This is a genomic window from Trichocoleus sp. FACHB-40 (assembly GCF_014695915.1).
Taxonomy (GTDB): domain Bacteria; phylum Cyanobacteriota; class Cyanobacteriia; order Cyanobacteriales; family FACHB-T130; genus Funiculus; species Funiculus sociatus.
Genome location: NZ_JACJPF010000050.1, coordinates 1 through 56,205 on the forward strand (window position 1 = coordinate 1; position 56,205 = coordinate 56,205).

At 46.3% G+C, this 56,205-nt stretch carries 58 protein-coding genes, 2 tRNA genes and 2 pseudogenes (1 of these 62 only partly in view); 30 read left to right on the forward strand and 32 right to left on the reverse strand.

What is annotated here, in order from left to right:
* Window positions 1-313: 313 nt before the first annotated feature.
* From H6F63_RS10455 to H6F63_RS10465, 3 genes are all read right to left on the reverse strand, one after another.
* Window positions 314-1,375, reverse strand: a complete 1,062-nt coding sequence (locus H6F63_RS10455; RefSeq protein WP_190637125.1) for an NF038130 family PEP-CTERM protein — start codon at window positions 1,373-1,375, stop codon at window positions 314-316.
* Window positions 1,376-1,729: 354 nt separating this feature from the next.
* A complete protein-coding gene (locus tag H6F63_RS10460; RefSeq protein WP_190637127.1) occupies window positions 1,730-2,899 on the reverse strand; it encodes an LL-diaminopimelate aminotransferase in 1,170 nt (389 codons plus the stop codon).
* Window positions 2,900-2,965: 66 nt separating this feature from the next.
* The gene (locus H6F63_RS10465) at window positions 2,966-3,292 is read right to left on the reverse strand and encodes a thioredoxin family protein (RefSeq protein WP_190423718.1); all 327 of its coding nucleotides are present in this window, start codon (window positions 3,290-3,292) and stop codon (window positions 2,966-2,968) included.
* 283 nt (window positions 3,293-3,575) lie between these two features.
* Between H6F63_RS10465 and H6F63_RS10470 the strand changes: the two genes are divergently transcribed.
* Window positions 3,576-4,460, forward strand: coding sequence for a hypothetical protein (locus H6F63_RS10470; protein ID WP_190637129.1), 885 nt, complete (start codon window positions 3,576-3,578; stop codon window positions 4,458-4,460).
* A 293-nt stretch (window positions 4,461-4,753) separates the two neighbouring features.
* Here the strand turns inward: H6F63_RS10470 and H6F63_RS10475 are convergent, their stop codons facing one another.
* The 3 genes from H6F63_RS10475 to H6F63_RS10485 all read right to left on the reverse strand — a co-directional run bounded on the left by H6F63_RS10475 (window position 4,754) and on the right by H6F63_RS10485 (window position 7,979).
* Window positions 4,754-5,530, reverse strand: coding sequence for a PspA/IM30 family protein (locus tag H6F63_RS10475; protein ID WP_190637132.1), 777 nt, complete (start codon window positions 5,528-5,530; stop codon window positions 4,754-4,756).
* Between the two features lie 246 nt (window positions 5,531-5,776).
* Window positions 5,777-6,535 (reverse strand): PspA/IM30 family protein, encoded by a 759-nt coding sequence (locus H6F63_RS10480; RefSeq protein ID WP_190637134.1) that lies wholly within the window; start codon window positions 6,533-6,535, stop codon window positions 5,777-5,779.
* 142 nt (window positions 6,536-6,677) lie between these two features.
* Complete coding sequence (locus tag H6F63_RS10485) at window positions 6,678-7,979, reverse strand: hypothetical protein (protein WP_190637136.1); 1,302 nt, start codon at window positions 7,977-7,979, stop codon at window positions 6,678-6,680.
* A gap of 161 nt (window positions 7,980-8,140) precedes the next feature.
* Here H6F63_RS10485 and H6F63_RS10490 point away from each other — a divergent pair, with 161 nt between their 5' ends.
* A complete protein-coding gene (locus tag H6F63_RS10490) occupies window positions 8,141-8,710 on the forward strand; it encodes a DciA family protein (protein WP_190637138.1) in 570 nt (189 codons plus the stop codon).
* A 554-nt stretch (window positions 8,711-9,264) separates the two neighbouring features.
* The gene (locus H6F63_RS10495) at window positions 9,265-9,579 is read left to right on the forward strand and encodes a hypothetical protein (protein WP_347276784.1); all 315 of its coding nucleotides are present in this window, start codon (window positions 9,265-9,267) and stop codon (window positions 9,577-9,579) included.
* 198 nt (window positions 9,580-9,777) lie between these two features.
* Here H6F63_RS10495 and menB read toward each other — a convergent pair whose 3' ends face one another.
* The 5 genes from menB to H6F63_RS10520 all read right to left on the reverse strand — a co-directional run bounded on the left by menB (window position 9,778) and on the right by H6F63_RS10520 (window position 17,229).
* The gene (gene menB / locus H6F63_RS10500; protein WP_190637140.1) at window positions 9,778-10,611 is read right to left on the reverse strand and encodes a 1,4-dihydroxy-2-naphthoyl-CoA synthase; all 834 of its coding nucleotides are present in this window, start codon (window positions 10,609-10,611) and stop codon (window positions 9,778-9,780) included.
* Between the two features lie 154 nt (window positions 10,612-10,765).
* Window positions 10,766-11,737 carry a solanesyl diphosphate synthase gene (gene sds / locus H6F63_RS10505; protein WP_190637142.1) on the reverse strand — a complete coding sequence of 324 codons (972 nt, stop codon included), beginning with the start codon at window positions 11,735-11,737 and terminating at the stop codon, window positions 10,766-10,768.
* Between the two features lie 790 nt (window positions 11,738-12,527).
* Window positions 12,528-13,391 (reverse strand): glutamate racemase, encoded by an 864-nt coding sequence (gene murI / locus H6F63_RS10510; protein ID WP_190637144.1) that lies wholly within the window; start codon window positions 13,389-13,391, stop codon window positions 12,528-12,530.
* A gap of 51 nt (window positions 13,392-13,442) precedes the next feature.
* Complete coding sequence (locus tag H6F63_RS10515; RefSeq protein WP_190637146.1) at window positions 13,443-15,362, reverse strand: N-acetylmuramoyl-L-alanine amidase; 1,920 nt, start codon at window positions 15,360-15,362, stop codon at window positions 13,443-13,445.
* 460 nt (window positions 15,363-15,822) lie between these two features.
* Window positions 15,823-17,229: a cation:proton antiporter gene (locus H6F63_RS10520; protein WP_199297939.1), complete on the reverse strand. Its 1,407-nt coding sequence runs from the start codon at window positions 17,227-17,229 to the stop codon at window positions 15,823-15,825.
* Between the two features lie 334 nt (window positions 17,230-17,563).
* Between H6F63_RS10520 and H6F63_RS10525 the strand changes: the two genes are divergently transcribed.
* Complete coding sequence (locus H6F63_RS10525; RefSeq protein ID WP_190637151.1) at window positions 17,564-18,298, forward strand: SIMPL domain-containing protein; 735 nt, start codon at window positions 17,564-17,566, stop codon at window positions 18,296-18,298.
* Window positions 18,299-18,371: 73 nt separating this feature from the next.
* On the opposite strand, the gene H6F63_RS10530 is transcribed toward H6F63_RS10525, so the two are convergent.
* The gene (locus H6F63_RS10530; RefSeq protein ID WP_190637153.1) at window positions 18,372-18,734 is read right to left on the reverse strand and encodes a single-stranded DNA-binding protein; all 363 of its coding nucleotides are present in this window, start codon (window positions 18,732-18,734) and stop codon (window positions 18,372-18,374) included.
* 299 nt (window positions 18,735-19,033) lie between these two features.
* Between H6F63_RS10530 and H6F63_RS10535 the strand changes: the two genes are divergently transcribed.
* The 3 genes from H6F63_RS10535 to mreD all read left to right on the forward strand — a co-directional run bounded on the left by H6F63_RS10535 (window position 19,034) and on the right by mreD (window position 21,601).
* Window positions 19,034-20,041, forward strand: a complete 1,008-nt coding sequence (locus tag H6F63_RS10535) for a rod shape-determining protein (protein ID WP_190423691.1) — start codon at window positions 19,034-19,036, stop codon at window positions 20,039-20,041.
* Window positions 20,042-20,236: 195 nt separating this feature from the next.
* Window positions 20,237-20,971: a rod shape-determining protein MreC gene (mreC, locus tag H6F63_RS10540; RefSeq protein ID WP_190637155.1), complete on the forward strand. Its 735-nt coding sequence runs from the start codon at window positions 20,237-20,239 to the stop codon at window positions 20,969-20,971.
* Window positions 20,972-21,055: 84 nt separating this feature from the next.
* A complete protein-coding gene (gene mreD / locus H6F63_RS10545) occupies window positions 21,056-21,601 on the forward strand; it encodes a rod shape-determining protein MreD (RefSeq protein WP_190442550.1) in 546 nt (181 codons plus the stop codon).
* A 29-nt stretch (window positions 21,602-21,630) separates the two neighbouring features.
* On the opposite strand, the gene H6F63_RS10550 is transcribed toward mreD, so the two are convergent.
* On the reverse strand, window positions 21,631-22,440 hold the full coding sequence (locus tag H6F63_RS10550) for an HAD family hydrolase (RefSeq protein WP_190637156.1): 810 nt from the start codon (window positions 22,438-22,440) through the stop codon (window positions 21,631-21,633).
* Window positions 22,441-22,661: 221 nt separating this feature from the next.
* Between H6F63_RS10550 and ribD the strand changes: the two genes are divergently transcribed.
* Window positions 22,662-23,795 carry a bifunctional diaminohydroxyphosphoribosylaminopyrimidine deaminase/5-amino-6-(5-phosphoribosylamino)uracil reductase RibD gene (gene ribD, locus H6F63_RS10555; protein WP_190637158.1) on the forward strand — a complete coding sequence of 378 codons (1,134 nt, stop codon included), beginning with the start codon at window positions 22,662-22,664 and terminating at the stop codon, window positions 23,793-23,795.
* Between the two features lie 69 nt (window positions 23,796-23,864).
* Window positions 23,865-24,476, forward strand: coding sequence for a hypothetical protein (locus tag H6F63_RS10560; RefSeq protein ID WP_190637160.1), 612 nt, complete (start codon window positions 23,865-23,867; stop codon window positions 24,474-24,476).
* Window positions 24,477-24,549: 73 nt separating this feature from the next.
* On the opposite strand, the gene H6F63_RS10565 is transcribed toward H6F63_RS10560, so the two are convergent.
* A complete protein-coding gene (locus H6F63_RS10565; protein ID WP_190423680.1) occupies window positions 24,550-24,783 on the reverse strand; it encodes a hypothetical protein in 234 nt (77 codons plus the stop codon).
* Between the two features lie 839 nt (window positions 24,784-25,622).
* On the opposite strand from H6F63_RS10565, the gene H6F63_RS10570 reads away from it, so the two are divergent.
* A complete protein-coding gene (locus tag H6F63_RS10570) occupies window positions 25,623-25,940 on the forward strand; it encodes an RNA-binding protein (RefSeq protein ID WP_190423676.1) in 318 nt (105 codons plus the stop codon).
* 99 nt (window positions 25,941-26,039) lie between these two features.
* Here H6F63_RS10570 and H6F63_RS10575 read toward each other — a convergent pair whose 3' ends face one another.
* The 4 genes from H6F63_RS10575 to H6F63_RS10590 form a co-directional block, all read right to left on the reverse strand.
* Window positions 26,040-26,339, reverse strand: a complete 300-nt coding sequence (locus tag H6F63_RS10575; protein WP_190637161.1) for a hypothetical protein — start codon at window positions 26,337-26,339, stop codon at window positions 26,040-26,042.
* 127 nt (window positions 26,340-26,466) lie between these two features.
* Window positions 26,467-26,539 (reverse strand) — tRNA-Ala (locus H6F63_RS10580).
* Between the two features lie 46 nt (window positions 26,540-26,585).
* Window positions 26,586-27,287, reverse strand: coding sequence for an HAD family phosphatase (locus H6F63_RS10585; protein ID WP_190637163.1), 702 nt, complete (start codon window positions 27,285-27,287; stop codon window positions 26,586-26,588).
* A complete protein-coding gene (locus H6F63_RS10590; protein WP_190637165.1) occupies window positions 27,284-28,174 on the reverse strand; it encodes a class I SAM-dependent methyltransferase in 891 nt (296 codons plus the stop codon). Before H6F63_RS10590 ends, H6F63_RS10585 begins: the two co-directional genes overlap by 4 nt.
* A gap of 241 nt (window positions 28,175-28,415) precedes the next feature.
* On the opposite strand from H6F63_RS10590, the gene H6F63_RS10595 reads away from it, so the two are divergent.
* Entirely contained in the window at window positions 28,416-29,597 is a 1,182-nt protein-coding gene (locus tag H6F63_RS10595) for an RtcB family protein (protein WP_190637167.1), read from the forward strand.
* A 230-nt stretch (window positions 29,598-29,827) separates the two neighbouring features.
* Window positions 29,828-30,415: a Uma2 family endonuclease gene (locus H6F63_RS10600; protein ID WP_190637168.1), complete on the forward strand. Its 588-nt coding sequence runs from the start codon at window positions 29,828-29,830 to the stop codon at window positions 30,413-30,415.
* A gap of 55 nt (window positions 30,416-30,470) precedes the next feature.
* Here H6F63_RS10600 and H6F63_RS10605 read toward each other — a convergent pair whose 3' ends face one another.
* Complete coding sequence (locus H6F63_RS10605) at window positions 30,471-30,770, reverse strand: hypothetical protein (protein ID WP_190637170.1); 300 nt, start codon at window positions 30,768-30,770, stop codon at window positions 30,471-30,473.
* Between the two features lie 149 nt (window positions 30,771-30,919).
* On the opposite strand from H6F63_RS10605, the gene H6F63_RS10610 reads away from it, so the two are divergent.
* From H6F63_RS10610 to H6F63_RS10620, 3 genes are all read left to right on the forward strand, one after another.
* Complete coding sequence (locus tag H6F63_RS10610) at window positions 30,920-31,639, forward strand: hypothetical protein (RefSeq protein ID WP_190637172.1); 720 nt, start codon at window positions 30,920-30,922, stop codon at window positions 31,637-31,639.
* 162 nt (window positions 31,640-31,801) lie between these two features.
* Window positions 31,802-32,026, forward strand: a complete 225-nt coding sequence (locus tag H6F63_RS10615; RefSeq protein ID WP_190637174.1) for a type II toxin-antitoxin system HicA family toxin — start codon at window positions 31,802-31,804, stop codon at window positions 32,024-32,026.
* On the forward strand, window positions 32,023-32,241 hold the full coding sequence (locus H6F63_RS10620) for a type II toxin-antitoxin system HicB family antitoxin (protein WP_190637176.1): 219 nt from the start codon (window positions 32,023-32,025) through the stop codon (window positions 32,239-32,241). Before H6F63_RS10615 ends, H6F63_RS10620 begins: the two co-directional genes overlap by 4 nt.
* Before the next feature lie 17 nt (window positions 32,242-32,258).
* Here H6F63_RS10620 and H6F63_RS30460 read toward each other — a convergent pair whose 3' ends face one another.
* Entirely contained in the window at window positions 32,259-32,393 is a 135-nt protein-coding gene (locus H6F63_RS30460; protein WP_277876382.1) for a hypothetical protein, read from the reverse strand.
* A 148-nt stretch (window positions 32,394-32,541) separates the two neighbouring features.
* Window positions 32,542-34,377, reverse strand: coding sequence for a M3 family metallopeptidase (locus H6F63_RS10625; RefSeq protein ID WP_190637264.1), 1,836 nt, complete (start codon window positions 34,375-34,377; stop codon window positions 32,542-32,544).
* A gap of 413 nt (window positions 34,378-34,790) precedes the next feature.
* Here H6F63_RS10625 and H6F63_RS10630 point away from each other — a divergent pair, with 413 nt between their 5' ends.
* Window positions 34,791-35,240: a response regulator gene (locus tag H6F63_RS10630; protein WP_190637178.1), complete on the forward strand. Its 450-nt coding sequence runs from the start codon at window positions 34,791-34,793 to the stop codon at window positions 35,238-35,240.
* A gap of 10 nt (window positions 35,241-35,250) precedes the next feature.
* Here the strand turns inward: H6F63_RS10630 and H6F63_RS10635 are convergent, their stop codons facing one another.
* Window positions 35,251-35,430 carry a hypothetical protein gene (locus H6F63_RS10635; protein ID WP_190637180.1) on the reverse strand — a complete coding sequence of 60 codons (180 nt, stop codon included), beginning with the start codon at window positions 35,428-35,430 and terminating at the stop codon, window positions 35,251-35,253.
* A gap of 456 nt (window positions 35,431-35,886) precedes the next feature.
* On the opposite strand from H6F63_RS10635, the gene uvrC reads away from it, so the two are divergent.
* From uvrC to H6F63_RS10655, 4 genes are all read left to right on the forward strand, one after another.
* Window positions 35,887-37,767 carry an excinuclease ABC subunit UvrC gene (uvrC, locus tag H6F63_RS10640; RefSeq protein WP_190637266.1) on the forward strand — a complete coding sequence of 627 codons (1,881 nt, stop codon included), beginning with the start codon at window positions 35,887-35,889 and terminating at the stop codon, window positions 37,765-37,767.
* A gap of 97 nt (window positions 37,768-37,864) precedes the next feature.
* Window positions 37,865-38,884, forward strand: coding sequence for an ABC transporter ATP-binding protein (locus H6F63_RS10645; RefSeq protein WP_190452225.1), 1,020 nt, complete (start codon window positions 37,865-37,867; stop codon window positions 38,882-38,884).
* 109 nt (window positions 38,885-38,993) lie between these two features.
* The gene (locus H6F63_RS10650; protein ID WP_190637182.1) at window positions 38,994-39,881 is read left to right on the forward strand and encodes an ABC transporter permease; all 888 of its coding nucleotides are present in this window, start codon (window positions 38,994-38,996) and stop codon (window positions 39,879-39,881) included.
* Window positions 39,882-39,919: 38 nt separating this feature from the next.
* Entirely contained in the window at window positions 39,920-40,303 is a 384-nt protein-coding gene (locus H6F63_RS10655) for a hypothetical protein (RefSeq protein WP_190637184.1), read from the forward strand.
* Between the two features lie 150 nt (window positions 40,304-40,453).
* On the opposite strand, the gene H6F63_RS10660 is transcribed toward H6F63_RS10655, so the two are convergent.
* Window positions 40,454-40,894, reverse strand: coding sequence for a peroxiredoxin (locus H6F63_RS10660; RefSeq protein ID WP_190637185.1), 441 nt, complete (start codon window positions 40,892-40,894; stop codon window positions 40,454-40,456).
* Between the two features lie 213 nt (window positions 40,895-41,107).
* Here H6F63_RS10660 and H6F63_RS10665 point away from each other — a divergent pair, with 213 nt between their 5' ends.
* The 4 genes from H6F63_RS10665 to H6F63_RS10680 all read left to right on the forward strand — a co-directional run bounded on the left by H6F63_RS10665 (window position 41,108) and on the right by H6F63_RS10680 (window position 45,100).
* The gene (locus tag H6F63_RS10665) at window positions 41,108-41,512 is read left to right on the forward strand and encodes an Npun_F0494 family protein (RefSeq protein ID WP_190424963.1); all 405 of its coding nucleotides are present in this window, start codon (window positions 41,108-41,110) and stop codon (window positions 41,510-41,512) included.
* A 94-nt stretch (window positions 41,513-41,606) separates the two neighbouring features.
* On the forward strand, window positions 41,607-43,109 hold the full coding sequence (gene cobQ / locus H6F63_RS10670) for a cobyric acid synthase CobQ (RefSeq protein ID WP_190637187.1): 1,503 nt from the start codon (window positions 41,607-41,609) through the stop codon (window positions 43,107-43,109).
* A gap of 70 nt (window positions 43,110-43,179) precedes the next feature.
* Window positions 43,180-43,419, forward strand: a complete 240-nt coding sequence (locus H6F63_RS10675) for a 2Fe-2S iron-sulfur cluster-binding protein (RefSeq protein ID WP_190637268.1) — start codon at window positions 43,180-43,182, stop codon at window positions 43,417-43,419.
* Between the two features lie 28 nt (window positions 43,420-43,447).
* On the forward strand, window positions 43,448-45,100 hold the full coding sequence (locus tag H6F63_RS10680) for a site-2 protease family protein (protein ID WP_190637189.1): 1,653 nt from the start codon (window positions 43,448-43,450) through the stop codon (window positions 45,098-45,100).
* A 59-nt stretch (window positions 45,101-45,159) separates the two neighbouring features.
* On the opposite strand, the gene H6F63_RS10685 is transcribed toward H6F63_RS10680, so the two are convergent.
* The 4 genes and pseudogenes from H6F63_RS10685 to H6F63_RS10700 all read right to left on the reverse strand — a co-directional run bounded on the left by H6F63_RS10685 (window position 45,160) and on the right by H6F63_RS10700 (window position 49,086).
* Entirely contained in the window at window positions 45,160-45,618 is a 459-nt protein-coding gene (locus H6F63_RS10685) for an SRPBCC family protein (RefSeq protein WP_190452214.1), read from the reverse strand.
* Between the two features lie 36 nt (window positions 45,619-45,654).
* Window positions 45,655-47,118: a 9,9'-di-cis-zeta-carotene desaturase gene (zds, locus tag H6F63_RS10690; protein WP_190637192.1), complete on the reverse strand. Its 1,464-nt coding sequence runs from the start codon at window positions 47,116-47,118 to the stop codon at window positions 45,655-45,657.
* A 98-nt stretch (window positions 47,119-47,216) separates the two neighbouring features.
* A pseudogene (locus H6F63_RS30940) lies at window positions 47,217-47,336 on the reverse strand (DUF29 family protein); the annotation flags it as partial.
* A 67-nt stretch (window positions 47,337-47,403) separates the two neighbouring features.
* Window positions 47,404-49,086 carry a hypothetical protein gene (locus H6F63_RS10700; protein ID WP_190637193.1) on the reverse strand — a complete coding sequence of 561 codons (1,683 nt, stop codon included), beginning with the start codon at window positions 49,084-49,086 and terminating at the stop codon, window positions 47,404-47,406.
* A 304-nt stretch (window positions 49,087-49,390) separates the two neighbouring features.
* On the opposite strand from H6F63_RS10700, the gene H6F63_RS10705 reads away from it, so the two are divergent.
* The 5 genes from H6F63_RS10705 to H6F63_RS30945 all read left to right on the forward strand — a co-directional run bounded on the left by H6F63_RS10705 (window position 49,391) and on the right by H6F63_RS30945 (window position 51,861).
* Complete coding sequence (locus H6F63_RS10705; protein ID WP_190424984.1) at window positions 49,391-49,747, forward strand: iron-sulfur cluster assembly accessory protein; 357 nt, start codon at window positions 49,391-49,393, stop codon at window positions 49,745-49,747.
* Between the two features lie 109 nt (window positions 49,748-49,856).
* Entirely contained in the window at window positions 49,857-50,276 is a 420-nt protein-coding gene (locus H6F63_RS10710; protein WP_190637195.1) for a tetratricopeptide repeat protein, read from the forward strand.
* 349 nt (window positions 50,277-50,625) lie between these two features.
* Window positions 50,626-51,501, forward strand: coding sequence for a M48 family metallopeptidase (locus H6F63_RS10715; RefSeq protein WP_190452334.1), 876 nt, complete (start codon window positions 50,626-50,628; stop codon window positions 51,499-51,501).
* A tRNA-Leu gene (locus H6F63_RS10720) sits at window positions 51,480-51,563 on the forward strand. The genes H6F63_RS10715 and H6F63_RS10720 overlap by 22 nt, the downstream gene beginning before the upstream one ends.
* Before the next feature lie 70 nt (window positions 51,564-51,633).
* Entirely contained in the window at window positions 51,634-51,861 is a 228-nt protein-coding gene (locus H6F63_RS30945) for a hypothetical protein (RefSeq protein ID WP_347276785.1), read from the forward strand.
* Window positions 51,862-51,874: 13 nt separating this feature from the next.
* On the opposite strand, the pseudogene H6F63_RS10725 reads toward H6F63_RS30945, so the two are convergent.
* The 5 genes and pseudogenes from H6F63_RS10725 to H6F63_RS10745 form a co-directional block, all read right to left on the reverse strand.
* Window positions 51,875-52,534, reverse strand: a pseudogene (locus H6F63_RS10725) (ATP-binding protein); the annotation flags it as partial.
* Between the two features lie 33 nt (window positions 52,535-52,567).
* Window positions 52,568-53,479: a WD40 repeat domain-containing protein gene (locus H6F63_RS10730; protein ID WP_199297936.1), complete on the reverse strand. Its 912-nt coding sequence runs from the start codon at window positions 53,477-53,479 to the stop codon at window positions 52,568-52,570.
* Window positions 53,480-53,715: 236 nt separating this feature from the next.
* A complete protein-coding gene (locus tag H6F63_RS10735; RefSeq protein ID WP_190442623.1) occupies window positions 53,716-54,144 on the reverse strand; it encodes a heavy metal-responsive transcriptional regulator in 429 nt (142 codons plus the stop codon).
* A gap of 21 nt (window positions 54,145-54,165) precedes the next feature.
* The gene (locus tag H6F63_RS10740) at window positions 54,166-54,459 is read right to left on the reverse strand and encodes a hypothetical protein (RefSeq protein WP_190442646.1); all 294 of its coding nucleotides are present in this window, start codon (window positions 54,457-54,459) and stop codon (window positions 54,166-54,168) included.
* Window positions 54,460-54,681: 222 nt separating this feature from the next.
* A complete protein-coding gene (locus tag H6F63_RS10745) occupies window positions 54,682-54,852 on the reverse strand; it encodes a chlorophyll a/b-binding protein (protein WP_190425002.1) in 171 nt (56 codons plus the stop codon).
* A gap of 522 nt (window positions 54,853-55,374) precedes the next feature.
* Here H6F63_RS10745 and ald point away from each other — a divergent pair.
* Window positions 55,375-56,205 carry the 5' portion of an alanine dehydrogenase gene (gene ald / locus H6F63_RS10750; protein WP_190637201.1) on the forward strand. 261 nt of this gene lie beyond the right edge of the window, so the window shows 831 of its 1,092 coding nt (coding positions 1-831); the start codon lies at window positions 55,375-55,377; its stop codon lies beyond the right edge, outside the window.

Below are 56,205 nucleotides of genomic sequence, written 5' to 3' on the forward strand. Positions count from 1 at the left end.
GCCACTCATCACAAGTTATTGGGCTTAGTGAAAGCGGTTCGCCCGCGTCATCGAGAGATTGATGCTCTTACTGGTATCATCTGGGCATCCGCTCCTTAAGTTGACACCAGTGGGCATTGCCATGTCCCTACCAAGGTGGTGAAAACAAAACAACCGCGATGTATTTCTATCCACTTGAGAAACGCTATAGTCCTTGAATCTCTGGCGTGGGCTTTCGTAGATTCTGAGTTGTCGCCTTAGTAAACAACTGAACTACAAAAGCCCTTTCGATTTTTGGCGGAGGTATTGTTTAAAGCAATCGATATCGCAAAAACTAAGCTTTTTTCAACATCTTACGCTTACCAACCAAGAAACCACCCACAGAAATTAAACCTAACATGGCAGAAGGTTCAGGTACAGACTCAGATGGGGGTAGCTGATACGTCCGGTTCCAGCTGTAAATGGCAGTGTGAGATGTAGTGTCGCTAATAGAAGCGTCCGCAGCAAAAGCGCCAGAATCTATTGCTGAGAAGCCGAAAGCATAATCAACCACCCCATTGAAGGTTACTTTGGCAATCTCACTCATTTGGAAGAATTTGCCTTGTTGGACTGATTTTGTGGCTAAAGCGACTATAGCTTGATCCAGAAATATGTTACCTGTGGCGTAACGAGCATCATTTTTTGGCTTTAGATAATTCGGGTTGGGAATTGGCTGCCCAAAAGTAGGGTTAGGTACTGTCTTTCCATTCTGACGAATTGTCTTTATGGGATTTGGAATAGTCTGTCTGGTATCTATATAAAGTCCAGCCCTATCCAAGTGTCCAACCAGGTCAATTTGTAATTTACCTGTTTGGTCATCCAGCGCCACAGCGCCGACGTTAGGATCTCCAGCACTGTACAGACCTTTTGTTTTCAGTGTATCCAGCATCAAATTATATTGATCCGCAGTCGGTGAGGCTGGTAGCAGGGAAGCGTAAGCGCCGAGGAAGCCGTCTAGCCAGCCCTTTGCCAATTTCTCATCTTGCCAATCTTCTTGTACGACAGTCTCGACTTTAACTGTATTTTTTCCTAGATTGGCAGTGAATCCAACTCTTTGAGGGTTTTCACTTCCATACCAAAACTCAACGTTGGTGGCGGCGCTGTCATCGGTTAAAGCTTGGGTTGCTTTATTAATGTCATCTCTGGTGATGTCATTTAAAAGTTGTCTTTCAATCCCATTGACAGTTTTATATTGAGTATCTCCAAAAAGGTAGGTCTGAAGTTGGGGTTTGTCCTGGTAAGTGCTGAACTGAATATTACTAGGTTTGAGTGTTGTAGCGAAGGCTGGGTTAGATGCGATCGCGCTTACACCTACAACCGAGGCACTAATTAGTAATTTCTCGATTGCCTTTAGCATACGGGTTTGCTTGGAAAATTCCTGGTTGTTCAGTCTTTTGGAAGAACCTATTAACATGACTTGACCTTTTTAAAGTTAACTAAGGTGGGATATAGCCTGTCTGAGGATTCTCACTTTAAATGTGGGTTCCTCACACCGGAGTTGCTTTTGTCTGCATTACTCTCGGCGAGGATTTCTCTCACAGGTCATGTCAATTGTAGAAATTCCCAAAGCTGAATAGGCAAATTTAGCGTGAACTGTTGTCACGCCTGAGTAAAGAATTGAACAGGTTTTTACAAGCTATTTACCAGTATTAATACTTGAGTACGTAAACTGGTTTTAACTCAAAAATAATGGCTATTTATTTACGTGTAATTACTTGCGTAAAAACAACGATGCCCGTTCCACCGCAGTTTGCAAAATTGCTGGATCGTGTACCAAGGCGAAGCGCACATAACCTTCCCCAGATTTCCCAAACCCGGCACCGGGGGAAGCAGCAACACCAGTAATTTTTACTAGCTGGCTGCAAAATCCGATGGAATCGTTTGCCCAAAGTTGAGGCAACTTAGCCCATACGTACATGGTGGCACCTGGGGTAGGAACCTCCCAGCCAATCCTGTGAAGCGCTTTAACGAAGGTATCCCGACGTTGGCGAAAGGTTTCAACTGCTGCCTTTACACCTTCTTGCGGGCCATTAAGGGCAGCGATCGCGCCATTCAAAATTCCCCCGTATTGGTTAAAATCAATTGCCGCTTTTACCTGACGCAAGGCGCGAATCAGCTGAGCATTTCCAATTGCGTAGCCAATGCGGAAGCCGCCCATATTGTAGGACTTGGACATAGTAAAAAACTCAATCGAGACGCTTTTATCGGGGTCGGCTTGCAAAATTGAGGGAACCGCTACGTCTTCAAATACTAGATCGGCGTAAGGAAAATCGTGAACCAACACGAGATTATGCTGCTGGCAAAAAGCAACTGCTGACTGAAAGAAAGATAAAGGCGCGATCGCAGTCGTGGGATTATGGGGATAGCTCAGTACCATCATCCGTGACTCTTGCAAAACTGGCAGGGGGATTTCTTCAAATACGGGCAAAAATCCATTTTCTGCCCGTATTGGCATCGGATAGATTTGGCCGCCAGCCAAGTACACTCCCCCAGCATGAGAAGGATAACCAGGGTCAAGCAATAAGGCAAAATCCCCTGGATTCAGTACCGCTAAGGGTAAATGGGCGGTGCCTTCCTGAGAACCAATTAGAGGCAGCACCTCAGTTTCTGGATCGACAGGAATACCGTATTTCTGCGTATACCAGTTAGCGGCGGCTTGACGAAAAGCTTGAGTTCCATGAAAAAGTAAGTAGCCGTGGGTACTCTGGTCAGATAGAGATTGCGCGATCGCATCGATGATATGAGTCGATGTCGGTAAATCAGAAGAACCCAGCGACAGATCAATTATCTCCTGTCCAGCGGCCCTAGCTTTTGCCTTCGCCCGATCCATATCAGCAAAGACATTTGATTGCAGTGGTTGTAAACGCTTGGCAAACTGCATATTTAATCCTTTGTCCTTTGCTAATAGCTAATGGCTTTTAACAATTAGCCATTAACTATTAGTCATTTACAAGTGAGTTTCCAGCATACTCATCAATGTCTGTTTCCCAATGGCTCCCTCGTGAGATTCAATCACCTCACTGTCCTTAAACAGCCTGAGAGCTGGCAGACCTTCCACTTTGTACTTTGCCACAGTTTCGGGATTGGGGTCGCTTTCCATTTTCACGACCTTGAGGCGATCGCCATAAGTATCGGCAGCTGCTTGCACTGTTGGCGATACCAGGCGACAAGGGCCGCACCACGCAGCCCAAAAGTACACGAGTACAGGCTGCGCTGCTTTCAGGACTTCCGTTTCAAATTCGGTATCTGTAATAGAAATAACACTGCTGCTCATCGCAACCTACCATCTGACACTATTTTGATTGCACTAACCCATTAGGCAGGTATTAACCCTGCTGCTTGTTGTTTCTACAATAGACCGAATTTTACCCTGAAAAAAGTACAGGCGGTGTTTTCCGGTCTGTAGGAGTTTCGCTTCAGCCAAGGAAAGTACATAGTAACCCGCTTCTATCGCTCAGGGTAGAGTCATTGCCCTTACATTTATTCTAATTTTTGGATAGTCAAGCTTGTTCAACGCCAAAAAAAGCAGCTTTAAAATTCATTATTAAAACAAAGCAATGTTCTTTCAAAGAGTTTGTCTCACACTCGCCAAGGCGTTTATTTACACATTTCCTGTAACTTTACTTGCTCTGTTGCCTGATGGGGCAATAGCGGTAAGCTTGTCTGGGGATAGCGATTCGCCCAACACTTCACGCACTGCGATCGCGTTATTTACCGGATTCGGCGAAGACCCTGCTAATCCGCAGACTGGTTTGAATATACTTAATACCTTACTACAGAACCAGTTTGGGGGTAATTCTGTTCGCCCCTTCGACAGCAGAGTTTTTACATACGCGCAGTCAAGCGACGCATTAAACTATCTCCAAAGTTTTGATAACCTGACTTCTATAGGGATAATCGGATACAGCTTAGGCGGAAATGCAGCCTCTGTGTTTGCTAAAAATTTTCCAGCCCCCCAGCCAATTAATCTGCTAGTTCAAATTGATTCCGTGGGTATTTCTGATGATAAAGTACCGGACAATGTGAGCAAAGGATTTAATTATTTTCAGCGAAATCCCAGCTATCCGGGCGGCTCCATAACACAAAAAGTTATAGAAAGGGCAGTAACGCTAGCGGTACAAAAAAATGTTAAGGGTGCTGATAATGTAAATGTTGAGGAACTGTTCAACGACCAAAGCATCGTTCACATCGGCATTGATAATGACGTGCGTTTGCATCAACTAATTGCCAACAACGTCAATGATTTTTTAATTAATCCTTTGACTCCTGTTCCTGAATCTACTTTTGCTTTTAGACAAAATAGTTTTAGTAACCAAGCTAGTGTTTCAGCCGCCGATGTACCCGAAGCTTCTACTACATTAGGTGTTGTAATGTTTGGTGTCTTCGGTGTCGGTTCATTGCTAAAACGCCATCAGCAACAGAAAGATAAGGTTGATAATTAATAATTTTTCATCTGGTTCAACTGCTTGTTGAATATTGATTTCAAGCTGTTTTAACAGTTTTGAGCTTTGAGCTGGAAATTTATTTCCCCGCTCTTCAGGTAAGAAACCCTACATTATAAAGCAAAAGTTGGGTAACGCGATCGCATTACCCAACCAGGACTTACGCAGTTAATTAGTGAATGCCTGATTCTGTCGTAGGGGCATGGCATTGCCATGCCCCTACAGCGTGTTGACGTGCGTAAGCCCTACCAACCTATAATCTGACCCTTTTAGCGTCTAAGTAAAGCCTCAGCTTAGAGGTTATCCAATTGCTTTTTTAGGTCTTCTAACTCGTTATCAACTGCTGAATTAGGTTGCGAGGTAGAAGTTGGTTTAGCTGCTGGTAGTGCGCCTCCTGATGCTGTTGCAGGGCCCAAAGACATCTGAGCTTTCAACGCCGCCAATTCATCATCAACGTCATTGCCGGATTCCAGCATGGCAAATTGCTCTTCTAAAGCATTGCCAGTGAGTTCTTGCGCTGCTGTGGAACGAGCTTCCAGTTCCATAACTTTTTCTTCCATGCGCTCAAAGGCTCCCATCGCGCTGCCGGTTCCCAAGCGTCCTACGGTGTTTTGTAGCTGCTCGTTGGCCTTGGCAGCTTGCGCCCGTGCCTTAAGCATATCCTTCTTGGTCTTGGCTTCAGAAATCTTACTTTCTAGAGCAATTAAGTTGCGCTTGAGGGCATCCACCTGAGTCGTTTGCTGATCCAGGCTGGTTTTCAGGGTGCCAGCAGTTTCAGCATATGTCTTCTTGCGTACCAGCGCCTCTCTAGCAAGATTCTCATCGCCTTTTTGGATAGCCATCTGAGCGCGTTGTTGCCAGTTGTTTGCTTCGGTTTGGTTTTGGTTATACTGTTGCTGAGTCCGCTTTTGTCCGGCAATGGATCTGGCAACTGCCTGACGCAACTGCACTAGGTCTTCCTGCATATCGATGATAGACTGCTCCAGAATCTTTTCTGGGTCTTCAGCCTTGCTCACCACGTCGTTTAGGTTGGCTCTGACGACTCGGCTAATGCGATCAAATAATCCCATGACGCTGTTTATCCTCTTGGCGTGTACTAAAGTAGGTATTTTGCAGGCTCTATGGAGTAGAAAAGAGCAAGTTCAATTTAGTAGATCAGTTTTTCCGTTGGTTATGCTGTCGGCAATTCTTGGTAACACCATTTCCAGTCTAGGGTGGTATGCAAAAATGACTCACACAACCTTTAGGAATTGTTAAAGACCGATCGCTTTTCTTTCTAGTCTAGAAACTTCACCACAAAATCGGTAGCTTCCAGATCAAGAACTTTCCAACTGGGAGCGGATTTTTTGTAATTCAGGATCTAAGCTAGGATCTGAGTTGGCGCTTTGAGTAGACGGCAATTGCGGTGTCTGGGTGCCTTGACCGAGTTGAGCTTTCATGGCGGTTAATTCGGTGTCGATTTCACCAGCATCTTCCAGCGTCAGAAATTTCTTTTGCAAATCGTCAGTTCCGAGTTCAGCGATCGCTTCACTTTGTGCTTCTAGTTGCAAAACTTTATCTTCCATCCGCTCGAAGGCGGTCAGGGTACTGGTCGTATTCACGCCGCCGATCATTTCGTTAATTTTCGCACTAGCTTGGGCAGAACGAGCGCGAGCGATGTACATATCTTTTTTGGTTCTGGCTTCGGAGATTTTTGCTTCTAGCGATCGCATATCTTGTTTGAGCCGGTTAACCATCTGGCTTTGCTGGTCTATTTGCTCGCGCATTGCCTCTGCTGTTTCTTGATAACCTTTGCGCTTGGTCAAAGCTTGTCTGGCTAAGTTCTCGTCGCCTTTTGAGAGTGCTAGTTGGGCGCGCTCATACCATTCAGAGGCGGTGTTTTCCGCTTGAGAGTATTGGCGCTCAGTACGTTTTTGAGTAGCGATCGCTTGAGCCACAGCTTGGCGCAGTTGAATCAAATTCTCCTGCATTTCCAAAACCGTTTCTTCCAACACTTTTTCTGGATCTTCCGCTTTTCCAATCAAATTGGTAATGTTGGCTCGAATTACTCGCAGAATGCGGTCGATCAATCCCATCTCAAGTCTCCATTCACGACGCTTGGATTTAGTGTTGGTGGCTCTCCGGTCGGCTACTGAATAATCAAGACATTAGCGATCGCGGACACGTTAGAAACGTTAACTGAATGCTATGTCACCTACAAAGCTTGCCACCTCCAGCTTAAGGCTGATAGACCGATGCAGAAATCCCTTGTTTTTCAAGTTCTGTCACCAATGTTTTAGCCTGAGAATCTTTTTTAAAGGCTCCCAGATAAATTTGGGTTCCTTGCGGTGACATATAGGCATCAGGTACAACTTTCCGCGCCTCCTCAAAGGAGGATGGCCCGTTGTATTTCACTACCACATAGTAGAACCCTTCCGGATTCGGTGGGGCAGGTTCCGTTGCTGTTGGGGAAGCGCTTGGTTGTGCCGAGGGAGTTGTGGCAGCAACAGGCGATCGCGCGGGCAACACTGGTAGAGGGGCGGGGGGTTTAACTGGAACTATCGCCCCAGTTCCTGACGGCACGCCAGTAGTAGATTCAATAGCAGGAGGATTGGGTAACGGGGCAATCGATGGCACCGATACTTGAGGGCTAGGTACTGCCACCTGAGGCGTTCTTGATGATGAACTGGGAGTAGGCTTCAACGTACTCAGCGTGTCCAAATTCAAGTCCTTAAATTCATCCGATGAAAGGTCTGGCCCGTTGGGTTTCCCTGTATCGGTTGCTGGTGAGGCATTAGTTTGGGGAGTCGTTGCTGTCGGACTTTGAGCCACAGTGGGGGTGGATGGCTTCCAGAATCGATCTAGTCCCAGAGAACTCAGAGTAGATGGATTTGTCACCACATAGCCCAGCATGGCTGTGGAAAACAGCAAAAGTAACAGGGAACCAACCCCCAAGGGAGTAAGAATATTGTCCAGAAAACTACGTTGTGACCGAGCTGCCGCTTCTTCCTGTGCCAGACTTCGCAGCAGTTGCTCGGAAGATTCCAGATAGTCATCCGGCTGGATAGTAGTTGCTGCCTGGTCGATAGGTTCCGGCGGTACTGGCACCTCTGCTGGTGCTGCTTCCGGCGCTCTAGGAATGGGTATTTCTGAGGCGGCGGCCAAGTTAAAAGACGGCACTGCTGCGCTATGTGTCTCTATCGGCTCCTTGTGGGTTTGTTCAACCGCCTTGATTTCCTGTGCTGCCAGTGGTGGTTCGCTTGCTGGCGTTGCTGGGGTGGAATAGGCCTCTTTTGGATCTGGCGATGGATTCCTGCCGCCCGTGGCGTTTACGGAAATCATGTCGATGGGTTTGCGAACCTGGTTGTGACCCATGCCACGAGTTGGCGGCACGCCCCGCCCTGCCCGTTCGCGCCGATATCTGGATAATTCCTCTTCTAGATGCACGTCGAGGCTGCCCAGAGCCGCCTGCAAGGCTGGGTTGATGGGCTGGGCTGAAGAGGAGCGACTAGATGATTCAACCGAATGACCTTGACTCATAGCTGTTGCAACTGACGAATCTTGGAGAGCTGCTTTGCCTATTCATTAGACGCTTTTTTCGGCTTCTAGGCAACCGTAACCCTAATTTGTAGTCTGTCGTTAGTTCGGTACGATCAAACCTGATGGCTGATTATTCTGCCATTTAACTCCGGGTTACAACAATGTCTTTTAAATCTCTTAACCATATCTTAGACAGTATCGAAAATCAGGCGGCGTGGCAGGCTCAACAAGAATTTAAGCGTTTGCTCAAGTGTTGGACTGAGGTGGTGGGGGGGGCGGTGGCAGCCCAGACGCGACCAATTTCGATATCGCGGGGAGTGCTATCGGTTGCAACGAGCGGTGCTGCTTGGGCGCAAACTCTTACTTTTGAGCGTCAGCGGATTTTGCAAAAGTTGAATGCTAAGTTGAGCAGCCAGTTGGTGGATATTCGCTTTTCGACGGCTCAGTGGCAGAACAAATCTGTCTCTAGCCGCTCTCCCTATGCTGAGGAACAATCTGTGACTTGGCAAGAGCATCCCAGTCGGGTTGAGCGGATGTCTTCGGCAGCACTTTCTGGCAAAAAGCCTGAGCTAAAAGAGTCAAAAGCTGCTTTTCAACATTGGGAATCGGTAATGCGGGAGCGATCGCATCTCTCACCTCTGTGTCCCCAGTGTCAGTGTCCCACACCCCCAGGTGAACTTCAGCGCTGGAACGTTTGCGCTCTGTGTGCCGTCCATAAATGGCAACGCTAGTTTTCCTCTGCTATGTTTTTTTTGTTTTAAATGTAACTGCTCAGGGTTACTTGGGCAGTTACATTTGTTATTTTCAGGTGCTGCTACCGCTTTATTTACCGTCTCTGTTGCATTCCGCCTACTCCCAAAAGTAAGATAATGAGCGCGATCGCGCTCGCACCATTTAACGCCAATGCCTACTTAAACATCTAATGTCTACATTAAGTATTTTTTTTGCAGAATTATTCCCTTCAATTAAACGTTTTTCTGCCCCTGTTTGAAATTAAATTAGGTTTCTTCTTAAACGCATACCCTTAACGTTTGTCTTGATCCCCATCAGGTTCCTATTTAAATCAGTATTATTACCTAAATTTTATATTTCAATTGCAGGGCCATTTATGTATGTTTATGTATGTTTATCACAAGAAAATTAAGAAAACATAAAGCCGTTTTTTGGAGCGGGGATCGTAGAACACAGACAGGATAATAGATTGCTTGATTTAAGGTTCTTTGACCGTTTATAGGGAATTTTAATATAAGACATAGAAAAAAGAAATTCCCTCAAGAGGATTCCCATGAAGACTGTAAATTCTATGACTTCTGCCTGCCGGTATTGTCAGTATTACAAGCCGGAGGGACGACGTGGTGGTGTTTGTCAGCAACTTGGGGTGCCAGTTCGAGCTAGCTGGATAGCGTGTTCATTAGCGCTAAAAGCCTTTGCTCCTTCATGGGAAAGTTTGGAGGGAATTATGCGCTGGCAAGATGAAAATTTGCGGGTGCAGCAAGCAACCTCATCGAAATGCGCGATCGCTTGTTCTCAGCAACCAAGCGAGGAGCAAGAGAACCCATCTACTGACCAACAACCAGCAGATGATGCACTGCTTGTGTGACTAAACTGCCAATCGCAAGCTATCCCAAGCAGGATATCTTGATAAATATATATGCCATAGAAAATAAATATTACCTCTTTCAAAAGTCGCACTTTTTTAAACAAAAGTGCGACTTTTGATTTCATAGGTTGGAGGTACTGGTATCAGTTAATGGTTCATTGCTCTTGTGGGGCAAACCAGGAACTATGCAATACACTATTAGGGCAACCAAGGGTATTTACGGAAATCAGGCGATCGCTTTTCGAGAAACGCCTGCTTCCCCTCGGCTCCTTCCTCGGTCATGTAATAGAGTAAGGTGGCATTACCAGCAAGTTCTTGCAACCCCGCTTGACCATCGCAGTCAGCGTTAAAGGCAGCTTTCAGACAGCGAATCGCAATCGGACTTTTTTCTAAAATTTCGCTAGCCCACTGGATACCTTCCGTCTCCAGATGTTCCACTGGCACAACGCAATTTACTAAACCCATTTCCAACGCCTGCTGTGCGCTGTACTGGCGGCAGAGAAACCAAATTTCTCGCGCTTTTTTTTGTCCGACACACCGGGCGAGGTAGCTGGCACCAAATCCACCATCAAAGCTGCCAACTTTCGGGCCAGTTTGCCCAAAAATAGCATTATCTGCGGCGATGGTAAGGTCGCAAATCAAGTGCAAAACGTGTCCCCCACCAATAGCGTAACCAGCTACAAGGGCGATTACAACCTTGGGCATCGAACGGATCAGGCGTTGCAAATCGAGGACGTTGAGGCGCGGGATGCCATCATCATCCACATATCCAGCTTGACCCCGCACGCTTTGATCGCCACCAGCACAAAAAGCGTATTTGCCATCTGTATGAGGGCCAGCCCCGGTAAATAAAACTACGCCGATGCTGGTATCTTCACGGGCATTGAAGAAAGCATCGTAAAGTTCAAAAACAGTTTTGGGGCGAAAGGCGTTGCGCTTGTGGGGGCGATTAATGGTAATTTTGGCGATGCCGTCTGTTTTGTGATATAGGATATCTTCGTAAGTTTTGGCGGTTTGCCAGTTAAGTTGCATAGAGGAATTAGTAACTGGTTGTACTGGTTGTACTGAGGACTAAGGAGTATGAATATGAGTTAGGAATTAATAATTCTTCGCTCGTAGAAAGAGGGGCTAAGCCTTATCTCTACCTCACTCTTATAGTTCCCAGTACAACCACTACAATCAGCCCTCAGTAAAGGCGACTCAACACGTATTCAGCCATGTCAATCAGGGCTTGATGGCATTCTGAGGTGGGTAAAGAAGCTAATTGTTGGACGGCGAGTTGGGCATGATGTGAGGCTAATTCGCGCGATCGCTCAATGCCCTTCCCTTCCATTATCAGCGCGATCGCTTCTTCTAAATCCCCATCTTGGGTAAACTCTCGCTCGATTAGCACCTCTAAGTAAGGTTTTTCTTCTAAAGCAAACAATACGGGTGCGGTGAGATTACCACTTTTTAAGTCAGACCCGGCTGGTTTGCCCAACGCTTCTGTCGAGCCTGTGAAGTCAAATATATCATCTACGATCTGGAAAGCCAACCCAAGGTGACGTCCATAGCAATACAAATTATCCGCCACTTCCGGCGACACATCGCTCAAGCAACCAGCAGCCTTGGCACTGTTGGCAATTAACGAGGCAGTTTTATAGTAACTTTTCTCCAGATAAGCCTCAATCGACAAACTCGTGTCAAACCGATTCAGCCCTTGCTGAATTTCTCCTTCTGCCATATCCATGATCACTTCTGAGAGTAGCTTGACCACTTCCAGGTTATCTAGATTTGCCAAGTACCAAGAAGATTGGGCAAATAAGAAATCCCCCGCTAACACAGCTATCCGGTTGCCAAACCGACTGTGAACCGTAGCCACACCCCGTCGTATTTCCGATTCATCTACTACGTCGTCATGTACCAGGCTTGCGGTGTGAATCATCTCTGTAATTTCCGCTAACCTTCGGTGACGTGGCGTGATGTCTTGATCTAGCATCGTCGCCCGTGATATCAGTAGGACAATTGCGGGTCTGACGCGCTTTCCTCCCGCCCCGAATAAGTGTTCTGCCGCCGCATAGAGGATGGGATGACGCGCACCAACCAATTTTTTCAAGTTCTCCGTGAGAACACGTAGGTCAGCTTCAACAGGGGCAAAGAGGGTAGTGACTGAGGTCATGGATTAGCCATTCAGGCGTTAGTTACGAAATTTTACATTCTTGTCATTTATTTTAAGCTAATGATCCCCTAGAGGGAAGGTTTTATTGGTTAGAGGATGCTGACCAAGGCTTTTTCGGAAATTGTATAGATTTGTAAAGTATATAAAAAAAACGGCTTTAACCACTGAGGATCTTGTGTTACTCTAGTATGTAAGGATTTGAATAACTTCATAGACTTACTGAGTAGAAAAATTACAGGTCACGCTTTTGGTGTGTCTGTGATGAGTAGTTATGACGGTTTTTGGTAGGCAGTAGCATTTCTGGCTTCCTGCATAATCTCACAGTGCATTAGCGCTGGGGATAACAGCCGTCAGAAAAATAAAAGACTTGCGAGTAGCTTTCTTTATAGGGAGCTTTGCTGGGTGAAGTACCGTTGAAAGTCCTATATTTTCAAACGCACTTCTAGGGTCTGGCATTAATCAATCAAAAATTTTAGGTATCGGAAACGACTACCCAAAATTTTCATAAGCAGCAATAAGCTCAAGCATAGCGTGAGCCAAGTTTGCTATTCAAAAGTTTGTTATAAAAATTCACCATTCTTTAGTTGTTAGCGACGTTATGACGTATAATGATATGCCTTTGATTATTCCCGTTCTAGCTACTGGTTATTTGTTAACAGTGTATCTGCTGTTGATTTTGGCGCAGCGGACTGTTAAGGGTGCAGGAAGAACGAAATCTGCGCCCTAGCGATCGCACTTACGGACAACAAGCTTGTTGTTAGCAGCCTAAATTCGACTGCTAACAGCAAGCTTAAGGTAATTGTCGGTGTAGCATTGCTGGTAAATAAACTTTTTCAACCTCTGGAGTGCAGCCGAGCCACTGTACGGACAGTTTGGCAAACTGTTCGGGACAGCCGCTAACCGCAAATCGAGTTGCCAAAGGAGGGCGAACATTTCTCAATCCCAATAAATCAAGCTCTTGTGAAGCAGCGGAAACTACGTGAACTGCTGGATCGCAAAGGTTAACCGACCTGGGCAGAATTGTCCTAAGAATCGGTGCCAAGTGAGGATAGTGGGTGCAGCCGTAAACCAGCGTGTCGATCCGATATTGTAGCAAAGGTGCTAGGTACTCCCGCGCTACCTCCAAAGTATAGGGGTCATAAATGCGGTTTTGCTCAATGAGCGGCACAAACTCTGGGCAACCGACTTGCCAGACAGAGACAGTAGCATCAACTTCTAAAATAGCGCGGCGATAGGCATTACTGGCAGCCGTGGCTGGGGTAGCAATCACACCAATCCGTTTACCCAGCCCAACAGCAGCACGCGCTCCAGGCAAGATGACCCCTAAGATTGGTAGGTCGAACTCAGACCGCACTGCCTCCAGCGCCAGAGCGGAACTGGTGTTGCAAGCCATAATCGCCATTTTGACACCCTGATCTACCATCCAGATCAGAATTTCGCGCACAAACTGCAAAATTTCAGATTGAGAGCGGGTACCGTAAGGCAGTCGAGCCGTATCGCCAAAATAAAGAATCGACTCATTAGGCAGATGTCGGTAGAGTTCTCTCAATACAGTCAAACCACCGACACCGCTATCAAAAACGCCTATTCTGCTTCTTTGTAATATTTCATTGCTTTTTTGTCCATTTATGTGTCCTTCTTGTTTGCTGTTCATTTTCAATCGATCACTCCCCACTCACCACGAACCAAGGCTCTTAACCGAGGCTTAAAGATTTTGTTGAATGTACTGTAGAATACCGCGAGCGATCGCTTGTGCCATCTGACTCTGGTAATCAGGTGAGCCAAGTTTCGCCGCCTCTTGTCGGTTAGTAACAAAACCAACTTCCACTAACACAGATGGCATAGAACTCTTTCTCAGTACATAAAATCTCGCCTGCCTCACCCCTCTATCTTTAGCATCAGTAGCCTGCAAAATGCTGTTGTGAATGCTTCGAGCTAAACGCCCGCCGCTAGAGTAATAGTAAGTCTCTACCCCTTGCACATCTGGACGACCACCGATTGAATTAGCGTGGATACTGACAAACAAATCGGCGTTTGCCCGTTCAGCCATTGTCACACGCGGTTGCAGGTCAACGAAATAGTCATCCTTGCGCGTCATCACCACCTGAACACCCTGCCGCTCTAGCAACGCCTCCACCTGCCGTGCGATCGGCAAAATGACATCCACCTCCTTGAGTCCACCAACGCCGATAGCTCCGGGATCTTTGCCTCCGTGTCCGGCGTCTACCACCACCACCAATCGTCCGTTACGAGGGCGGGGTGAAAACTCTGGGGGATTATTAGTTTCCGGTGCCGGGACGGGAATTGTATCAGGACGGGGAAGCACTGAGCTAAAGCGACCGCGTTGCAGTTGTAGTGCTAATAGCTGGTCAGTCAGCTGATTGAGTTCACCAATCTGCACCCCATCTCCCGGTTGCACCAGAATTACCACAGTACGAGGGTCTTGCTGTACAAGACGCACCCGCCGCACCATAGTCTTAGCATCTAGAGTGGGCCCTTTGACTCTTTCAGCCAAAGTCGCAGAAGGAATAGTAATTCGGTAGGCCCCAGCTGAGCCATCCCATTTTCCAGTAAACTTTACAGACCGATCTGCTCTGATGAATAATTGAGTTCCGGAGAGTTCAACCGATTCAATCGTTGCCACCTCACCGTCACGGCGCGTTGTTGGCGTTGTTGGCACCGTTCGAGTTGGGGGATTGAAAGGGGAAGGCTGATTGCCAGCCAAAGTGGGGCTTTCAATGCTTCCGGCAGTAGTTCCCTGCGGTAGTAGCACAATACCGCCAAAACCGCTGACGCTTGCCTGCCAGTCGGGACTTTCCTTGGTCACGTTCATCGTCACTCGGACGACTGAAGGTGAAGTATCTACCTGAGATAAGAGAATGCGACTGACACCATAACGATTCACCCGCGACTCTGGCGATGAGAGACTACGGGATATGGTAGCGCCTTGGATGTCAAAGGTAATATTGCGGCGATCGCTACTCCGCTTTACCTTAATAATTGAAGGGCGATCGCCGTTTGTCCGCAAGAAAAACCCATCATTCGTCACCTGTATATCTTCAATTTGAGCAACCGACCCACCGGGGCTGGCGGCTGCTTGACTACTTAAAGATCGATTGAATCCAGAGGACGGCGACAAATTTCCCAAAGTTGGCTTACTGGGAGAAGTTGGCCGTATCGAGGAGAACGAAGAATTTACTAGAGTTGGTCTAGCAGAAGAATTTGGTAATTGTGAAACTCGTTGAGGTTTTGGTAATTGTACCGACCACTGACTGGGGGAAGCTCCCTGAAATACTACTTGCTCCGGATCAAGCGTGTAACCAGGGTCTAATTCAATCACCAGGCGAGTAACATTACCCTCAAACTGTCCCACCCGCAAACTGCGTAACGCCCCCGCCAACTGCTGAGTCACCGTTGGGCGTCCGAAAGTTGTACCAGGCAAATCGATTACCAGACGTGAAGGATTAGCCAAAAGCTGGGCTTTCGGCTGCACTCCATCGTCAGTCCTAAAATCCAGCCGGTTTTGATTAGTATCAAAACGCCACGAAACCAGTTTTGCCGCAAAAGCGGGAGATGTAACCAGAAAAAGGCTCAAACAACTGGGTAATAGCCAGTAAAGTCTCACTATCGTTTCTCCAAAAGAAAGGTAAAGACCGAGTTAAAGCGGTCTGTACGCTCTAGTCCTATTTCGGGTGCGATCAAGTCGCATCCGGGGCATGGCGTAGCCAAGTTAATGATTTTAGACTGGGTTGAACGATACCACGACTGTGGCAGCAATGCAGAACATTAAGCAGGAATGGCTGATTTTACTTGCCATCTTTGGAGATGCCCTATCGAACTGGATTCATGTGTCCTAAATTTTTGCCCCTGGTGTTTGGCAATTAAGTGTCCTTATGCTGCCCATCGCTACATCGGTTACTCAAAATTCCCTCTAGCGAGAAAACTTTTGAATTCATTGAGTCACGCCCCAAGGACGTTGAGACAGTGACTTAAGTTTCTCTAAAAGCCTTTATTTGTTAGTTGTTAGTTGTCTGTGGGTAACAGTTACAGGAAATTGGGAATTGGGAATTAAGAATTGGGAATTTTTAATCACTCTCCTTAACCGGAACTGCGGGAGCCTCTTGAAACACAAACCTTAATAACGGGGGTGCTAAGAAGGTTGTCAAGATGACCATCATAATAATCGCGGCTTCTGTGGCTTCAGACAAAGCACCACTCGCGGAACCAACACCAGCAAAGACTAATCCTACTTCGCCTCTAGGAATCATTCCGACACCGATCGCTAATCGATTAATCTGGGGTTGACCAAATACTGCAAGACCAGTAACAACCTTTCCGGCAATTGCCACTACGATAAGGAAAATGGCAATTATCAAACCCTCCCGGTTACTAGGAACAGCTGGGTTGAGTACGCCTAAATCTGTTTTGGCTCCTACCGTGACGAAGAAAATCGGCACAAACATATCGGCAATGGGACACACTTGCCTTTCCAACTCTTTACGCTTATCCGTTTCGTCTAAGACTAAGCCAGCGGCAAAAGCTCCGAGTATGGCTTCTAAATGGATGGCGGCGGCAAGATAAGCCATAATAAAGGCGAAGATGAAGGCTGGTATCACCAAGCTACCGCGTGTCTTGAGTTTCTCGGCAATCATCATAAAAGATTTGTTGAAGACTTTGCCAAGCAAAATCGCACCGAGCAAGAAAGCACTGGCGCTGATAATCAGATAGAAAACGTTACTTACGTCCACTTTGCCAGTTTTGGCAAGACTTGCCACCACCGCCAGGACGATGATACCAATTACGTCGTCTATGACGGCAGCGCCAAGAATAATCTGACCTTCTTTGGAATTAAGACGCCCTAGTTCTGATAGAACTTTGGAGGTAATACCAATACTGGTTGCAGTCAAAGCTGCACCTGCAAAAATCGCAGGCACTGCTGGAATGCCAAACAAGATCATCAGTCCCGCAGTGCCTGCGGCAAATGGCACTGCTACCCCGACTACTGCTACGAGTAACGCCTGGATACCGACATCCATCAGTTCCCTGAAATTCGATTCCAGACCAATTTCAAATAGCAAAATGATCACACCCAGTTCTGCCAGAACGGACACGACTTCGCTTTGGGTTTGAAACACGCCTACCGCTGCGTCGGGAGTTAACCCCCCAGTGGATTGGAGGAAAGATATAATTACAGAACTGGAACTGTCTGCACCGCTTTCTGGAAATACCAACAGATGCAGGGCGGAGACACCCACCACCACGCCTCCGACGAGTTCGCCTAAGACGGGCGGTAAGCCGATGTTGTTAGATAATTCTCCCCCGATTTTGCTGGCAAGGTAAATTACGACTAAACTCAGCAGTACCCCTGCTAGGACGAGTGGGGCGTTTTCTGCTTCTGGTGTTGCTGTTGCCAGCACAGGAATGGTTTTGTTCCAAAGTGGAAATGAGAATGGGGTGATAAAATTCACCCAGGCAGTTGAAACTATCTCCATTGGGTCTGCATAATTCATTCTTCTCACTGTACAAGCTTCTTTACAAATCCCTGCGTCGATTCATCTGTGGAATTGGAGTGAACTAGGCTACAAGATGATTGCTCTCTAGGGTATGCGATCGCTCTTAGCGATTCCTCACTCAGCCTAATTAGTTCGATTTGAGCTTTGTCTTTCTTATTGAGTATAAATACTTGTACCGACTAGTGCGATCGCCTTAAAAGTATCTTTAGTTCAGTTGCCAAAACTGTAACTGTTTACACTTTCTGGCTGCTGTAGTGGCACAGTGAGAACATTCAAACTGCATTACAAGCGGTTATGTCTGTGAGGAGAATCTATGAATCTAACTTTTGCGTCTAGTTTTTGGAAGCAGGCTGGGCTGATATCGTTAGTCTTGAGTGTGCTTAGCTTGAGTATTGCTACAAGAGCTGTTGCCCAAGAAAAAATGCTGCGAACCCTGACTGTTAGTGGGCGAGGTGTCGAAAATATTCCCACAACTTTGACGCAGGTGCGGCTGGGGGTGGAAGTTCAGGGGAAAGTTGCAGCGGATGTGCAGCAGGAAGCTGCCCGACGCTCAGCTGCTGTGGTGGAGTTGCTAAAATCTCGTAATGTGGAGAAATTAGAAACTACTGGCATTAGCCTCAATCCGATTTACAGCTACGAGAACAATGTCCAGCGTCTAACTGGGTATAGTGCTACCAATATTGTCAGCTTTCGGATTGATACTCAAAAAGCCGGAACCCTTCTGGATGAAGCGGTTAAAGCAGGGGCAACCCGGATTGATGGTATAAGTTTTGTAGCTGATGATAGCGCGATCGCGTCTGCTCAAAAACAAGCTCTACGGGAAGCTACCCAAGATGCCCAAGCCCAAGCTGATGCTGTTTTGAGTTCCCTAAATCTGACTCGTAAGGAAATCGTTAATATTCAAGTCAATGGCGCTGTTGTACCGCCACCACGGCCACTCCCCATAGCTGATATGGCTATGCGGTCTGAGAGTCTAGCAAAAACCACTCCGGTAATTGGCGGTGAGCAAGAGGTAGAGGCATCAGTTACCCTGCAAATTAGTTATTAATCTAGGGATAAAGCATTAAAAATTCAAAATTTAAAAGGGAAATTCTTCTTTTTAAATTTTGAATTTTTAATTTTTAGAACTCGCTATCGTTATAGCTGCCCACACTAGCATCAGTGTCTCGCTTAGAACCAAGGAAATCTAGACGATCCACTTTAATGACGGGTGTAGAACGGCTGGCTCCGGTATTGCGATCGCTCCAAGTATCAAACTTTAACGAGCCTTGCACCCCAATCAAGCTGCCCTTTTTCACATGAACAGCGGCCTTATCCGCCGTCTTACCCCAAAGTTCTAAATTGAACCAGTCGGTTTTCTCACCATCCCGCGTCCAACGGTTCACTGCCAGCGTCAGCTTGCACTTAATGCTTCCTGACTCGAAATACTTAACATCCGGATCTCCACCTACACGCCCTACCAGGGTTACAACATTCAGAGTCATAAGTTTTTTTTAGTACATTTGTACTCGCGTATAGTTAAGTATACTTTAGCGAACGGAAATCTTAGTCTCAAATTAACTTTATCCTGATTTACTCTTTGACGATTAGAATCATGCTTGGAAATCAGTTTGAGGCAAATTTACATAAAGAATTCTTGTTCCTGACTAGACTCAGGATAGAAAACGTAATAGAATCCACCTCGGTTCCATTTCCGTTAAGATTCCGTCACACACAACAGCATTTCATTTTGGGGGCGTAGAAACGAGTGGGTCTTTTCAGTCGCTTTTCCTTATCCCGGGACATGGGTATCGACTTGGGTACTGCTAATACCCTGGTCTATGTATCCGGCAAAGGGATTGTTCTCCAAGAACCCTCTGTGGTTGCTATGGATATGGACACTAAAACCCCGCTGGCCGTGGGGGAAGATGCGAAAAAAATGTTGGGAAGAACTCCCGGCAATGTGGTGGCTTTGCGGCCCCTTCGCGACGGTGTCATTGCCGACTTCGACACTGCCGAGCTAATGCTTAAGCATTTTATCCGGCGGGTTCATGAAGGCAGAGCATTAGTCTCTCCTCGGATTGTAATCGGTATTCCTTCGGGTGTCACTGGCGTAGAACGCCGAGCCGTTATGGAGGCAGCATCTCAGGCTGGTGCTAGAGATGTTTACCTGATTGATGAGCCTGTTGCTGCGGCTATTGGCGCTGGACTACCAGTGGCAGAGCCTACGGGTAACATGATCATTGATATTGGTGGCGGCACAACTGAAGTTGCCGTGCTTTCTTTACAAGGAACGGTTTTAAGTGAGTCGGTGCGCGTGGCTGGTGATGAGCTTTCGGAAGCTATCATGCAGTACATGAAAAAAGTCCACAACCTGGTAATCGGGGAACGTACCTCTGAAGAAATCAAAATTCAGATTGGTTCTGCCTACCCCACCAGTTTTGATGAAGAGGCAATCATGGAGGTGAGGGGTTTACACCTCCTCTCTGGCTTGCCCCGAACTGTTACTATCAAGGGGCCGGAAATTCGCGAAAGTATGTCTGAGCCGCTTTCAGTGATTGTGGATGCGGTGAAGCGAACCTTAGAGCGAACTCCTCCGGAACTAGCAGCCGACATTATCGATAGAGGTATCATGCTGGCTGGTGGCGGTGCTTTGTTGAAGGGGCTAGATACGCTAATCAGCCACGAAACGGGCATTGTTACTCACGTAGCGGCAGATCCGCTGTCGTGCGTGGTGCTGGGGACAGGTAGAGTGTTAGAGAACTTCAAACAACTGGAGCGGGTCTTTAGTGGGCGATCGCGCAGTATGTAGCAGTCAGCGGTCAGTGGTCAGTAGTCAGGCAAAAGTTGGAATGTTGGAACGTTGAAACGTTGTTAGGTGACAACTTTCCAACCTTCAAACTTTCAAACGCCAAACGACAGTGGACAATGAACGACGGACAACGAACAACGGACAACGAATAACAGACAACGAATAACAGACAACAGACAAAAAGCTGATAGCTAAATGTATACACTGCGTCGCTGGTGGGTTCGGCACGGCATACAAGTTATGGTGGCGGGGGCAGCTATTGGGAGTGCCTGGTTAATCCGGGAAACCCAAGGGGCAGCCGTGTTTGAGGTTTACCAGTTGCTTACCCGTCCCTTTCAAACTGAAGCCCCGCCACAAGAGCTTAGAGAGAATGCCCGCGTACAAGAATTGCAGGATCGCCTGACCGAACTGCAAAACCAAAATCAGAAGTTACAAGAGCTTCTAGGTTATGTACAACAAAGGAAACAGAAGGCGATAACCGCGCCCATAGTCGGGCGTACCCCGGACAATTGGTGGCAACAGGTCACTTTGGGGCGTGGCACTGAAGATGGTATCCAAAAAGACTTTATTGTTATGGGTACAGGTGGCTTGATAGGTCGCATCGTGGAAGCGACACCCCGTACCAGCCGTGTCTTGCTGATCAGCGACCCTAGCAGTCGTGTGGGTGCGGTGGTTAGCCGCAGCCGCGTTATGGGTTATATTCGGGGATACGGCTCTAATCGAGTGGTGATGCAGTTTTTTGACAAAGTACCGGATGTCCGGCGGGGCGATGTTGTGGCAACATCCTCTGTCAGTAAACTGTTCCCTCCAGGCTTGCCACTGGGTCGCGTCGAGTCTGTAAATTTGGAAAAAACCCCAGCTCCGGAAGCAATTATTAAGGTGACAGCGCCGATTAGTTATTTGGAGTGGGTGGCAATATATCCCAAATAAATTTGTTTATTTATTGGCTAATAGTTAATGGCTCTTGAACAATTAGCTAATGACAATTTATTAATAACTAATAATTAATAACTAATGATTAAGGTTTCTAATTTGTCACCTTGGGCGCGTCAAATTGTCAACTGGGCAGTAACCGTTGGCTCTGTGGTGCTGTGCTTGCTAATCTTGCCGACTCGCCTACCTGGAATGGAGTTATTAGGAATTGCCCCCAATTGGTTGTTGATTTGGGTGGTGGCTTGGAGTGTGAAGCGAACAGCTGTTCAAGGTGCTGTAGCGGGTTTGGTGTTGGGACTGATCCAAGATGGAATGACCTCACCCGAACCCAGTCATGCTTTGAGTCTGGCCGTAGTAGGAATTTTAACGGCTCGGATTCAAAAGCAGCGGTATATTGAGGAAGATTTTATTTCTGTGGCGTTAATTGTGTTCGCGATGGCAGTTGTGGCGGAGACGGTGAGCGCAATTCAGTTCACTATCGGGAGCGATCGCACTCTGGCAGCAATTTGGACTTACCACCAGCGCATCGCCCTCTCTAGTGCCATTCTCAGCAGTCTCTGGGCCCCAGTAGTTTACTATCCGTTGAATCGTTGGTGGCAGCAGATGAATTTGTTGCAGCAATCTTGAAAAGTTGCTAACTGCTAATTGTTGAACAATTAGCAGTTAGGCATTAGTCTAGGACTATTGACTTCTAGCAGGTAATGTGCAACTGAAAGTAAGTCACTATGAATGCAAGTTGGCTGAAATTGCTGTAATCTTTGGCGAGAGCGAATGCCGCAAGTGAGAGCTATTGTGGGAATTGAGACTGCTTGTCCTGCCAAGATGTCGGCTTCGGTATCGCCTACCATCCAAGCTAATGAGCTTTCCCTGTTCGGCTGAGAGTGTTGGGATATAGCTTTTTCTAAAAGTTGCGTTTTCACGTGGGCGTAGTTTACATAGGCAGCATCATCGTCTTCGGTTCCATAGATGCCACTAAACAGCCGCGCCAAACCGTAATTCTGCAAGATTTGGGTGACTTGGGATGAAGAGCGCAACGTCACTAATACCAGCTTAAAGCCCTGAGAATGTAGCAACGGCAGCGCCCAATTTACTCCAGGCTGCATCTTGTCTTTTTGTAACAGTGCTGGTTGATTCACAATGTTTACCACGCACTGCAAAAATATATCTATCTGCTCTCCAGCTAAGCCAGAGCGCATGGCAATTTCCACATCTGGGACGCGCTCTTGCTTCATTTGCCAGAACTGCTGTAACTTGAGCATTGTAATCGGCAGGATTTCATCCTGAGCTTGGTACAGCTCTTGAGTTTCAGCTAAGGCTAACTGATAAGTTGTGTAGTAGCGCCTGGAAACATCTACGATAGGACCGTCAAAGTCGCAAAACACCGTCAGTTGTGGGCAATACGGGGAAGTGGCTTGACGTTGGTAACACTGGGGTGGTTGCGAAACTGAGGGGGCTGTGCCTTTCATAAGACGTTACAGATATCAACTTTTAGACACGTTTATTTACCTTAACAGGTGTAACATAAGTTTTTAGAGGATTTAGAAGAGAATTTATATTAGACATTTTTATAGAAATAACAAGCGATCGCTTGCGGCCTAGAAACAGCCTCCAGCATATCCCATCGCGATCTTATGCTGGCTTGCCCCTTAATTAATTAAACTCAGGTGTAGCCAGGACAAGCAAACTCATGGATAAATTTCCCAAAGACGCCCAACAAGAGTCGCCTGTAACCCTCAATGATAGCGCCATGATGCAGCGGTGCATAGAACTAGCCCTAAGCGCCAGAGGACGAACGGCTCCCAATCCCCTAGTAGGTTCTGTAATTGTCAAGGATGGGCAGATTGTGGGCGAAGGGTTTCATCCGGGGGCAGGTAATCCCCACGCAGAAGTATTTGCGTTGCGGGAGGCTGGCGATCGCGCCAAAGGAGCCACAATTTATGTCAATCTGGAACCTTGTAATCACTACGGGCGGACGCCTCCCTGTTCTGAAGCGTTGGTAGCAGCTGGTGTGAGTAAGGTGGTGGTGGGTATGGTTGACCCCGATCCGCGCGTGTCCGGGGGAGGTATCGAGCGATTACGACAGGCGGGGATAGAAGTAGTTGTAGGAGTGGAAGAGGAAGCCTGCAAGCAGCTCAATGAGGCTTTTATCCATCGCGTTCTTTACCACCGTCCGTTTGGCATTTTGAAATACGCAATGACTCTGGACGGCAAGATTGCCACTACTACGGGACACAGCGCCTGGATTACGGGCATTGATGCCCGGAATGAGGTGCATCGTACTCTTCGGGGATCTTGCGATGCTGTGATTGTGGGTGGCAATACTGTCCGCCGGGATAATCCCCACTTAACCAGCCATCAAACTGAGACTCGCAATCCTTTAAGGGTAGTGATGAGCCAATCTCTGGATTTACCCGCAGAGGCTCATGTGTGGGAGACAGTGGTGGCTCCTACTTTAGTGTTAACAGAGCAAGGAGCTAATCCGGATTTCCAACAGATGCTGCTGAAAAAGGGTGTAACCGTGGTGGAGCTAACTGGGCTGACACCGACAAAGGCAATGGCATATTTATATGAGCAGGGATTACTTTCGGTGCTGTGGGAATGCGGTGGCACTTTAGCAGCACGAGCGATCGCCGAAGGAGCAGTGCAAAAAATTTTCGCTTTCATTGCTCCCAAAATTGTCGGTGGTAAGGCGGCTCCCTCTCCGGTAGGGGATTTAGGGTTGGCAACTATGACCGAGGCTCTGACCTTAGAGCGCGTCCGTTGGCGCACAGTTGGCTCAGATTGCTTGGTAGAAGGTTATTTACCGTTAGTCAGTGGCTAGTGGCTAATAGCTAATAGCTTATTGTCAATTGCCATTAGCTATTAGCTAGGAACTATTAGCTATAGAAATATGCTCGAAGTTATTTTTGGCAGCCTGTTGGTTGGAAGTTTGGGAATGGATGCGGTGATGCTGAGCGGATGGATGCGCTGGCAGCAGGTGGTTACACGTCAGCAAGATGAGGAGGAGGAAGAAACTTTGACTCGTTATGAATCTAAACAAGACTCCGCACCAGCAGAGTTGCTCTCTTCTAACGGCGGTTCTGTGGGAGCATCCAAAGAACCGCGGATGATGGGCTGGGAATTTAAAATTGTGCGCGCCTCGTCTGATTTGTTTCGCAGTTCAGCTATTTTTCAAAAGCTGTGTGAAGAAGAGGCGCAATCTGGCTGGATTTTGTTAGAAAAACTTGACGATCGGCGGGTGCGGTTTAAGCGAGCGATCGCTATGCGGGACATTATTCCATCGGAATCGCTTTCGTATGACCCTTACCGTAGCCATTATGGGACTAGGTTAAGGCGGCGTACTGGGGTTTATGCGATCGCAGCTGTTATTGCTATGTCTTTACCCGCTTATTTGGGCTATGTTTTGGTGTCGCGGACGCTTAATAATTCCTCTCGGACTATCTCACCGCCAGATTCTCCCCCGGAGAAACTGTCCTTCCCAACGCGCCCTCCGGCTCCATAAAAGCATTCGAGACGCGATGAACATCGCGTCTCTTTTTCTAATGCCGAAGAATTCTTTTTTCCATCAGAGCCTTCTAGTGGGTTTCTTGCCATACAGACTGACGCTCTTGAGCTAGATCCCGAATCAAGGATAGCTTAGAGTGCAGATAGTCGCTCATTATGTTGGCTTCATCAGAATTGAGCGATCGCTGTTGTTTTATCTGCTTGAGTAGCCACTGTACCAAGTTGGCATCGTCTAATTTCAACAGCATATTGGCCTGAGTGGTCTCAATTACAGTCCAAAGCTGACGTAGCATTGTGGGAGTCATACAGTCTCCTTTTCGCGGATACTTGTGCTTGGCGGTGGAATCGGTGGTAACTGGTTTTATTTGTACGGTGAGCGGAGCTGGTTACGGCTCCCTGCCTCTACTTAATTATTCCTTTAGTTTTCCACGATAACTTATCTGGTAATAGCAAAAATGCGATCGCACAAGTTGAAACAATAGTTACAAAATACTTAACAAAGTGAATAATAACTTGACAAAGATGGAGGGTAGGGGGTTTCGCTTTCTCAGTTTTCTCGCCGTTTCATTATCCCCTCTACCCCAGGCAAGGGAACTTTGGCTGTAAAAATCTGTAATAACTGTCGCTTAAATATGATTTCTGACCATACTAGATATTATTATACCAACAAATATATAACGCTACAAATTAGGCTAGCAAAAGGTTTCATCTGTTTTAAATCAGTTTTTGGTATTTAGGGGGTTGTAAGCCAACTGCCCCATTCTCTTTCTTGTTGAGGCTTATAACTAACCTCGGCTTTATCCCTTTCGGAGCCAGTTGTGACACGTGATCGCCCAACTCCCAACACGATCGGGTATATGGATTTGCCACACTTAAAATCCTGAAATCGTCTACTGGCGAGGATTTGCCAATCTAGAATAGTATCAGGCGATCGCTTTGTTCCACTTCATCATCCCCACTGTTGCGTTTTGTAACGTTTTTCTACCTCTCCCCCCCATAGCTCCATATCGTGCTAGTATCGTAAGTGAGAATAAGTTCGGTAGCAGCGTTTGTTTTTAGAATTGACAGGCATTTTCCTTTTAGTTTTGACAGGCTTGTCTCCGAAATCTAAATCTCTACAAAGCTTTGATTTTGGAGAAAATCTATGTCAATTTATGTAGGCAATCTTTCCTACGAAGTCACACAAGAAGACCTCAGTGGTGTTTTTGCAGAATACGGTAGTGTCAAGCGGGTTCAGCTACCTACTGACCGCGAAACAGGTCGCATGCGCGGCTTTGCTTTTGTGGAAATGAGTACGGATGCTGAAGAAACCGCAGCCATTGAAGCGCTTGATGGTGCTGAATGGATGGGCCGCGATCTGAAAGTTAATAAAGCCAAGCCCCGCGAAGACCGAGGTTCATCCTTTGGTGGTGGTGGTGGCGGCGGTGGACGGAGAAATAGCAATTTCTCTAACCGCTACTAAGCTTTAAGACTAAACTCTTTTAGCCCTAATAGATAGCCCCAGTCCACTTTAAGTGGACTGGGGCTATCTATATATAGGTTCTGCCTGTTTAAGAAAGGACTACATCCCAGCCCAAGGGATAACACGATCCGTCACTTTGTCACTGGCGATGGCTGGGCGAACATTCTCATATACATCAGGATACGTTGCTTGTAGCTGTTCTTCTGTGAGATTGGCATTAAGCACAGTACCATCCTTTGTGCTAACTGAGTATAGCAACCCGTTTGAATCCAAAGTGACGGTAATGGTGCGATCGCGCATAACCAGGCGAGTTATAGCGGGATGCTCTTGGGCGCGGGTTGCAGTAGCGAACAGGCTGAACCCTAGTAGCAGGAGAGTAGCGACTGACACTTGAGCCATAATGTATCCTCCAATAACATTGGCTCAATGTTAGCGCTAATTACTTCGGACACAGTAGCGCCCTTATCAACTACTCTGCTGATGTAAATTCAAAACTTACGACATTTAATTTGCGAACGTACAGAAATGGAGAATAGCGGATTTGAACCGCTGACCTCTGCGGTGCGATCGCAGCGCTCTACCAACTGAGCTAATTCCCCTAATCTAAACTTAATTTTTTGCCTTACCTATTCTAGCACTTTACTTTTAACCTGCGGTTGCCTGCGGTGTCGTGCGGGAAAATACTTGCTGCACCCGCTCCACTTCTAAGTCGGTAAAATAATCTACAGCCCAGTTAGTCCAACGCTGGAGCATATGAAATGGGTAAGTATGGGCTACCCCCACCACTTGCACACCCGCTGATCTCGCCGCTTGAATTCCGGTTGGGGTATCTTCAATCGCCAGACAATTAGAAGCTTTAAGGTTGAGGCGTTCTATCGCCAAGAGATACCCATCAGGTTCTGGCTTACTGGTAGTGGTGTCATCCGCAGCAATAATAACCGAAAAATGCTCAAGTAACCCGGTGCGATTTAACACCAATTCTACTTCAGCACGGAGGGCATCGCTGACAATAGCTAGTTTCACCTCATGCAGCCGCAGCTTTTGAATAAAGTCCTCTAACCCAGGATAAATTGGCAGTTCCTCTAACTTATCCAAAGCCTGCTGGTAGGCTTGCGTCTTGCGGTTCACCAATTGGGTTAAATAGCCGTCTCTGACTTCTCTGCCGCGATTTGTGAGAATCTGTTTTAGGCAGAAGCGATCGCTTCTGCCTAAACAAAATTGCCGATATTCCCCTGGTTTTGAGCGCAGATTTTCCGAAATTAGAATTTCATCAATCAGACCCCGGTGAATTGCCTCATCCTTAATAATTACACCGTTAAAATCAAACAGAACTGCCTTCAAAGTCATGCCAATGTGCCATAAGCCGGGATACCCAAGCCCGCCAAATCTTCATTATCAGCTATGTCAGCGATCGCTGTACGCCTGGAATTCTGGGCTGGGATAGGTTTAACACCTTTAGTTAATTGGTGTATCGCCCACACATCCTGAGTTTGCACAGCTTCAAATCCTGCCGATCCCATCCAAGCATCGACGCTATCGGCGGCGTAAGCTCTAATATAAGGCTCCTCAAAAATTTCGCTCAACCAATCAACTTGGCGAATAGTTTTCTGATTCCCATCCAGTATTAAAACCTCTCCTCCAGCCTTCAGCAAGCGGAAACTTTCCCGCAGAATGGCACGCGATATCTCTGGCGGTGTCTCGTGAAACAACAGAGAAGCCGTTACCAAGTCAAAAGACGCATCGGGAAACCCCGTAGCTTCCGCACTGCCATGCAAAAATTGAATATTAGCTCCAGCGTTTCTGGCTTTGTATTCAGACATTACCAGCATATAAGGCGATAAGTCTAAACCAATAACTTCAGCTTGGGGAAAAGCCTTTTTTAACATCAGAGTTGTGGAACCTGTACCGCAACCTAAATCCAGTATCCGTCGCGGTTGCCCAGAAATTGCATCAACCAAGCTTTGACGTATCCAGGCTTCGTTAGGCGGCAAAACATACTGGGTAATGGGATCGTAGGAAACTGCCGCACCAGGAGTAAGATAACCGCCCTGTATGCCGTGGAAGTTTTGACTACTGTAGTAAGAAGGATATTCTAAATTGGGATTGCGGAAGCGATCGCTCTCCTTTTGCCAATCAACGCTTTCATAAAAACGCCGTAACCCCTTCTCATCAATGAACATCCGAATCACAGGTGCTAAGAAGCGCTCATAGATTGAGTTCTTGCCAACCGCCATAGGATTTCATCCGGGTAATGTGAATACCAGAGGAGCATACCTCCTCTTTACGAATCTTAATGTAACTTATACCTCAGAACCTCTGCCTGCGGGTTGTCTCTAGGGATGACAAAACTGTAATTTATATGTAGTATTAAAGTAATATACAACTTTTGCCGCAGCTATCCCATCTGAGTCTGCTTTATTGACGGGAAGTAACCTTGCGGCAATACGGATCTTTATTTATAGTTAGCACACGTTTATGCGCTACGAAAAGTTAGAAATTTCGACTCCAAAGCCAGTGCTATCTTGGGCAAATCATGCCCTTGGTTCTGATGAAACCAAGATGGCAAAGAATGTCGCCTCCCTACCATTTGTCTTCAAGCACGTAGCGCTGATGCCAGACGTTCACCTTGGCAAAGGTGCCTTGGTGGGTTCTGTCGTGGCTACTAAAGAAGCAATTATGCCAGCTGCTGTGGGCGTAGATATTGGTTGCGGCATGATGGCGATAAAAACGCCATTTACCGCCAAACAATTGGAGGGAAAGCTGAAGCAAATTCGTCTGGATTTAGAAGCAGCGATTCCTGTTGGTTTCAATGAAAACAAAGATGTTGAAAAAGCAGTTTTAAATTGGCAGGGTTGGCGAGATTTCAAGGAAGTACATTCAGGGGTGCAACGCCTAGAAAATAAAGCCATGAAACAGATGGGTTCTCTGGGTGGCGGGAATCATTTTATAGAAGTTTGCCTGGATACCGAGAACTCTGTTTGGCTGATGCTGCACTCTGGTTCGCGCAACATCGGCAATATGCTGGCACAAAACCATATTGGCACGGCTAAAGAACTAGCGAAACTAGCAGGCGATCGCTTACCCGATCCAGACTTAGCTTACTTTGTCGCTGGTACGCCAGAATTTGCCACCTACTGGCACGATTTACAGTGGGCGCAAGACTACGCCCGTTTCAACCGCGACGTGATGATGGCGCGTTTTAAGCGAATTGTAGAAAAGCATCTCGCTGGGGGTAAGCAGACTAAGCCGTTGCTGTCAGTGAACTGTCACCACAACTACGCCGAAAAAGAAGTGCATTTTGGCGAAGATGTGTATGTCACTCGCAAAGGTGCAGTCCGGGCGCGTGAAGAAGATTATGGCATTATTCCCGGCTCAATGGGGGCAAAATCCTTCATTGTTAAGGGTAAAGGTAATGCTGAAAGCTACTGTTCTTGCAGTCACGGTGCTGGACGTTTAATGTCTCGAAATAAGGCAAAGAATGTCTACACGTTGGATGATTTGATTCAGCAGACAAATGGTGTGGAGTGCCGCAAGGATGAGGGCGTTTTAGATGAAATCCCTGGCGCTTATAAACCGATTGAGCAAGTCATGGCTAATCAAGCGGATCTTGTCGAAGTTGTGGCGACGCTAAAGCAGGTTGTCTGTATTAAGGGTTGATTTATGTAGGGTGGGTATCGCCCACCTTTTTTATTTTTTAACGCAAAGGTACGCAAAGGTTAACGCAGCCGTACGCAGATTTTAATTAAGTTAAAAGGTAGTTTAATAATTTTCACAAATTAATCAAAATGATGTTTTTTATTGGTCTATTTTAAAATATAATTTGAGAAAAATTGAGTTAATGCTTCTCGCCTCATCAACAAAGCTTTTACGAGGAAGTAATAGAAACTATGATTGCTATTCGACAATTTAACCAGATGACTCCCCAAGAGTATCTGGAATGGGAACCCACTCAAGAAATCCGCTACGAATACATTGATGGGGAAGTCTTTGCCATGACTGGGGGGACGAAGCCTCACAACCGGATCGCTGGCAATATCTACACGGCTCTAGATAGTCATTTACAAGAGAGAGGCTGCGAAGTCTATATTGCAGATGTTAAGGTGCAAGCCTCTGAGAATGGCCCCTATCATTACCCTGATGTGGTGGTGACTTGCGACTCCAGAGATCGAAACTCTAATCAGTTTGTTCAGTATCCTTGCCTAATTGTAGAAGTCCTTTCCCCTTCTACAGAAGCTTTTGATCGGGGGGGTAAATTTGCCCGATATCGTCAGATGGAAACTTTACAAGAATATGTGCTGATCCAGTCAGAACAGATAGGGGTGGAGTGCTTTAGGCGCAATGAGGAGGGTTTGTGGGTGCTTTATCCCTATGAGTCAGGAGATACATTCACTCTCTCTAGTGTGGGACTTTCTCTAAGCGTAGATGCTGTATATCGACAAGTTAGATTTGAATCTACGGAGACAGAGGCATCTTGAAGTATATGCTTTTGCGCGATCGCATTCTGACACGAGTGATCGCTTATGGTACTTTTCATCTATAAAGGGCTGTGGGAGTTTCCCCAGAAACTAGACACCGCTGGAAGTGGCGATCGCTATCTTTCAAACTTCGCCACATTTCCCAGAAATCATCGCCGCCGCAGCGAGTGAGATGAATAATGGTATCTACAGCAGCGCGATCGCAAATATTGGTGAAGTCCTCTACAGGCTGTAGGATTAACTCACAGGCGGATTCCTCTTCTAAGTAGATCACCCGCAAGCTACCAGTGTTAATCAAATAGTCGCTCCAGTAGTTGGAAAGCTCTTTCGGCTCGTGGGAACCACTGAACAGCAAAGTTCAAAAGGTAGATGTTTGCACTACGTTAGGTGAATAAGCTGTAAGCTTTCAGTTTATCCACCTCAATCGGGGAAATATACAGAAAGTTTCTCCATAATTAACGATTTATACCAATTACCTAAATGGCAGAAAATATGAGCGAAGAGTTGCAATGGCGGATCACGAGTTTCTTTGATTATTGGAGAGAACGACACGCATTTATCCGTGATTTAGACTTCAGCAAGCACAGCCATGAAGCTAACGTGTTGCTCTGGGGAGAACTTGACCAGCTTTCCAACCTATGGGCAGGCAACATCGGAAGTAAGCAATGCGGCAAGAAAATGGGTAAACGCAATATTTTCGACGCTTTCCTTGCACGCTACGGTGGTGAGCTATTCCAGCTTGTCTCATTACCGGACATCTGGAACCGAGTCGATAAAGGGAAAGCTGCGGATCTACCTGAGAATATACGCACATTTTTGGGCACAGTTGGGGGACGCTGTACTCCAACTGTGCTTCAGGAACAACGTACCCGTTGTACCTCGGAGGACTGGAGTTTGGATGCGACCATCACTAGGACTCTGGCAAATTACCCGGAAATGGATCGCACTAAGCTTGAGGAATGGCTAACTTTTTCTCGATACGGCGCGATCGCCTACAAGCAAATGCGGTGTGCATACATCCATGAGGGGCGACCGGGAAAGGGTACGCACAGCTTCAAGTTACACGGATTCGCAGAAAGACCCACATACCGTAGCGCGATCTATGCTGCGCCCCCGATCATGGGCTTCGATATTGAGTTCATGTTACGTGTATTGGGGTTCTGCATCGACGAGTTTGAAGCTGATGCACTAGCGTTGCAGGCAGATCCCGTGCCCGAACAATGATGTACCATCATCGGTTGTCTGTAAGGCGTATCGAGGGGTTCGTTGTCAGCAGAGGAGCCTAACTTGCTGCTAGAGCGGACGGGCGGTCTCTTAAAAACTCGGTACGATTTCAAAGAACTCGCTTATCGATGAAGATTCAATGGATCGGCGTAGACAAAATCTATGCCTAGGAAAATTCGAGAGTTAAAAGCTCAGATTGCGCGTGAAGGATTTGTATATCTGCCCAAGCGCGGCAAAGGTAGTCATGAGCGTTGGCGACATCCAATGCTTAGGAAAACACTGACAATTCCAGGCAAGGATGGAGATGATGTGCCACTTTACCTAGAAAAGCAGTTAGCACAGTTATTAAGTGAACTGGAAGAGTTAAGGGAGGACGAGGAATCATGAATCGATACAGCATGATTATTCAGTGGTCAGATGAAGACCAACTTTTTCTAGTCACAATCCCAGAGTTTTGCGATCACGTTGTCATGCCTTGCACTCACGGTAAAACTCGTGAGGAAGCAATTCGTAACGGGGAAGAAGTGATTGAAATGTACTTAGAAGCATGGCTTGCCGAAGGTGAATCCATCCCTGAACCCAGCACACTTCAAATTGCTTAATTATAATTTCAAAACTTTTACTCTGTAGTCAGTTCGCCCAGCTTGAGAACGTGACCCAGGTAAAAAAACAGACAGACAAGCCGATACTCATTGCCGTAAACACTCAATTCCTTGCGGGACGCTACTACTAGCATCAAGGCGATGTCGTGCATAAGCGATCGCAAATTGTCATAAAATTCGTTATCAAATTCCTCAGTACGTTTGGAAAGACTTTCTCCAGCTCTTGAAAGGAGGCTCCAGCCTCCTAAACTGCGCTACCAGGCTGAGCCTGGTAGCGAGAAATACGATAAATTTGGACGATTAAAGCGTTGCTTGCAGCTGATCTAAAAGACCCTCAACATAAGTCAAAGCACCGCTAATTGTGGCTGGATCTTCGATGTCTATTCCCACATACTTGCGTAACGCTTCCACCTGATTCATGCTTCCCCCTGCTGCTAATAGATCCAGGTAGCCAGGAATAAAATCTTTGCCTACCTGAAGATATTTTTGGTAACAAGCGAGACTGACAATGTTGGAAGCTGTGTATTGATAGCAGTAGAACGGTTTAAAGTAGATGTGGCCAATCCGCGCCCAATCATACTGGTGTTCGGGTAAAATTTCCACGGTATCGCCACAGAGTTCGCGGTAAAGTTCCGTCCACTTTTCATTAACAAAATTGTGGTCAAAACTACCTTGGACGGCGCGTTCGTGAATTGCCAATTCTAAGCGGCTAATTGTGCTTTGGCGGAATAGCAAATTTAGCTGATCTTCCAATTGCCGGGTTATTAGCGATCGCTTAAGTTTTTCGTCGTCGCCAGCGGTTTTCAGCAAGTAATCCAACAACAGCAATTCATTAAAGGTTGAGGCAATTTCTGCCAGCACCATTGGCGGATTACTGTTAAAATAAGTTTGGCGATCGCCTATCCAGGCAAAGTGCAAGCCATGCCCCATCTCGTGCGCTAACGTAAACAGAGAGTTGTAATCTTCTGTGTAAGAAAGCAACAAGTAACTGTGCTTACCATGAGTGTAGGAGCAGAAGGCACCGCCGCGCTTACCGGGACGCACTTTGGCATCTACCCAGTTTTTCACGAAAAACTCTTCTGCCCGTCGAGCATAGTTGATGTCAAACTGTTCTAAAGCAGAGAGCAGGGTTTCTACACCATTTTTGTACTCAATTGGCGCAGCCTGGTCGTCGCCATCTGTCCAAGGTGCATAGATGTCGCAAATGCGAATTTCTTGATTCAGCGATTTTGCTTTTAGCTGGTAGTAGCGTTGGAACAGATCAAAACGCGATCGCGTTCCTTCCATAATCGCCCGAAACACAGCTTCCGAGACTTCATCCGCCAACAGTTGTTTGTGCAACGTCGAGGCGTGCGATCGCATCTGACTTTCCAGCCGATGATCTTGCGTCACAGTGTTTAAAATATAGCCATACAGCAAGTTGTGCTGCTGCATCACTTTCCGCACCGACCGATAAGCGTTGTAGCGCACCTCAGATGAGGGATGAAACAGTAATGCACCCAGTTCCGCCTCGGTGTCAGATGTTTTTCCCTCTGGCGTGGTAACAGGTTCATACTCCTGCTCTCCGAGATGAATAGAACGCAATTGAATAAACGCTTGCCGACCTGTTAAACTATCTTGATTACGGGTTTGCTCGACTTCTTCAGAAAGTTTGTGAGGGCGATATTGGGCGCTCCGATCTAAGTAGTGGTTGTAGGTAGATAAGGCTGCTGAGCCTTGCAATTCGCTAAATTTAGCAGCGTCTAAATCCTGCAATTCTAGGTCAAAAAACAGCAGTTGGTTTTCAATTCCAGTTAAGGCTTCTCTCACCTTATCTAGAAATTGCTTCGCCTCATTGTTGCGCGTATCCGCTGAGAAAACCAGAGAAGGGAAGGCATAAAGATAACCAGATTTTTCTGCCAATGCTTCTAGCTGTTGCAGACATTGCGCCAGTTCTTCCGGTGTCAGGGAACTAACTTTTCCCCGATAATTTTGCCTAAACTGGATTGCATCCTGCTGGAGTACCTGCAAATCTTGCGCCAGATGGGGATCGTCAAAGCCTTTGTAGAGGTCACAAAGATTCCACTCTTGAGGGCTATCTAGCTGGTCTAAAGTGGTAAGTGCTTTAGATTCATTGGCATTAGAAGACGATTGCACCAAAGCCAAAGTTAAACTCCTTTAGAAAATGTGGTTGAAAAATGCTTTGAAGAATGTAGTTACTTGTCTATTTTATCCAAATTGATTTCAACCTTGCTGCGAGTAGGTTAGAGTTCTTCTGTTTTGGATAGTTTACTTAGCCAATAAGTAGGTGGACATAATTAAATAGTGCATAGGGTATCTTCCCCATTGCCTGCCACTAAAGCAAAGTGTGGGCAATACCTATCCTAGGGATGCGGGCTATGGGAAAAGATAAGTTTCTGAGGCAGGTTGATTTTTTAATACATTTTAAACTCAATCACAATATAATTTTTTATTTTAATAGATTTTTAAGGAAGGCTCAGGTAAAATAAGACACAATTATTCTGTCAATGCTCATATAATTTTCAGCAATCCTTCACAGCTAACGAATCATGAGCAGCGAAACACAAAGTTCAACGACCAACCAAAAATTAAACTCCAGCGCCTCCGCAGCTGCCAAGCGAATTTTGATCGTTGAGGATAGTCCCATGAATCGAGAGTTGCTGAATGACTATCTGGGATATCTGGGATACGAAGTTTTCGCATTGGCAGAGGGATCGGGCTTTTTTCAGGCGCTGATTGACTTCCAACCTGACTTGATTTTGCTAGACTTGAAGTTACCGGATATCGATGGGTATACCATACTCCAACAAATCCAAGAAGGAACAGACTGGCTGCACATTCCTATAATTGTTGTTTCAGCTTTTGCTTTTCAAGTAGACAAAGAAAAAGCTCTTAGATTGGGCGCGCGTCGCTTTATCGTTAAACCTGTAAATATCGTTGATTTGAAGCAAGCCATACAAGAAGAACTCCAGATGGGGAGTTTAGAGGCTTCTTGTTAGTTTGTTCAATTTATTCGATTTTGTTCTTGTTAATATATTCCTCCACTGTTTTGCTAAGAGTTTGTATAGAATGACTGATTTCCACAACCTGAGTTTCGACTCGTGACAATAAGAAAACAACTGTTTGAAGTTGATTGAGTGTTTCATCCATAGCGTTTCGGTAGTTGGCCTCAAACTCTTCTAATTTCATGACTTTAACCGGGTGTGTAAGGTAGTAAATAAAGCGATTACTTGGTTATATCAGCATATCAAAATTCAAAATTAATTTAACTTATTCCAGATAAAAATCATATTGACTACTATAAATTCATCCAAGAGACTAATTCCTTTATCGAATCTTTAAAATTAATATAAAATTAGGTTATAGAGAATACAAAAATAGTGCTAGTTGCGAAATATTACTGAGATTTTAATATTTTTTAAATGCCTATCCTGAAATACTACTGAATTGGGAAATCGTCCAAAAATACATCTTGCGAGATTTTACTGATTTAGCGATCGCGCTACCCTTTTCTCAATGACGTATTCCAGTTAAAGACTGCTGCTTTCAAGGAGTGCTTTGTTTATGACAGATCCGCAAATGCTGAGGGATGGGAACGAGTTATCCCCCGCTACAAATCAAAGCGGTTATGTCTCGTCTGCTGGAATGACCCCAGCGGGGAAAACATTGCCGCTAGTCAAAGATCCAGAACGGTTGGAGAATCGCCTGAAGGAGATTCCGCCAGAACCGGGAGTCTATATCATGCGGGATGGGTGCGATCGCATTCTCTACATCGGCAAATCGAAGAAGTTGCGATCGCGCGTTCGTTCCTATTTCCGAGACTCTCAGAAATTAAGCGATCGCATTGCGATGATGGTACGCCAGGTTGCCGAGATTGAATTCATCGTTACTGACACCGAAGCCGAAGCCTTGGCGCTAGAGGCAAATCTTGTCAAACAGCACCAACCTTACTTCAATGTACTCCTAAAGGATGATAAAAAATATCCCTACGTACTGATCACCTGGTCAGAACAATATCCCCGTATTTTCATCACCAGGAATCGGCGGATAGGTAAAAAAGGAGACAAGTATTATGGGCCTTACACTGATGCAGGACTGTTGCGAAATATCCTGCGAGTAGCCAAGCGAATATTTCTGCTGCGACAACGACCGCAACCGCTATTTACAGATCGTCCTTGTCTAAATTACGACATTGGGCGCTGTCCTGGTGTCTGCCAGCAACTAATTTCCCCAGAGGAATACCATAAAACAGTGCAAAAAGTGGCAATGGTGTTCCAGGGACGCACTGGCGAACTAATTGACATCTTGACAGCGCAAATGGAACAAGCGGCGGCGGAACTAAACTTTGAGGCGGCAGCGAGGAAACGCGATCAGATTGGGGGGTTAAAATCGCTGACAGCTGACCAAAAAGTGTCTTTGCCAGATGATACCGTTTCGCGGGATGCGATCGCTCTGGCCGCTGACGAAAAACACGCCTGCATTCAATTGTTCCAGATTCGGGCGGGAAAACTGGTGGGACGTTTAGGCTTTGTTGCTGAGGCGGACTCAGGAACGCCGGGAGCAATATTGCAGCGCGTTTTGGAGGATCATTACCAAAACGCTGAGTCTGTGGAAATCCCCACAGAAATTCTAGTGCAGCATGAATTGCCAGAAGGCGAGATGCTGGGAGAATTCTTAACGGAACGCAAAGGGCGAAAAGTTAGTATTCTCGCGCCACAGCGCCAAACTAAGGCAGAATTGGTTGAGATGGTGGAGCGCAACGCCCAACACGAACTGGCGCGGATGCAACGAGTAGGCGATCGCAACGAACAAGCGATGCAGGATTTAGCGGCGATTCTGGATTTGCCAGATTTACCTCATCGCATCGAAGGTTATGATATTTCCCACATCCAAGGGTCGAATGCTGTAGCCTCGCAAGTAGTGTTTATTGACGGCTTGCCCGCAAAGCAGCACTATCGCCACTATAAAATTAAGAATCCCACCGTTACATCTGGTCACTCTGACGACTTTGCTAGTCTTGCTGAAGTCATTGGGCGGCGTTTTCGCAAGTATGCTGAAGATCCGCAATTACAACGAGTGGGAAATTCCGATTGGCCTGATGTGGTGATGATTGACGGTGGGAAAGGTCAGCTTTCATCGGTTGTCGCTGTTTTGCAAGAGATGAATTTGATGGAAGATTTGCGAGTCGTGAGTCTTGCTAAACAGCGAGAAGAGATTTTCTTACCTGGTGAATCTTTACCACTTCAGACAGATGCGGAACAACCGGGCGTGCAACTTCTGCGGCGATTGCGGGATGAAGCGCACCGTTTTGCTGTGAGTTTCCACCGTCAGCAGCGGAGTGATAAGTTAAGGCGATCGCGTTTGGATGAAATTCCGGGCTTGGGTTTCCAGCGACAAAAGGAACTTTTGGCGCATTTTCGCTCGGTTGATTATATCCGGGAAGCGTCACCAAAGCAGCTGGCTGAGGTTTCGGGTATTGGCCCGCGTTTGGCTCAGGAGATATACGATTATTTTCATCCGGCTTAATACAAACCGCTTCAATCAACTATTGGCTTAATCCCTGCATCCTTCGCCCGTTAGAATAGAAATAAAGATTGTTTAGATTTGTAAAATTGGGACATCTATGGCTCCCGCTGTTTTAATCGAAAAGCTCGCCAAACGCTACGGTTCAGTAGAAGCCGTTAAAAACGTTTCTTTTCAGGTCGAACCTGGTGAAATTTTTGGTCTTCTAGGGCCAAATGGTGCTGGGAAAACTACGACTCTGCGTGTCTTGTGTACCTTGACCAAGCCTGATGCTGGCAAAGTTGAGGTATCTGGCATCTCGGTTATCGATAATCCTAGAGCGGCAAGGGCTAGACTAGGTTATGTGGCTCAGGAAGTTGCGCTGGATAAGGTGCTAACTGGGCGGGAAATGCTACAACTGTCCGCTGCACTTTACCACCTCCCCGGTGCAGTCGCGAAACAGAGAATTGAAGCGGTGCTGGGTTTACTGGGATTGCATGAATACGCCGATAAAAAGACTGGTACTTATTCTGGCGGTTTACGCAAGCGTCTAGATTTGGCAGCTGGGTTATTGCATCAGCCAGATGTCTTGGTTTTAGATGAACCGACGGTGGGATTGGATATTGAAAGCCGTGTGGTGGTTTGGGACTTTTTACGCCAGCTGCGGGCGAGTGGTACATCTGTGTTAATTACCAGCCATTATTTAGAGGAAATTGACGCGCTGGCGGATCGGGTGGCGATTATTGACAAAGGTGTGGTAATTGCCTCTGGAACGCCGTCTGAGTTAAAGGATAAAGTAGGAGGCGATCGCATTACTCTCCGCATCCGCGAGTTTTCCCCAATCGAGGAAGCCCAAAAAGCAAAAGATATGCTAATATCTTTACCTTTTGTGCAGGAAGTGATTATCAATGGCGCTCAAGGTAACTCTCTAAATTTAGTAGTGAAGCCGCAAAGTGACGCTTTGATAACGATTCAGCAATCTTTACAATCAGCAGGCTTACCGACTTTTGGTATTGCCCAAGCTAGACCTAGTTTAGATGATGTTTACCTGGCTGCTACGGGTAAAACTTTGATGGATGCTGAACTTGCAGCATCTGCTAGCCGCGATCCGAAGGCTGAGAAGAAACAAAATATGCGATAAGTTTAGATTTTACATCAAGGCATAGCTTTGATATCTCGTTCCCAGGCCGCAGGCCAGGAAAGAGGTTTGGGAGGCTCAGCCTCCCGACAGTTATCATAGGGAGATTCAGATGAGTAGTACGTTAACACCTCCAAAACCTGACATTCGTTTGCAGCCACAAGCTGCTAGTCAACCAGTTGCATCCAGTTTGTTTGGCGATTTTATTCAAGAAACTCTGGCTTTAACAAAGCGTTTGTTTATACAGTTGCAACGCCGTCCCTCCACTCTAATCGCTGGGATAATTCAACCGTTGATGTGGTTGGTTTTGTTCGGGGCGCTGTTTCAAAATGCTCCTCAAGGCTTGTTTGGTAATAGTCTCAGCTACGGACAATTTCTCGGTGCTGGAGTAATTGTTTTTACAGCCTTTGCGGGAGCGTTGAATGCTGGTTTGCCAGTAATGTTTGACCGAGAATTCGGGTTTCTTAACCGTTTGTTGGTGGCTCCTCTAGCTTCCCGATTCTCGATTGTTGCAGCTTCAGCTATTTATATCATCGCTTTGAGCTTTATCCAAACGGCTGTAATTGTTACAGCTAGCGCTTTGCTGGGTGCGGGGTTGCCAAATATACTGGGGTTGAGCGCGATCGCTCTAATTGTCTTCCTGCTCGTTGTCGGCGTAACTGCTTTAAGCCTTGGTTTGACTTTTGCTTTACCCGGTCACGTCGAGCTAATTGCGGTAATTTTTGTTACTAACTTGCCGCTACTGTTCGCCAGCACTGCGCTCGCTCCCTTGTCATTCATGCCCAAATGGTTGCAGATAGTTGCTACCCTCAACCCCCTCAGCTACGCAATTGAGTCAATTCGCTACCTATATCTTCATAGCGACTGGGGACTCGGTAGTGCGGTAATGCAGGCTCCGTGGGGGACTGTAACTTTTGGGTCAGCTCTGCTAGTGCTTATCGGTTTCGATGCTCTAGTATTACTAGCAATTCAACCCCTGCTGCGTCGCCGCTTTGCTTAACGTACAATCATGAGTAGCGTGTTATACCCCAAATTGCCATGAAGATAAAAACCCAGCTGGTTTTCGGTGTCCTTGCTGGCATGGGAGTCCTTTCTCCCCTGCTGCCTCAAGCAACATTAGCTCAATCAACTCTAACTCCACCAGGGGAAGTAAAACCTTCAGATACCTTCCAAAACGAGCAAAATACAGATCCGTTTTCTCGAAGTGACAATGGAAGTTCTTTCGGTGTTTTAGACTTAATTCATCGAGCCACGCTGGGCAATACTCGCGATTTGAATGAGTATTCTATCGAACAGCGTCAAAACATAAATACTGCCGCCGATGAGTTTCGGCGTCAACAATTAGAGCTTCTTGGCAATCAAAATCAAGCTTCCCCGAACAATCAGACAAACCCAGTTAGAAATACACCAACACAGAATTAATCTTTTAGTAAACTGCGTAGTAACGAAGCCTAACGAATGATTTTGGGTGTTGGGTTTCGTTCCTCAAACCCAGTTACAACTGGGAATAAAAAAAGGGGCATAATAAATGCCCCTCTTTTTATTAATTGGTTAGCTTATCTTGCACTCAGCTTAAGAAGCAAGTGCCGCTAAAATATCACTCGCGTGAGAAGCAGTATTAACGCTGGAATCGACATGAATAATCTTGCCGCTACCATCAATAACATAGGTTACGCGCTGGGCATAACCGCTGCTACCTTCAACGTCATAAGCTTTGATAATGCTGCCATCAACATCTGCTAGTAGGGGAAAAGGCAGATTGAATTTCTCGGTAAATTTCTGGTGCGAGTTCTCATCATCTTTGCTGACACCCAGCACTACAATATTTTTGCCCTGATAGTCTGTATAGGCATCCCGAAAACTGCAAGCTTGTTTGGTGCAGCCTGGAGTATCGTCTTTGGGATAAAAATACAGAATTACCGTTTTCCCCGAAAAATCAGATAGCGAAACGGTGTTACCGTTGGTGTCTTTGGCTGTGAAGGCAGGTGCCATCGTATCAACTGCTAAAGCCATAGATTCTGTTTCCTTCTGGGTTACGATCGTTTAAGCCATAAGATTTTACAATATTTTACGATCGCGCTTGGGTTAGGTTAAGGTAGTTGACGGCAGTAAGTCTCAGGCTACAAGAAAAAACCACTCTCCGCAGACTGCAAAAATAAGTCAATGTAAAAAGGGCATTGGCAGCGATCGCTACTTTAAATTTCCTGCTGTTTACTGGTATTGACTATGAATTCTGTTGCAGCGAAAAGCTCCCCCGTAATTCAATATTCCCCTCAAAGTATCAAAAGGGCCGAACGGGCGATGCGTTGTTCTCCCTTCCTGCTGCCTTTATTTGCGGCGATGCGTTCTACAAGCGTTCCTTTGGGAGCAATCGTTTCTTCAGGTGTGCAGCGCCAATACACCCGCAAGCCATTGCGCGAGTTAGCCGCCGAAAATTATCTATCGTGGCTGATCCAGGTGGGCATTCTGCGACGAGAAGTGGATGGACAAGGCATCACCGATAGCTTCCGCCTCACACCGTTGGGACGCCAACTGGTAGAACAATGGGAGAAACAGGGAGGCGTAGTGCCTGCTCCGTCTTTAAGCGATCGCTTCTATAATGCGTTAAATCGTTGGTTTCGACTGTTTTGAATTGTCAGTTGCCAGTTTTCTAATGACTCCTGGCTCCTAACTGATAACTCCTAACTCCTAATTGATAACTCGTAACTCTTAACTGATAACTCGTATGAAAGCCATTATGGTTGTGGGGACAACTTCCCACGCAGGAAAATCACTAATAACTGCCTCCCTGTGCCGCATTCTGTCGCGGCGCGGTTGGCGGGTTGCTCCCTTTAAAGCGCAGAATATGGCGCTCAATTCCTACGTGACACCCACCGGAGGAGAAATTGGTTATGCTCAGGCAGTGCAAGCTTGGGCATCTGGGGTGACACCTTGGGTAGAGATGAACCCGATTTTACTCAAGCCCCAAGGGGACATGACTTCGCAGGTTATTATCAAGGGTAAAGCCGTCGGGGTAGCTGGTGCCGCAGAATACTACGAGCAGTATTTTGACATCGGCTGGCAAGCAGTTGAAGAATCCCTGCAACGTCTCTCGGAAGAATTCGATCTGCTGGTGTGCGAGGGAGCAGGTAGCCCCGCAGAAATTAACCTCAAGCACCGCGACATGGCTAATATGCGGGTAGCAAAGCATTTAAACGCCGCAACTATGCTCGTGGTGGATATCGACCGGGGCGGCGCTTTTGCCCATGTGGTGGGGACTCTGGAGTTGCTAGAACCAGACGAACGGGCGCTAATCAAAGGTGTTGTCATAAATAAATTTCGCGGACAGCGATCGCTTCTAGACTCCGGCATCACCTGGCTGGAAAAACGCACTGGCATTCCCGTTGTTGGTGTGATTCCCTGGATAGACAATGCCTTCCCTGCTGAAGATTCTTTAGGCTTATTCGACCGTCGCACCACCAAGAATCAGAGCGATCTCACTATTGCCGTTATCCGCCTTCCCCGAATTTCTAACTTCACCGACTTCGACCCCCTAGAAGCCGAACCCAGCGTCACAGTAAAATACCTTAGCCCCAAAGATAGCTTGGGACATCCGGATGCCGTAATTATTCCCGGTTCCAAAACTACCATCGCTGACTTGCTGGTTCTGCAAAAAACTGGCATGGCACAGGCAATTCAAAATTATGCAGCAGCAGGTGGCACTATTCTGGGAATCTGTGGTGGTTTCCAGATGCTAGGCAAATTTCTCGCCGATCCAGAAGGAGTTGAAGGAGAAACCGGACGCTTTAAAGGTCTGGAATTGTTACCTGTAAAAACCGTCCTCACAGCCCAGAAAATCGCCCGCCAGCGACTGGTAACTTCTAACTATCCTCAGTCTGGTTTACCAGTTACAGGTTACGAAATCCATCAGGGACGCACGCGGCTGCTGGAATCGGAAGAAATAAACCCGGCCTCTGCATACGCCCAAAAACAATCCTCCTGCAAACCGTTATTTGACGATCCTAATTTGGGAATTGTCGATGCAAATCAATCAGTTATCGGAACTTATCTACACGGTATTTTTGATAACGGCCCTTGGCGACGCTCCTGGTTAAATAACTTGCGGCAGCAGCGGGGACTTCCGTCTCTTGCCACAGGAGTTGCTAACTACCGCGAACAGCGAGAAGCAGTTTTGGACTTGCTGGCAGATGCGATTATGGCGCACCTGGATTTAAACCTATTTTTGTAGGCCTAACTTATTAGTTATTAGCTATTAGCTAATGGCTTTTCAACAATTAGCAATCCTTCAATTAGCGAGTATGAGTATCCGCATACATTTTTTACCTGATGATGTTACGGTTGACGCTAAGGCAGGAGAACCGTTATTACAGGTAGCAGAGCGGGCTGGGGTGTTCATTCCCACTGGCTGCCTAATGGGTTCGTGTCACGCCTGCGAAGTGGAGGTCGAGGGCAAAGATACCATCTGTGCTTGTATTACGGCAGTCCCAGCAGGGAGCGAGCAGTTAACTATCAATCTCTACGTTGATCCCGCCTGGTAGCAAACCGGACACAAGGTTGGGGAAAAAGATGGAATATTTACTTTACGGTTTAGCAATCTATTGTTTGCTGATAATAGGACGCTATTTGATTATTTTTCAGCGCCTTTTGGGTTTAACTCTCCAGTACATCAACTACGATTTTACAGATAAAGACCAGATACCCGTCTATATTAGAGATTTATTTGAGATTCCCTTGCTAGAACTTGAACAATTAGAGTTTAAGTTCTGTTGCTATTTGAATGTCGCTCAGATGACGTATCTGGATGCGTCAAAGACTTGGGAAATGCTGTTATATAACGAGGAGTTTAAGACATTTGCCAGTGTAGATATTCGTAGTTTACCCGAATCGGTTAAACTTTTTACTATTAATTTTTTCACATTTTTGGAAGATGGTGTCCTGCTACAAACAATGAACGGGCAGGCTTTCGGTGTTATTGGAACGATACCGAATACAATTCTTCAAGATCCTTATGTTGTGGAAACACAACAGCAGTGGCAAGTTCATAAAACTAAGCTGGAATTGACGAAAACGCCCCAAGAAATGTCTCCAGAGAAATTTATAGAGACATTGCGATCGCATCATGCCACCTACCTCGACAGTCTGGTAAAATTAGGCGAATTGTCACCAATCAAAAACACACAGCTATTTGAACTCAAAGGGCTTGCAGCTTTCAAAGCAGCCGTCAAAATGGGACGGGAAAGCAACAAGTATACTAATCTTCTCAAAAAGTGGACTTCTAAGGCAAAAACAAATCCCTCTGTCACCGTACAAATTCCTGAAGAGGTGGAAGTTGAGGGATTTCGTAGGATGGAACGCATAGAACGGGGACGCACCAGAAAGGGGATAAAGTCCTGGTTGTTGCTTGGTAGTTTGGCAGTGTTTGCTGTTTCCTTTATACCGTTTTTCGACTTGCAGACACTGTTTATCCTCATCGCTGTGCTATTTCTCCACGAAATGGGTCACTTTTTGGCGATGAAAGCGTTCGGTTATAAAGACACCTCGATTTTCTTCTTACCCTTATTCGGTGCTGCTGCTACCGGACGGAAAGATAATGCTACGGTGCACGAAAAAGTGATGGTGTTGTTGGCAGGGCCCGTTCCGGGGATAATCTTAGGGAGTGCGATCGCGTTGGCAATTCCCAATTCTCTCCAACGCTCTTTAGGGTTGCATGAGGCTATCGGCTTGCTGATGATCATCAATTACTTCAATTTACTGCCTATATTGCCCCTGGATGGCGGACGTATATTAGATTTACTAATATTTTCCCGCCATCCTTACACAGATGTTTTCTTCAAACTTTTCGCAGTTGGTCTTCTGGTTTTTGTAGGCGTGAGTTTGGGTTCGGCAAGTGCGATTTTTATTTTCCTAGGATTGCTAATTGCCTTCACAATTCCTGCTAGTTTCCGCAGCGCCAAAATCTTGAGGAAATTGCGGCGAGAACTACCACAATCAACTGACGATTCTGATAGTGTACTACTGGCTATTTTTCGCACGCTTAAGAAGTCTGGTTACGGTTCGCTACCTTTTGCTCAAAAATACAAAATGGTAAAAGATATCGCCCAACGCTGTCGGGAGTCCCATTCTAATTGGGGCAGCAGGCTGTCTTTATTAAGCGTCTATCTGGTGTGTTTGGTTGGTGGTTTGATACTTGTAGGTATCAGCTTCGTACCAGTTCGTTAGCTATCAATACTCGGTTAAGAATTCTTGGGGCTGGGTTTCGTTCCCGGAAGCCAGCTTACTCAATTTCCTGATGACGATTTAGCTTGAGATTGAATAGCGTATTCTCGAAAACGATCCAAATCAGCTTGGATAGTTGATTCAACAGCCCGCCCTAGAAATAGATTATCCACCAGCTTGCCAAGCCAGCCAGGAATACCGTAAGCCACGGTCAGTTTAACGATACTACTATCCTTGCGATCGTAAAAGCGAATTGCACCCCGATTAGGCAAACCATCAACAGATTCCCACTGAATAATCTGATTTGGTTCCATTTTAACAATCCGGGCTAACCAGCTGAATTCTAAACCACCAGTCGCTAGTTTCCAGCGAGATAGAGTTGGATCTTCTTCCAAAACCTTAACAGAATCAATCCACTTCATCCAACGCGGCATCTGTTCCAAATCAGACCAAAGATTCCACACCTCATCAATAGGAATTGGAACTTCTACCTGCACACTATGCTCTAACCAATCTGACATTTATTTTTCTACTTATTATTCCTTTTGTTGTTTCTCTTAAACCGCAGACAACTCACTTACCCCCACCTTAATATTCTCCAAAATCTCCTTAGCAGCCCGACGACCAGACAAAGTTGCTCCTTCCATACTATCGATGTAATCTTGCTGCGTATAACTACCCGCAAGGAAGAAATTTGCTATTGGGGTTTTTTGTTGCGGACGATACACATCCATTCCTGGCGCTTCGCGATAGAGAGACTGAGCCAACTTCACCACACTGTACCAGGTCATATTCAACTCGCGGGAAGAGGGGAATAGATCGTGTACTTGTTTGAGGACGTGTTGCGCGATCGCTTCATTACTTTCCTTAATAAACGGATCTCCCGGAGTCAGCACCAACTGCAACAGCGAACCTTCTCCCTCTCGGTAATAATCAGATGGACTGGTTAAAGCTAAATCGGCAAAACAGGAAAAGTCAGCATCCGCCGTATATAACAGATTATCTATCCCCGCCGCGTGATCCTTCTGTTTCCGTTCTGCCTGGTTGTGTAACTCAGTCACCCAACCATCAAACCGCAACTGAACTGTTGCCACTGGCACCGCATCCAGCTTATAAATGTTGTCAAATTCCGACCATTTTCGCCAATCTTGGGGTATAAGGCGCTTGATTCCCGGCACATCGCAGGCGCAGACATAAGCATCAGCGGTGATGGTTTCTTCCCCATCGCCTTTGGCAATTCGGAAACCAGTAACTCGTGTTTCGTTCCCTTCCCCGGTAAACAGGATTTCTCTTAACTGGCGACGAGTGTGGATTTTCGCGCCTCTTGCTTCCAAATATTTAATAATCGGCTTGTGCAGATATTCATCAGGAGAACCGCACAGCATTCGCAACACCGATGCCTCGGTTCTAGATGCAAACATCTGGAATATTGTCAACATACAACGGGCAGAAATATTCTCGCAATCGATAAAACCCAGTGCGTACGCTATAGGGTTCCACATCCGCTTGATGCTGCCATTGCTGCCGCCGTGACTGCGGAACCAGTCAGCAAAGCTGATTTTATCAAGAGAGCGAATGGTTTTCATCGACCCCTCGAAGTCTACCAAACCGCGCACGATTGTACTGGTGCCGAGAGCGATCGCATTCTGTAATTTATCCTGCAATGACAGTTGCGATGTCGTAAAAAACGCCTTCAAGCCATTGAAAGGCGCACCCGTGATGAAGCGAAAATCTAATGCCCCCGTCACGCCGCCTTTGTTGATAAAGGTGTGGACGTGTTCTTTGCGGTGGAGATTCTCAAACGCCCCCACCTTCTTAAACAATTCAAATAGCTGGTAGTAGTTACCAAAGAAGACGTGCAACCCCATCTCAACATGATTGCCATCGGCATCTACCCAACTGCCAGCTTTTCCCCCGACAAACGGGCGAGACTCGAAGATTTCGACTTCATAACCAGCATCGACTAGATCGACTGCCGCCGCCATTCCAGCCAATCCCGCCCCGACGATTGCAACCCGCATTCAATCTGTCCTTTTCAACTTCTTTACAAAGTTTAACTAAGAATGGTTACTCCAGACGGGCAGCAGCTAAAATTACTGCTTTGATTCTGTAGTGAAGCGAGGTTTTCCCAGTCCACGTTTCCATAGTCCTGACTCTGCAATTTTTTGACAGTTTTTTCAATCCATTGCAGGTAGTCAGTCTCATACAGAGTTTGATTATCCGTTTTCAGGGAAGGCATAGCATCCATAAATGGATCAACGGTTAAGTATCGAAGTTAGTAGGCGCGAGGACACACTGCCCCTACTTTATTCCAACTCAAAGCCGAACTGAGGGATTAGCTGAAGCATACCCAAGCCTAATTCTTCAGAGGAGAGCGATCGCCCTTCAAATAATGCCATCATGTCACCAAGCTGAGGATTTCCCTTAGATGCGCCTTTTAGCCCTCTGGCAATAATCACGCCGCAGTAGCCTTGAGTTTTCTGACAACGCTGATCCCACTTGCGACGGGCTTCAATATGAACAGGGTCATCTCCTGTAAACTCACCAAAAAGGTACATATTGCCATTTTCAGTTTGTAAGATTCCCAAGTCGTAGAGATCCCCCTCTTCAGGATCTTCTCCCGGATTAAAGCATACTCCTTTCAGCCCTCCGGCACCCTGGATCTTTTCAATCAACTCCTTTGCCTTCGGACGGGAAGTTTGAATCAAAATCACAGGCAAACCTTCTCCCGCCGCCGCGATATCCTTAGGCTGATAATGTTCTGCTGTCTGACGCAGCAAGTCCAGCCGTTCCCAAGTCATCATCCCTAGACTGAAGAAAGAACCTTTGGGTATCAAATCATCCCGCAACGGCACCGTCATATCGTCGAATTCATCGTCGAATTCGTCGTCAAATTCGTCGTCCTCGTCCTCATCATCCGCTGCCAACTGCGCCATATTAAACAGTTCCGCCGCCACTTCTGGCACAGTTTCCACCTTTACCGAGAGAGTTTGCTTCGGTTCTACGGCTGGAGGTGTGGCGATGCGGAAGCGTTTGGTGAGGCTGGGGAACTTGTCGTCGGAGAGTTGGCGATGGGATGCGCGGAAAAAGCGATGCAAAGCTTCCAGTGCAAAATAAACGGCGATCGCTTCTTCTTCATACAAAAACGGTCGCATTCCCTCCAAAGGATGCACGTTGCCGAAACTTGGCCCTATTTCTGATAGGGCTAAATCAGATAAATCTATTTCGTCCTCGTCTTCATCTTCATCGAAGTCATCTTCCGCCTTCTCGAAGGTCATAAACAAGCAATCTTGTCCTAAAAATGCTTCTTCGAGTTCCTCAAAAGACTCCTTTGCTAAGACTGAAGCCCGAAATCGCTTCAGAGAATCAAGAGAACGATACAACAAAATTCCGTACTCCATGCCCAGCATTCCCATCACCGAGGCGTAAAGAGTACCCACATCCCACTGGTTAATTTCAATTGAGATAATTTGGTGGTCAGCCAGCATTTCCCAAGGTGCATCTTCCCAAATTTCCTGAGCCTTTTCCTCCAGTAACTCCACATACTCTGGCGGTAGCTTCGGCGGACGAGTGCTGGACATCTCCTGAAAAGAGCGAAACAGCTCGTCTACCAGAGGCAACTCTGGTACATAATCAATGGCAATATCTAGATCCTGAAGAATACCCCGCAGATAAAACTGTACTTCGCGATCGCGGACTATTATTTTCTGAGGCCGGGCTGGTTTTGCTGGGCTGTGAGGATACTCCATTGCACGCAACAAGGCGCGAACCATTGCTTCGGGCCCGGTTTCGGACGTTACCATATCCATTGCCCGCACCATGCCTTCGACACCATCTAACCAAACAATGCAGTCACCATCTTCCTGAGTATCCGACTCTAAGCTTTGTGCCATACCAGCGGATAATCGACGGCGATCGCCCTCCCAGACGCTGGGAATTTGGTGTAGTGTTTTAAGCCGACGGAGGGTAGAGCGATTGAGAACAGACATATACTAAGCCAACTGAGTGAAGGAAAAAGCGGTCTGCGCTTTATGTTGGTAGATCCTCATTTTAAATACTAATCGTCTATATACCGTCTGCTTAATAAACTTCTATTTTGCTCGCTTGTATGTACGCTGCTATACAATTTCTCTTGGCTATAGCCCTGCTATATGAGCGCTAGTTACCATAGCTAATAAAAAGCTTTGCTTCGCTAGTCCCTGTATGCTTAGCAATGTTCGATAAAATTAATACAGTGGGCTGGTTTACTCAAATCGTCTATAACAAACAGCAAATAGGAGTCGAATGAGCGCGATGACACAAGCAACTCAGTCGCAAACACGAGGTATACAGTTGACAGAAGCGGCTCTAAAGCACGTTCTTCAATTGCGGGAGAAACAAGGTAAGGATTTGTGCCTGCGCGTCGGTGTCCGCCAAGGAGGCTGTTCGGGAATGTCTTACATGATGGATTTTGAAGATGCCAGCAAAATCCAGGAAAATGATGAGATTTACGACTACGAGGGCTTCAAAATTGTCTGTGACCCCAAGAGTATGCTATATCTCTATGGCTTAGTGCTTGACTACAGCGATGCTATGATTGGCGGCGGTTTTCAATTCACCAATCCCAACGCTGCTCAAAACTGTGGCTGTGGTAAGTCTTTTGGTGTCTAAATTGGGGACTGGGGACTAGGGACTGGGGACTGGGTAAAATAAGAATGCAAATTTTTCCTCTTCCCAGTCCCCAAGTACGAATTACTTTTTACTTGATTGCCTTTTTAAAATGACCGAGCAAGTTAACGACCTTTTCGATATCGGACTGGAACGCTATAAAGCGGGTGAAGGCCCGGATACTTTGATTCCTGTTTTTAAGGAAATTTGCGATCGCTCCCCTAAAACAAATGCTGCGTGGGTTTGTCTGTCTTGGTTATATTTGTTGGATAACAACCCATCTTTGGCTGCCAAAGCTGCTCAAAAAGCTGTCAAGTTGAATCCCGCCGATCCTCAAGCTCGGATTAACTTGGCGATCGCTATGCTGGAAACTGGACAAAAGGGTGTCCGCCAACACGTTGAAGTCGCTGGGCGTGCGATCGCCATTGAATCTGAATTACGCGAAGACGTTGAAGAAAGTATTGCCGATGGCTTCTCCAGAAAACCCGACTGGGATAGTTTAACTAAAGTCAAAAATTGGTTATTTGCCTAATTCTACTCTCATTAAATCAAGCTGTTTTTTTACTTTCTTTTCTTTGAAAAAACAGCTATCTTTTTCCTCTATTTTAATGATATTATTTACTTGAAAACGATTTTTTTAATAATAAAAATATGTGTATGTGTTGGTAAAGTACAGATTTCCATTATTTAAATATACCATATACGGTATAAAAAGACGTATAAAAAATTACAACAATTTGTCACCGTGAAGGCAGACAAGAGCAACGAAAATCCTAGATCCCTCGCTATACTAATTGAGTATTACCTGTTCTAGGGGCAATAACCAAAGCCAAGAACCAGAACAGCACCACATAAAAGCCTTATTTTTTGAGATTGTCTCCATGTTGCCAACAAAGACACCGTTAATTGGTCTTTCCGCAGACAAGTTCCGCCATCCGCTGGATTTGGAGGCAACCACAGCCTTGAAACAGGTGCCGGGGTTGGATATGCTAGTGCGGAATCTGCTGGGGCCGCTAGCAGAACAAGTTTTTTACCTAGAAAATATAGCAGCCGGAGTGCTAGTCGGGCCTCAACAGCTGCCGGATCTGCATAAACTGCTGTTAGAAGCTTGCCAGATTCTGGATCTCGAACCACCGCAACTGTATGTGCGCCAGCATCCAGCGCCAAACGCCTACACATTTGCCATGCGAGGCAAGCAACCGTTTATCGTGTTGCATACCTCGTTAATTGATATGCTGACACAGGAAGAAATTCAGGCAGTAATTGCCCATGAATTGGGACACCTCAAATGCGAACATGGGGTTTACCTAACACCGTTGAATATTATCGTGTTAGCGGCGGGATTAATTCCCACTTGGGGGAGTGTAGTAGCTGAAAGCGTGCGCTCGCAGATGATGGAGTGGTTGCGATGTGCTGAGTTTACGTGCGATCGCGCCGCACTACTAGCCACCCAAAACCCCAGAGTAGTGAGTTCCGTTTTAATGAAACTTGCGGGAGGTTCACCCGCGATCGCGCCTCAACTAAACCTAGAGGCATTTTTAGCCCAAGCCAAAGCTTACGACGATATCAGCAACAACCAGCTAGGTGAAATGCTCAAATCAGCCCAAACAGCCCAACTCTCCCACCCAGTCCCAGTTTTACGGGCTAGAGAAATTGATCGCTGGGCAAGTAGCCAAGAATACCAAAACTTGCTAGAACAGCATTCAATAGGCTATAATGATAAAGCTAAACCCAAGGGCGGGTGGCGAAACTGGTAGACGCATCAGACTCAAAATCTGACGACCGCAAGGTTGTGAGAGTTCGATTCTCTCCCTGCCCACTCTTCAATTTTAGAAGCCCCCTTAAAAAGGGGGCTTCGGGTATCAGATGTTGGATTAGGAGTCATAACCATGAGACTAAAAAGCTGGGAATCTCCTCGCAAACAGGGGAGAAACGACAAAGGTAAAGGCGGGTCTGCAAGAGCTAGACAACTGAAAAAGCAACAGCAGATGCTCCGGAAAAAGCTAAAAGACCAGGGCGAAGCTGAAAACAAAAAAGCAAACAGAGGGAAGGTTAACTTCCCTCTGTTTTTTTGTGTGACAGGTTCATGCACTCTCGCGCGCACAAGCGTCGGATGAAAATTTTTGTTCACTATTGGCGTTGGCAAATTGGGATGGCAATTAAAAACTCAGTTCCTTTTCCTGGTTCTGAGAAACACTTCAAAACGCCGCCATGTTTATCAACCACAATTTGATAACTGATGGATAATCCCAAGCCAGTACCTTTCCCGACAGGTTTGGTGGTAAAGAAGGGGTCAAATAAGCGGGCTTTTATTTGCTCTGTCATTCCTGAACCATTGTCCCGAATCTTAATCGTTACGTGATTTCTATCTCGAACTTCGGTAGAAATCCGAATCTGCGGGTTCAAACGTTGGGATGTCGGAAGGTTTGCTTCCGACTCGTCTAAACCTTCCAACGCTTCGAGAGCATCAATCCCATTGTTCAGGATGTTCATAAATACCTGATTCAGCTGTCCTGGGTAGCATTCTACGGGCGGTAAGTTGCCATACTCTTTAACAATTTCAATCGCGGGATAGCTGGCCCTTGCTTTTAGGCGATTTTGCAATATCAGCAGAGTGTTATCAATGCCTTGATGGATATCTACTGCCTTCATTTCGGCTTCATCCAGACGGGAGAAGTTACGCAACGATAAGACAATTTCGCGGATGCGATCGCTCCCCATCTTCATCGAACCCAGAATTTTAGGCATATCTTCAATTAAGAAATCTAAGTCAATCGCCTCGGCTTCCTTTACAATCGCTGGCGCCGGATGAGGTCAAACAATCTATTTAGCTACTTGAGTATCAGTTTGTGTGCCGGGAACTCGCCAAATTTTAATTGTTCTGTCAAAACCGCCAGTAGCAAGGGTGTTTCCATCAGGACTAAAAGCTACCGAGTTCACCCAGTCTGAATGTCCCACAAGTAAGGCTATTAGCTCCCCAGTTCTCAAATTCCACAAGCGGACACCATCACGACTGGCACTGGCAAGCATTTCTCCCGAAGGATGGATGGCAATAGCCCGAATCAAGCCTGTATGTCCAGAAAGCGTGTAGAGCGATCGCGCAGTTGTTAAATTCCAAACTTTAATTGTGCGGTCATAGCTGCCACTGACCAAAATATTACCTCTAGGGTCAAATGCCAGGGTGCTGATTGCACCAGAATGCCCCGGAATTGAACCAATGGAGCTTCCAGTCCTTATGTTCCACAGTTTAATTACTGGGTCTCTACCCCCACTTGCAAGGATATCTCCTTGCGAACTAGCCGCTACAGCGTAGGTTTGGTTATCAAACCGCACCAAAGTATATATAGGGCGCTGTGTCTTCAGATTCCATGCTCTAATTCCATCCAAAGCACCTGTCACCAGAATTTCATTATCTGGCGTGATTGCTGTTGACAAAATGTTACTCGTATGGTCTAAAAAGGTACGAGTATATTTTCCAGTTTTCCAGTTCCAAAAATTGAGCGAGGAGTCATTACTAGAACTGGTCAATGTTTCTCCATCGGGGCTAAATTTTAGGGCAAGAACTGCCCGACGATGCGCCCGGAGGTTAGAAACTTGCCTCCCTGTTTTCAACCACCAAAATCTAATTCTGCCCTCATTGTCACTGCCCCCACTAATAAGAATTGTCCCATCAGGGCTGAAGGCTAAGGATTCAACAGTTGTGGAGTGACCTTTGAGTGTGCGGATGAGCTGCACATTTCTCCAGGCTTGAGGTAGTGAGGTGTCTGAATTTTCAGATGGCAGAACCTGGGGAATTTCAGTCTGAGCCTTAACTTGAAAAAAGGCGAAAGGTAAAAGGCAAAAGATAAAAGTAGGGAAAAAGAGAAAAGTGTAAATAAAATTACGTTTTCCTATTTTTCTCGATGTACGTAACTTTAAACTTTGGCACTTTTCCTCTTTCATTCTGATTTTTTACCTTTTTTGTTTTGCCTTTAATCTTGGATATTTGGGCAAATAGTCCGATCGATGCGGTGAGCGGGTGGACGGTCTTGCCAACCAGAGAGTAACCCCTGTAGTTCAGCTTTGAGGATTTCGAGCGATTCAATTTGAGAAGCGATCGCATCTACTTTGGAAAGCAGATGCTGTTTTAATGCGCCACAAGGCAACTCCCCCCCGTCGTGGACAGCTAAAATTTCTTGTATCTCGCCCAAACTGAGTCCGAGAGATTGCGATCGCTTGATGAACGCCAGCCGATTAATTATCTCGCTACTAAACAGTCGATAGCCGGATTCTGTTCGTTTCACCACTGGGGACAATAGCCCAATATCTTCGTAGTAGCGAATAGTTTTCACCGAAAGACCACTACGATCTGCAACTTCACCAATTTTCAGCCATTTACCTGAAGTAGAAGTGGCTATCATTCTTGTATGCTTACAAAGTCTTTACTGGCGTGGATTGTGTTTAGATGCACTCAGTGTAGGTAAAGCAGTCCGGGGGGAAGAAGCGGGGAGATAGCGTTGTGCTTTTTGGGGTTGGGGTTCAACTTCATGTTGCTGCTGCTGCCACCACCGCAGAGCGATCGCTATCCCCACCATCGCCACTCCAAAGGTCAGCAATGACCAGCTTTGATCCACTCCGCCAATCACTGCATCTACGGCACCAACAATGACAATAAAACTGGTAATTGGTTCTTTACGGTAAGCTGACTTCAAAAATCTAGGCATCAAAGCATTCATCACGACTTACTCTATTCCCTATAGTATTTATTCTAATTTCAGGTTATCTCATCTAGCAGGCAGGAGCCTGAAAGAAAACAAGCATCACACATCGGTTGCTGCCCGACTGAGCCATATTAGCTCTCGCGGCGCTTCTATTGCGGACTGAGTGCTGAGTGAATAAGACATATCCTATCGCTTATCTTCTTCCTCATTCCTCAGTCCTAAAGTCAAGATTCCTGATTATTGCAAGCCCAGCCAGGATAGTACACCTTTCCCGGTGACGTATTCGATAATCACCATCAGCAGAAAGCCAATCATTGCCGCTCGACCATTCAAGCGCTCTGCGTAATCATTAAAACCAAACTTTGGCTGCTCCAGCTTGGGAGTGACGGTGGGTTGAAGTTGGGTCATAGTTTGGCAATCCTTACGTCTTGATGCTTCTAGAGTATTTTACAATCCTTAATATATTTTAAAGGTGCTAGTCCTTGAGTCAATGGGAAAGCAGGAAATCTCATAAACTTCTGTGATGACCATGACTTAGCTTGCTTTGGGTGGGGCAGTCACTTCATCTGCAACGGAATTTTGAGATTTTCTGTTTTGGCTTTTAAATGCTTTCCATAGGAGATAGCAATTCCTTTATGCTTTGTGAAGCCAAAGAAACCTAGTTTTGATAAAGTTACCGAGTTTGGTGGAAATTGGAACTTTCATAACTCAATTATAATTGTTATAGCAGCCTTCTTAAAGGGCTTCTCCTGAATAGGAGAGAAAAACTTCACTCTTCGCATAGAGACAAATACACAAAAATTCAGTTAAAGAAGAAAAGTAAAACTTAAACTCTCTATACCTTTATAGAGTAACTTTTCCAATGTGCAACTAATAAATATTAGTTGTAGATACGGTCAATAATAACAAAGCTAATCATTGAGGTGAGAAATGGAAATTGGCGTTCCCAAGGAAACCAAAGATCAAGAATTTCGAGTCGGGTTAAGCCCTAGCAGCGTCCGGGTGCTGTATGAAAATGGTCATGCAGTATTTGTGGAAAGCGGCGCTGGTATTGGTGCTGGCTTCACCGATGAAGATTTTATTCTTGCTGGGGCGAAAATTGTCTCCCAAGCTAAGGATGCTTGGAGTCGAGAACTCGTAGTTAAGGTGAAAGAACCACTCAAGCACGAGTACGACTTTATCCAGAAAGAGCAGCTGCTGTTTACTTATTTACACTTAGCAGCAGATCGAACTTTAACCGAGAATTTGATTGATAGTGGAGTTTGCGCGATCGCTTACGAAACCGTAGAAATACCAGACAAAAAAACTCTGCCTCTCCTCACCCCCATGAGTATCATTGCTGGTCGCCTCGCCGTCCAATTTGGGGCAAGATTTCTCGAACGCCAGCAAGGAGGTCGCGGAGTTCTCTTGGGCGGCGTTCCCGGCGTTCGTCCTGGTAAAGTCGTAATTTTAGGAGGCGGCGTCGTTGGTACAGAAGCCGCAAGAATGGCGGTAGGTGTAGGCGCTCATGTGCAGATTTTGGATGTCAATGTCGAGCGTTTAGCTTATTTGGAAACCCTCTTTGGTTCCAGAGTTGAACTGCTTTATAGTAACTCTCTGCAAATTGAAGCGGTTGTCAGAGAAGCAGACTTACTTATTGGTGCAGTTTTAGTCTTGGGTCGTCGCGCCCCCATCCTCGTACCGAGAAGTTTAGTAAAACAGATGCTTCCCGGTTCAGTAATTGTAGATGTGGCTGTAGACCAAGGCGGATGTGTGGAGACG

Coding starts and splice junctions, on each gene's coding strand:
- H6F63_RS10715 (WP_190452334.1), top strand. CDS start 50,626: ATGTTGCCAACAAAGACACCGTTAATTGGTCTTTCCGCAGACAAGTTC.
- H6F63_RS10490 (WP_190637138.1), top strand. CDS start 8,141: ATGTCTTTTAAATCTCTTAACCATATCTTAGACAGTATCGAAAATCAG.
- H6F63_RS10520 (WP_199297939.1), bottom strand. CDS start 17,229: ATGGAGATAGTTTCAACTGCCTGGGTGAATTTTATCACCCCATTCTCA.
- H6F63_RS10745 (WP_190425002.1), bottom strand. CDS start 54,852: ATGACCCAACTTCAACCCACCGTCACTCCCAAGCTGGAGCAGCCAAAG.
- H6F63_RS10665 (WP_190424963.1), top strand. CDS start 41,108: ATGAATTCTGTTGCAGCGAAAAGCTCCCCCGTAATTCAATATTCCCCT.
- H6F63_RS10535 (WP_190423691.1), top strand. CDS start 19,034: ATGGGTATCGACTTGGGTACTGCTAATACCCTGGTCTATGTATCCGGC.
- H6F63_RS10735 (WP_190442623.1), bottom strand. CDS start 54,144: ATGATAGCCACTTCTACTTCAGGTAAATGGCTGAAAATTGGTGAAGTT.
- H6F63_RS10740 (WP_190442646.1), bottom strand. CDS start 54,459: ATGAATGCTTTGATGCCTAGATTTTTGAAGTCAGCTTACCGTAAAGAA.
- H6F63_RS10595 (WP_190637167.1), top strand. CDS start 28,416: ATGCGCTACGAAAAGTTAGAAATTTCGACTCCAAAGCCAGTGCTATCT.
- sds (WP_190637142.1), bottom strand. CDS start 11,737: ATGACCTCAGTCACTACCCTCTTTGCCCCTGTTGAAGCTGACCTACGT.
- H6F63_RS10700 (WP_190637193.1), bottom strand. CDS start 49,086: ATGTCTGTTCTCAATCGCTCTACCCTCCGTCGGCTTAAAACACTACAC.
- H6F63_RS10530 (WP_190637153.1), bottom strand. CDS start 18,734: ATGACTCTGAATGTTGTAACCCTGGTAGGGCGTGTAGGTGGAGATCCG.
- H6F63_RS10475 (WP_190637132.1), bottom strand. CDS start 5,530: ATGGGATTATTTGATCGCATTAGCCGAGTCGTCAGAGCCAACCTAAAC.
- H6F63_RS10710 (WP_190637195.1), top strand. CDS start 49,857: ATGACCGAGCAAGTTAACGACCTTTTCGATATCGGACTGGAACGCTAT.
- H6F63_RS30460 (WP_277876382.1), bottom strand. CDS start 32,393: ATGCACGACATCGCCTTGATGCTAGTAGTAGCGTCCCGCAAGGAATTG.
- zds (WP_190637192.1), bottom strand. CDS start 47,118: ATGCGGGTTGCAATCGTCGGGGCGGGATTGGCTGGAATGGCGGCGGCA.
- H6F63_RS10680 (WP_190637189.1), top strand. CDS start 43,448: ATGGAATATTTACTTTACGGTTTAGCAATCTATTGTTTGCTGATAATA.
- H6F63_RS10570 (WP_190423676.1), top strand. CDS start 25,623: ATGTCAATTTATGTAGGCAATCTTTCCTACGAAGTCACACAAGAAGAC.
- H6F63_RS10635 (WP_190637180.1), bottom strand. CDS start 35,430: ATGAAATTAGAAGAGTTTGAGGCCAACTACCGAAACGCTATGGATGAA.
- mreC (WP_190637155.1), top strand. CDS start 20,237: ATGTATACACTGCGTCGCTGGTGGGTTCGGCACGGCATACAAGTTATG.
- H6F63_RS10480 (WP_190637134.1), bottom strand. CDS start 6,535: ATGGGATTGATCGACCGCATTCTGCGAGTAATTCGAGCCAACATTACC.
- H6F63_RS10455 (WP_190637125.1), bottom strand. CDS start 1,375: ATGCTAAAGGCAATCGAGAAATTACTAATTAGTGCCTCGGTTGTAGGT.
- H6F63_RS10615 (WP_190637174.1), top strand. CDS start 31,802: ATGCCTAGGAAAATTCGAGAGTTAAAAGCTCAGATTGCGCGTGAAGGA.
- uvrC (WP_190637266.1), top strand. CDS start 35,887: ATGACCCCAGCGGGGAAAACATTGCCGCTAGTCAAAGATCCAGAACGG.
- H6F63_RS10575 (WP_190637161.1), bottom strand. CDS start 26,339: ATGGCTCAAGTGTCAGTCGCTACTCTCCTGCTACTAGGGTTCAGCCTG.
- H6F63_RS10550 (WP_190637156.1), bottom strand. CDS start 22,440: ATGAAAGGCACAGCCCCCTCAGTTTCGCAACCACCCCAGTGTTACCAA.
- mreD (WP_190442550.1), top strand. CDS start 21,056: ATGATTAAGGTTTCTAATTTGTCACCTTGGGCGCGTCAAATTGTCAAC.
- H6F63_RS10470 (WP_190637129.1), top strand. CDS start 3,576: ATGTTCTTTCAAAGAGTTTGTCTCACACTCGCCAAGGCGTTTATTTAC.
- H6F63_RS30945 (WP_347276785.1), top strand. CDS start 51,634: ATGAGACTAAAAAGCTGGGAATCTCCTCGCAAACAGGGGAGAAACGAC.
- H6F63_RS10675 (WP_190637268.1), top strand. CDS start 43,180: ATGAGTATCCGCATACATTTTTTACCTGATGATGTTACGGTTGACGCT.
- H6F63_RS10630 (WP_190637178.1), top strand. CDS start 34,791: ATGAGCAGCGAAACACAAAGTTCAACGACCAACCAAAAATTAAACTCC.
- H6F63_RS10590 (WP_190637165.1), bottom strand. CDS start 28,174: ATGGCGGTTGGCAAGAACTCAATCTATGAGCGCTTCTTAGCACCTGTG.
- ribD (WP_190637158.1), top strand. CDS start 22,662: ATGGATAAATTTCCCAAAGACGCCCAACAAGAGTCGCCTGTAACCCTC.
- H6F63_RS10460 (WP_190637127.1), bottom strand. CDS start 2,899: ATGCAGTTTGCCAAGCGTTTACAACCACTGCAATCAAATGTCTTTGCT.
- H6F63_RS10560 (WP_190637160.1), top strand. CDS start 23,865: ATGCTCGAAGTTATTTTTGGCAGCCTGTTGGTTGGAAGTTTGGGAATG.
- H6F63_RS10465 (WP_190423718.1), bottom strand. CDS start 3,292: ATGAGCAGCAGTGTTATTTCTATTACAGATACCGAATTTGAAACGGAA.
- cobQ (WP_190637187.1), top strand. CDS start 41,607: ATGAAAGCCATTATGGTTGTGGGGACAACTTCCCACGCAGGAAAATCA.
- menB (WP_190637140.1), bottom strand. CDS start 10,611: ATGCAACTTAACTGGCAAACCGCCAAAACTTACGAAGATATCCTATAT.
- H6F63_RS10660 (WP_190637185.1), bottom strand. CDS start 40,894: ATGGCTTTAGCAGTTGATACGATGGCACCTGCCTTCACAGCCAAAGAC.
- H6F63_RS10620 (WP_190637176.1), top strand. CDS start 32,023: ATGAATCGATACAGCATGATTATTCAGTGGTCAGATGAAGACCAACTT.
- H6F63_RS10485 (WP_190637136.1), bottom strand. CDS start 7,979: ATGAGTCAAGGTCATTCGGTTGAATCATCTAGTCGCTCCTCTTCAGCC.
- H6F63_RS10650 (WP_190637182.1), top strand. CDS start 38,994: ATGAGTAGTACGTTAACACCTCCAAAACCTGACATTCGTTTGCAGCCA.
- H6F63_RS10585 (WP_190637163.1), bottom strand. CDS start 27,287: ATGACTTTGAAGGCAGTTCTGTTTGATTTTAACGGTGTAATTATTAAG.
- H6F63_RS10495 (WP_347276784.1), top strand. CDS start 9,265: ATGAAGACTGTAAATTCTATGACTTCTGCCTGCCGGTATTGTCAGTAT.
- H6F63_RS10705 (WP_190424984.1), top strand. CDS start 49,391: ATGACACAAGCAACTCAGTCGCAAACACGAGGTATACAGTTGACAGAA.
- murI (WP_190637144.1), bottom strand. CDS start 13,391: ATGAACAGCAAACAAGAAGGACACATAAATGGACAAAAAAGCAATGAA.
- H6F63_RS10645 (WP_190452225.1), top strand. CDS start 37,865: ATGGCTCCCGCTGTTTTAATCGAAAAGCTCGCCAAACGCTACGGTTCA.
- H6F63_RS10525 (WP_190637151.1), top strand. CDS start 17,564: ATGAATCTAACTTTTGCGTCTAGTTTTTGGAAGCAGGCTGGGCTGATA.
- H6F63_RS10685 (WP_190452214.1), bottom strand. CDS start 45,618: ATGTCAGATTGGTTAGAGCATAGTGTGCAGGTAGAAGTTCCAATTCCT.
- H6F63_RS10655 (WP_190637184.1), top strand. CDS start 39,920: ATGAAGATAAAAACCCAGCTGGTTTTCGGTGTCCTTGCTGGCATGGGA.
- H6F63_RS10565 (WP_190423680.1), bottom strand. CDS start 24,783: ATGACTCCCACAATGCTACGTCAGCTTTGGACTGTAATTGAGACCACT.
- H6F63_RS10600 (WP_190637168.1), top strand. CDS start 29,828: ATGATTGCTATTCGACAATTTAACCAGATGACTCCCCAAGAGTATCTG.